At 46.0% G+C, this 55,709-nt stretch carries 69 protein-coding genes and 1 other annotated feature (1 of these 70 running past the window's edge); of the genes, 68 read left to right on the top strand and 1 reads right to left on the bottom strand.

Annotated elements, in window-relative coordinates; genetic code table 11:
• Positions 1-189 precede the first annotated feature (189 nt).
• The 8 genes from A6049_RS25905 to pssA all read left to right on the top strand — a co-directional run bounded on the left by A6049_RS25905 (position 190) and on the right by pssA (position 10,130).
• A complete protein-coding gene (locus A6049_RS25905; protein ID WP_063567404.1) occupies positions 190-1,365 on the top strand; it encodes a GNAT family N-acetyltransferase in 1,176 nt (391 codons plus the stop codon).
• 472 nt (positions 1,366-1,837) lie between these two features.
• A complete protein-coding gene (locus tag A6049_RS25910; RefSeq protein WP_063567405.1) occupies positions 1,838-2,299 on the top strand; it encodes a CtsR family transcriptional regulator in 462 nt (153 codons plus the stop codon).
• A gap of 30 nt (positions 2,300-2,329) precedes the next feature.
• Complete coding sequence (gene mcsA, locus A6049_RS25915; protein WP_063567406.1) at positions 2,330-2,854, top strand: protein-arginine kinase activator protein McsA; 525 nt, start codon at positions 2,330-2,332, stop codon at positions 2,852-2,854.
• A 28-nt stretch (positions 2,855-2,882) separates the two neighbouring features.
• Entirely contained in the window at positions 2,883-3,953 is a 1,071-nt protein-coding gene (mcsB, locus tag A6049_RS25920) for a protein-arginine kinase McsB (protein ID WP_063567407.1), read from the top strand.
• Positions 3,954-4,140: 187 nt separating this feature from the next.
• Complete coding sequence (gene clpC / locus A6049_RS25925) at positions 4,141-6,603, top strand: ATP-dependent protease ATP-binding subunit ClpC (RefSeq protein WP_063567408.1); 2,463 nt, start codon at positions 4,141-4,143, stop codon at positions 6,601-6,603.
• 294 nt (positions 6,604-6,897) lie between these two features.
• Positions 6,898-8,265, top strand: a complete 1,368-nt coding sequence (gene radA / locus A6049_RS25930; protein WP_063567409.1) for a DNA repair protein RadA — start codon at positions 6,898-6,900, stop codon at positions 8,263-8,265.
• A 13-nt stretch (positions 8,266-8,278) separates the two neighbouring features.
• Entirely contained in the window at positions 8,279-9,355 is a 1,077-nt protein-coding gene (disA, locus tag A6049_RS25935) for a DNA integrity scanning diadenylate cyclase DisA (protein ID WP_063567410.1), read from the top strand.
• A 43-nt stretch (positions 9,356-9,398) separates the two neighbouring features.
• On the top strand, positions 9,399-10,130 hold the full coding sequence (gene pssA, locus A6049_RS25940; protein WP_063567411.1) for a CDP-diacylglycerol--serine O-phosphatidyltransferase: 732 nt from the start codon (positions 9,399-9,401) through the stop codon (positions 10,128-10,130).
• A gap of 122 nt (positions 10,131-10,252) precedes the next feature.
• On the opposite strand, the gene A6049_RS25945 is transcribed toward pssA, so the two are convergent.
• Positions 10,253-10,648, bottom strand: a complete 396-nt coding sequence (locus tag A6049_RS25945; RefSeq protein WP_024633611.1) for a nucleoside triphosphate pyrophosphohydrolase family protein — start codon at positions 10,646-10,648, stop codon at positions 10,253-10,255.
• Between the two features lie 174 nt (positions 10,649-10,822).
• Here A6049_RS25945 and A6049_RS25950 point away from each other — a divergent pair, with 174 nt between their 5' ends.
• From A6049_RS25950 to A6049_RS26240, 60 genes are all read left to right on the top strand, one after another.
• Positions 10,823-11,908 carry a PIN/TRAM domain-containing protein gene (locus A6049_RS25950; protein WP_063567412.1) on the top strand — a complete coding sequence of 362 codons (1,086 nt, stop codon included), beginning with the start codon at positions 10,823-10,825 and terminating at the stop codon, positions 11,906-11,908.
• A 102-nt stretch (positions 11,909-12,010) separates the two neighbouring features.
• Positions 12,011-12,703 carry a 2-C-methyl-D-erythritol 4-phosphate cytidylyltransferase gene (gene ispD, locus A6049_RS25955; protein WP_063567413.1) on the top strand — a complete coding sequence of 231 codons (693 nt, stop codon included), beginning with the start codon at positions 12,011-12,013 and terminating at the stop codon, positions 12,701-12,703.
• Positions 12,700-13,176: a 2-C-methyl-D-erythritol 2,4-cyclodiphosphate synthase gene (ispF, locus tag A6049_RS25960; protein WP_053779226.1), complete on the top strand. Its 477-nt coding sequence runs from the start codon at positions 12,700-12,702 to the stop codon at positions 13,174-13,176. Before ispD ends, ispF begins: the two co-directional genes overlap by 4 nt.
• Positions 13,177-13,209: 33 nt before the next feature.
• On the top strand, positions 13,210-14,673 hold the full coding sequence (gene gltX, locus A6049_RS25965; RefSeq protein ID WP_063567414.1) for a glutamate--tRNA ligase: 1,464 nt from the start codon (positions 13,210-13,212) through the stop codon (positions 14,671-14,673).
• A 592-nt stretch (positions 14,674-15,265) separates the two neighbouring features.
• Positions 15,266-15,931, top strand: coding sequence for a serine O-acetyltransferase (gene cysE / locus A6049_RS25970; protein ID WP_063567438.1), 666 nt, complete (start codon positions 15,266-15,268; stop codon positions 15,929-15,931).
• 29 nt (positions 15,932-15,960) lie between these two features.
• The gene (gene cysS, locus A6049_RS25975; RefSeq protein WP_063567415.1) at positions 15,961-17,361 is read left to right on the top strand and encodes a cysteine--tRNA ligase; all 1,401 of its coding nucleotides are present in this window, start codon (positions 15,961-15,963) and stop codon (positions 17,359-17,361) included.
• The gene (locus A6049_RS25980) at positions 17,358-17,882 is read left to right on the top strand and encodes a Mini-ribonuclease 3 (RefSeq protein WP_079697651.1); all 525 of its coding nucleotides are present in this window, start codon (positions 17,358-17,360) and stop codon (positions 17,880-17,882) included. The genes cysS and A6049_RS25980 overlap by 4 nt, the downstream gene beginning before the upstream one ends.
• 86 nt (positions 17,883-17,968) lie before the next feature.
• Positions 17,969-18,715, top strand: a complete 747-nt coding sequence (gene rlmB, locus A6049_RS25985; protein WP_063567416.1) for a 23S rRNA (guanosine(2251)-2'-O)-methyltransferase RlmB — start codon at positions 17,969-17,971, stop codon at positions 18,713-18,715.
• Between the two features lie 5 nt (positions 18,716-18,720).
• Positions 18,721-19,242: an NYN domain-containing protein gene (locus tag A6049_RS25990; protein ID WP_063567417.1), complete on the top strand. Its 522-nt coding sequence runs from the start codon at positions 18,721-18,723 to the stop codon at positions 19,240-19,242.
• A gap of 171 nt (positions 19,243-19,413) precedes the next feature.
• Positions 19,414-20,058 carry an RNA polymerase sporulation sigma factor SigH gene (gene sigH / locus A6049_RS25995; protein ID WP_024633601.1) on the top strand — a complete coding sequence of 215 codons (645 nt, stop codon included), beginning with the start codon at positions 19,414-19,416 and terminating at the stop codon, positions 20,056-20,058.
• A gap of 304 nt (positions 20,059-20,362) precedes the next feature.
• Positions 20,363-20,512, top strand: coding sequence for a 50S ribosomal protein L33 (gene rpmG, locus A6049_RS32725; RefSeq protein ID WP_072735843.1), 150 nt, complete (start codon positions 20,363-20,365; stop codon positions 20,510-20,512).
• A gap of 21 nt (positions 20,513-20,533) precedes the next feature.
• The gene (secE, locus tag A6049_RS26000) at positions 20,534-20,725 is read left to right on the top strand and encodes a preprotein translocase subunit SecE (protein WP_053779219.1); all 192 of its coding nucleotides are present in this window, start codon (positions 20,534-20,536) and stop codon (positions 20,723-20,725) included.
• 22 nt (positions 20,726-20,747) lie between these two features.
• Positions 20,748-21,281 (top strand): transcription termination/antitermination protein NusG, encoded by a 534-nt coding sequence (nusG, locus tag A6049_RS26005; protein ID WP_024633599.1) that lies wholly within the window; start codon positions 20,748-20,750, stop codon positions 21,279-21,281.
• Positions 21,282-21,349: 68 nt separating this feature from the next.
• Positions 21,350-21,775: a 50S ribosomal protein L11 gene (gene rplK, locus A6049_RS26010; RefSeq protein ID WP_024633598.1), complete on the top strand. Its 426-nt coding sequence runs from the start codon at positions 21,350-21,352 to the stop codon at positions 21,773-21,775.
• Positions 21,776-21,870: 95 nt separating this feature from the next.
• Positions 21,871-22,563, top strand: coding sequence for a 50S ribosomal protein L1 (rplA, locus tag A6049_RS26015; protein ID WP_063567418.1), 693 nt, complete (start codon positions 21,871-21,873; stop codon positions 22,561-22,563).
• Positions 22,564-22,630: 67 nt separating this feature from the next.
• Positions 22,631-22,779, top strand: a sequence feature (ribosomal protein L10 leader region).
• Between the two features lie 23 nt (positions 22,780-22,802).
• On the top strand, positions 22,803-23,306 hold the full coding sequence (gene rplJ / locus A6049_RS26020) for a 50S ribosomal protein L10 (RefSeq protein WP_063567419.1): 504 nt from the start codon (positions 22,803-22,805) through the stop codon (positions 23,304-23,306).
• A 73-nt stretch (positions 23,307-23,379) separates the two neighbouring features.
• A complete protein-coding gene (gene rplL, locus A6049_RS26025; RefSeq protein ID WP_063567420.1) occupies positions 23,380-23,742 on the top strand; it encodes a 50S ribosomal protein L7/L12 in 363 nt (120 codons plus the stop codon).
• A gap of 96 nt (positions 23,743-23,838) precedes the next feature.
• The gene (locus A6049_RS26030; protein WP_063567421.1) at positions 23,839-24,456 is read left to right on the top strand and encodes a class I SAM-dependent methyltransferase; all 618 of its coding nucleotides are present in this window, start codon (positions 23,839-23,841) and stop codon (positions 24,454-24,456) included.
• 392 nt (positions 24,457-24,848) lie between these two features.
• Positions 24,849-28,394 (top strand): DNA-directed RNA polymerase subunit beta, encoded by a 3,546-nt coding sequence (rpoB, locus tag A6049_RS26035; protein ID WP_063567422.1) that lies wholly within the window; start codon positions 24,849-24,851, stop codon positions 28,392-28,394.
• A 112-nt stretch (positions 28,395-28,506) separates the two neighbouring features.
• Positions 28,507-32,121 carry a DNA-directed RNA polymerase subunit beta' gene (gene rpoC, locus A6049_RS26040; protein WP_063567423.1) on the top strand — a complete coding sequence of 1,205 codons (3,615 nt, stop codon included), beginning with the start codon at positions 28,507-28,509 and terminating at the stop codon, positions 32,119-32,121.
• Positions 32,122-32,335: 214 nt separating this feature from the next.
• On the top strand, positions 32,336-32,584 hold the full coding sequence (locus tag A6049_RS26045; RefSeq protein ID WP_024633591.1) for a ribosomal L7Ae/L30e/S12e/Gadd45 family protein: 249 nt from the start codon (positions 32,336-32,338) through the stop codon (positions 32,582-32,584).
• A 152-nt stretch (positions 32,585-32,736) separates the two neighbouring features.
• Entirely contained in the window at positions 32,737-33,159 is a 423-nt protein-coding gene (gene rpsL / locus A6049_RS26050; protein WP_056697677.1) for a 30S ribosomal protein S12, read from the top strand.
• 87 nt (positions 33,160-33,246) lie between these two features.
• Positions 33,247-33,717, top strand: coding sequence for a 30S ribosomal protein S7 (gene rpsG, locus A6049_RS26055; RefSeq protein WP_024633590.1), 471 nt, complete (start codon positions 33,247-33,249; stop codon positions 33,715-33,717).
• A gap of 47 nt (positions 33,718-33,764) precedes the next feature.
• Positions 33,765-35,843, top strand: coding sequence for an elongation factor G (gene fusA, locus A6049_RS26060; RefSeq protein ID WP_063567424.1), 2,079 nt, complete (start codon positions 33,765-33,767; stop codon positions 35,841-35,843).
• Positions 35,844-35,940: 97 nt separating this feature from the next.
• Positions 35,941-37,131, top strand: coding sequence for an elongation factor Tu (tuf, locus tag A6049_RS26065; protein WP_024633588.1), 1,191 nt, complete (start codon positions 35,941-35,943; stop codon positions 37,129-37,131).
• A gap of 436 nt (positions 37,132-37,567) precedes the next feature.
• Positions 37,568-37,876: a 30S ribosomal protein S10 gene (gene rpsJ, locus A6049_RS26070; RefSeq protein ID WP_017692074.1), complete on the top strand. Its 309-nt coding sequence runs from the start codon at positions 37,568-37,570 to the stop codon at positions 37,874-37,876.
• A 46-nt stretch (positions 37,877-37,922) separates the two neighbouring features.
• Positions 37,923-38,546, top strand: coding sequence for a 50S ribosomal protein L3 (gene rplC / locus A6049_RS26075; protein ID WP_024633587.1), 624 nt, complete (start codon positions 37,923-37,925; stop codon positions 38,544-38,546).
• Between the two features lie 25 nt (positions 38,547-38,571).
• The gene (gene rplD, locus A6049_RS26080) at positions 38,572-39,195 is read left to right on the top strand and encodes a 50S ribosomal protein L4 (protein WP_063567425.1); all 624 of its coding nucleotides are present in this window, start codon (positions 38,572-38,574) and stop codon (positions 39,193-39,195) included.
• Positions 39,195-39,485 (top strand): 50S ribosomal protein L23, encoded by a 291-nt coding sequence (gene rplW, locus A6049_RS26085; protein ID WP_024633586.1) that lies wholly within the window; start codon positions 39,195-39,197, stop codon positions 39,483-39,485. The genes rplD and rplW overlap by 1 nt, the downstream gene beginning before the upstream one ends.
• 30 nt (positions 39,486-39,515) lie before the next feature.
• On the top strand, positions 39,516-40,346 hold the full coding sequence (gene rplB / locus A6049_RS26090) for a 50S ribosomal protein L2 (RefSeq protein WP_063567426.1): 831 nt from the start codon (positions 39,516-39,518) through the stop codon (positions 40,344-40,346).
• A 71-nt stretch (positions 40,347-40,417) separates the two neighbouring features.
• Complete coding sequence (rpsS, locus tag A6049_RS26095; protein WP_053779207.1) at positions 40,418-40,696, top strand: 30S ribosomal protein S19; 279 nt, start codon at positions 40,418-40,420, stop codon at positions 40,694-40,696.
• A gap of 35 nt (positions 40,697-40,731) precedes the next feature.
• On the top strand, positions 40,732-41,064 hold the full coding sequence (gene rplV, locus A6049_RS26100) for a 50S ribosomal protein L22 (RefSeq protein ID WP_024633583.1): 333 nt from the start codon (positions 40,732-40,734) through the stop codon (positions 41,062-41,064).
• A 15-nt stretch (positions 41,065-41,079) separates the two neighbouring features.
• Complete coding sequence (gene rpsC, locus A6049_RS26105; protein ID WP_024633582.1) at positions 41,080-41,745, top strand: 30S ribosomal protein S3; 666 nt, start codon at positions 41,080-41,082, stop codon at positions 41,743-41,745.
• A gap of 2 nt (positions 41,746-41,747) precedes the next feature.
• On the top strand, positions 41,748-42,182 hold the full coding sequence (gene rplP, locus A6049_RS26110; protein WP_024633581.1) for a 50S ribosomal protein L16: 435 nt from the start codon (positions 41,748-41,750) through the stop codon (positions 42,180-42,182).
• Entirely contained in the window at positions 42,172-42,369 is a 198-nt protein-coding gene (gene rpmC / locus A6049_RS26115) for a 50S ribosomal protein L29 (protein ID WP_017692083.1), read from the top strand. Before rplP ends, rpmC begins: the two co-directional genes overlap by 11 nt.
• A gap of 48 nt (positions 42,370-42,417) precedes the next feature.
• Complete coding sequence (gene rpsQ / locus A6049_RS26120; protein WP_017692084.1) at positions 42,418-42,684, top strand: 30S ribosomal protein S17; 267 nt, start codon at positions 42,418-42,420, stop codon at positions 42,682-42,684.
• Positions 42,685-42,719: 35 nt separating this feature from the next.
• The gene (rplN, locus tag A6049_RS26125; RefSeq protein WP_024633579.1) at positions 42,720-43,088 is read left to right on the top strand and encodes a 50S ribosomal protein L14; all 369 of its coding nucleotides are present in this window, start codon (positions 42,720-42,722) and stop codon (positions 43,086-43,088) included.
• Positions 43,089-43,127: 39 nt separating this feature from the next.
• Positions 43,128-43,481 (top strand): 50S ribosomal protein L24, encoded by a 354-nt coding sequence (gene rplX / locus A6049_RS26130; protein WP_024633578.1) that lies wholly within the window; start codon positions 43,128-43,130, stop codon positions 43,479-43,481.
• A 32-nt stretch (positions 43,482-43,513) separates the two neighbouring features.
• On the top strand, positions 43,514-44,056 hold the full coding sequence (gene rplE / locus A6049_RS26135) for a 50S ribosomal protein L5 (RefSeq protein WP_024633577.1): 543 nt from the start codon (positions 43,514-43,516) through the stop codon (positions 44,054-44,056).
• A gap of 73 nt (positions 44,057-44,129) precedes the next feature.
• Entirely contained in the window at positions 44,130-44,315 is a 186-nt protein-coding gene (locus A6049_RS26140; protein WP_013312154.1) for a type Z 30S ribosomal protein S14, read from the top strand.
• 32 nt (positions 44,316-44,347) lie between these two features.
• Complete coding sequence (gene rpsH / locus A6049_RS26145; RefSeq protein WP_017692088.1) at positions 44,348-44,746, top strand: 30S ribosomal protein S8; 399 nt, start codon at positions 44,348-44,350, stop codon at positions 44,744-44,746.
• Positions 44,747-44,776: 30 nt separating this feature from the next.
• A complete protein-coding gene (gene rplF, locus A6049_RS26150; protein ID WP_024633576.1) occupies positions 44,777-45,319 on the top strand; it encodes a 50S ribosomal protein L6 in 543 nt (180 codons plus the stop codon).
• 117 nt (positions 45,320-45,436) lie between these two features.
• Positions 45,437-45,805 (top strand): 50S ribosomal protein L18, encoded by a 369-nt coding sequence (rplR, locus tag A6049_RS26155; RefSeq protein ID WP_063567427.1) that lies wholly within the window; start codon positions 45,437-45,439, stop codon positions 45,803-45,805.
• A 27-nt stretch (positions 45,806-45,832) separates the two neighbouring features.
• The gene (rpsE, locus tag A6049_RS26160) at positions 45,833-46,330 is read left to right on the top strand and encodes a 30S ribosomal protein S5 (protein ID WP_017692091.1); all 498 of its coding nucleotides are present in this window, start codon (positions 45,833-45,835) and stop codon (positions 46,328-46,330) included.
• 13 nt (positions 46,331-46,343) lie between these two features.
• Positions 46,344-46,529 (top strand): 50S ribosomal protein L30, encoded by a 186-nt coding sequence (gene rpmD, locus A6049_RS26165; RefSeq protein WP_017692092.1) that lies wholly within the window; start codon positions 46,344-46,346, stop codon positions 46,527-46,529.
• A gap of 43 nt (positions 46,530-46,572) precedes the next feature.
• Positions 46,573-47,013, top strand: a complete 441-nt coding sequence (gene rplO / locus A6049_RS26170) for a 50S ribosomal protein L15 (RefSeq protein WP_062836188.1) — start codon at positions 46,573-46,575, stop codon at positions 47,011-47,013.
• Positions 47,013-48,311 carry a preprotein translocase subunit SecY gene (gene secY / locus A6049_RS26175; protein ID WP_063567428.1) on the top strand — a complete coding sequence of 433 codons (1,299 nt, stop codon included), beginning with the start codon at positions 47,013-47,015 and terminating at the stop codon, positions 48,309-48,311. Before rplO ends, secY begins: the two co-directional genes overlap by 1 nt.
• A gap of 90 nt (positions 48,312-48,401) precedes the next feature.
• A complete protein-coding gene (locus A6049_RS26180) occupies positions 48,402-49,046 on the top strand; it encodes an adenylate kinase (RefSeq protein ID WP_024633570.1) in 645 nt (214 codons plus the stop codon).
• A 4-nt stretch (positions 49,047-49,050) separates the two neighbouring features.
• Complete coding sequence (gene map, locus A6049_RS26185) at positions 49,051-49,803, top strand: type I methionyl aminopeptidase (RefSeq protein WP_063567429.1); 753 nt, start codon at positions 49,051-49,053, stop codon at positions 49,801-49,803.
• A gap of 10 nt (positions 49,804-49,813) precedes the next feature.
• Positions 49,814-50,122 carry a KOW domain-containing RNA-binding protein gene (locus A6049_RS26190; RefSeq protein ID WP_024633568.1) on the top strand — a complete coding sequence of 103 codons (309 nt, stop codon included), beginning with the start codon at positions 49,814-49,816 and terminating at the stop codon, positions 50,120-50,122.
• A gap of 3 nt (positions 50,123-50,125) precedes the next feature.
• Entirely contained in the window at positions 50,126-50,341 is a 216-nt protein-coding gene (gene infA, locus A6049_RS26195; RefSeq protein ID WP_017692098.1) for a translation initiation factor IF-1, read from the top strand.
• A gap of 152 nt (positions 50,342-50,493) precedes the next feature.
• On the top strand, positions 50,494-50,607 hold the full coding sequence (gene rpmJ / locus A6049_RS26200) for a 50S ribosomal protein L36 (RefSeq protein ID WP_003333770.1): 114 nt from the start codon (positions 50,494-50,496) through the stop codon (positions 50,605-50,607).
• Between the two features lie 20 nt (positions 50,608-50,627).
• Positions 50,628-50,996, top strand: coding sequence for a 30S ribosomal protein S13 (rpsM, locus tag A6049_RS26205; RefSeq protein WP_053779200.1), 369 nt, complete (start codon positions 50,628-50,630; stop codon positions 50,994-50,996).
• Positions 50,997-51,015: 19 nt separating this feature from the next.
• The gene (gene rpsK / locus A6049_RS26210) at positions 51,016-51,411 is read left to right on the top strand and encodes a 30S ribosomal protein S11 (RefSeq protein WP_017692100.1); all 396 of its coding nucleotides are present in this window, start codon (positions 51,016-51,018) and stop codon (positions 51,409-51,411) included.
• A gap of 136 nt (positions 51,412-51,547) precedes the next feature.
• Positions 51,548-52,492, top strand: coding sequence for a DNA-directed RNA polymerase subunit alpha (locus tag A6049_RS26215; protein WP_017692101.1), 945 nt, complete (start codon positions 51,548-51,550; stop codon positions 52,490-52,492).
• 34 nt (positions 52,493-52,526) lie between these two features.
• Positions 52,527-52,892, top strand: coding sequence for a 50S ribosomal protein L17 (rplQ, locus tag A6049_RS26220; protein ID WP_017692102.1), 366 nt, complete (start codon positions 52,527-52,529; stop codon positions 52,890-52,892).
• A gap of 159 nt (positions 52,893-53,051) precedes the next feature.
• Positions 53,052-53,825: a tRNA pseudouridine(38-40) synthase TruA gene (gene truA, locus A6049_RS26225; RefSeq protein WP_017692103.1), complete on the top strand. Its 774-nt coding sequence runs from the start codon at positions 53,052-53,054 to the stop codon at positions 53,823-53,825.
• Positions 53,826-54,030: 205 nt separating this feature from the next.
• Entirely contained in the window at positions 54,031-54,468 is a 438-nt protein-coding gene (gene rplM, locus A6049_RS26230) for a 50S ribosomal protein L13 (RefSeq protein WP_024633564.1), read from the top strand.
• Positions 54,469-54,487: 19 nt separating this feature from the next.
• Positions 54,488-54,880 carry a 30S ribosomal protein S9 gene (gene rpsI, locus A6049_RS26235; protein ID WP_017692105.1) on the top strand — a complete coding sequence of 131 codons (393 nt, stop codon included), beginning with the start codon at positions 54,488-54,490 and terminating at the stop codon, positions 54,878-54,880.
• Between the two features lie 671 nt (positions 54,881-55,551).
• Positions 55,552-55,709 carry the beginning of a phosphoadenylyl-sulfate reductase gene (locus A6049_RS26240; RefSeq protein ID WP_063567430.1) on the top strand. 535 nt of this gene lie beyond the right edge of the window, so only the first 158 of its 693 coding nucleotides appear in the window; the start codon lies at positions 55,552-55,554; the stop codon falls past the right edge of the window.

A 55,709-nucleotide genomic window follows, 5' to 3' on the forward strand; every position in this document is an offset into this window, starting at 1 on the left:
GCCGATGTTATTCGGTGGTGGTTTTTATTTGTGTTTTTTAATATAGATCGTTATCCCCGAGAGATGCCCGCGCATCTCTTGTTTGACTTTGTCCCGTTCCTCTGACACACTCATAAATGGATACATACATCACGTATCAGGCCATGATTTGAAAGATATCATAACTTAGAGAACGGGGTGCAGGACGACATGGAAATTCAGAAATTAACCGTAGATGATTTTGAGCCAGCTATGGCACTCTCCGAGTATGCTTTTCAAGTGGTAATGAGTGAAGAGCAAACGGAGAAGAGACGGAGTCAATTTGATTCACAGGATATATGGGGTGTATTTGAGGAAGGACAATTGGGTGCCAAACTTCATATTATTCCTTTTCAAACCTATATTCATGGGAGATCGTTCGAGATGGGCGGTATTGCGGGAGTAGCGACATGGCCAGAATATAGACGTAAAGGCTGGGTAGCTGGGCTGTTGAAGCATGCGCTGGAGGAAATGAACCGTAACAAACAAAGTATATCGTTTTTGCATCCGTTTTCTTTTGCATTTTATCGGAGATATGGATGGGAGACGTATGTTGAGTTTAAACGATATAAAGTGCCTACAGCTCATCTGCCTGCGAAAAAGGCAACCCCTGGAACAATTCGCCGTGGCGATCCGGGACTCAGTATATTAAAGGAAGTATACAGTGCGTACGCTGAACGCTATAACGGAACCTTGATTCGGGATGATGCGAGATGGGAGAATTCAGTTCTATCTAATGGCGCCAGCCAGAAGGCTGTATATTATGATGAAGCTGGTAAAGCACAAGGCTATGTTTTATATGAGGTTAAGGAAAGAAAGTTTACCATTAAAGAGATCATTTATCTGAATGAAGAGACAAGACAAGGTTTGTGGACCTTTATTGCCAACCATGATTCTATGATTGAGGAAGTCACTTTACAGGCACCAGCCAGTGATATGCTTGCTTTTCAATTAGATAATCCGCGGATTCAGCAGGAAATTGTACCTTTCTTCATGGCACGTATTGTGAGTGTAGAACAATTTATTTCACAGTATCCTTTTGCGAGCCCAGACTCACCAGTACAGATTAATCTCCAGGTAGAGGATGCCCATGCACCATGGAATGAAGGGGTATGGCAGTTGAATGTGGCGATGAATGGTACAGCTTCGATATGGAAAACATCTGAGTCGGCACCTAAGGATCAGACTGTTAAAGTAGACATACAGGCGCTCACCGCAATGCTGATGGGGTATCGTAGGCCCGCAGAGATGGCTCAAATAGGTAGAATTGAAGGACCGAATGGAGCGATTAAGGCTTTGGAGCAAGCGATTCCTGAACGGGAAACGTATTTACTTGATTTTTTCTGATCCTCATAGAGTAACGAGTATTTTAGGATCAATTTCATAGACTTAACTTGTATAGCATTACGATGCTAGTGTGAGACAAATGGACTTCTCCAGCTATTTTGGAGAGGTTTTTTTGTGTCAGCCGAATATTTCGTGTAAAATCGTAAAAAATGAATAGTGCTCCCTCTTGGCAAAACCACAAAATATGCTATAATGTATATAAAGTCAAAGAAAGTCAAAGTCAACTAAAGGTTAAATACTTACGTAACTTTCTTTCTGCAATCCGGTGGTGGGAGCCATATTGAAGGTAGTACACATCAGCGGATAAAAGCAATATTAAAGGACCTTCGAGCGTCCTTCGCTCTCCTGTTAAAGACCGTTGAAGATCAGTTTCGCTGTTTCCTTGATTGGTTAAATGGGTTGAGAAGGTGTACTCTGTAGGGGCGTGTGGGTCCTTATTGACTTAACGTTTCAGACAGTGGAGGATGAGTGGATGCGTAATATCTCTGATATTATCGAACAATATCTGAAGAGTATTTTGCATGAAAGTCCCGAAGGATTGGTCGAAATTCAACGTAATGATCTGGCTGATCAATTTTCATGTGTGCCTTCCCAGATCAATTATGTCATCAGCACCCGATTTACACTCGAAAAAGGTTATCTTGTAGAGAGTAAACGTGGCGGCGGCGGTTATGTTCGCATACAGCGGATTGAATTGCCGGCTCACTCGGCTCTGCATAACCATTTGCACCATAGTATTGGAGATGAGATCGGGCAGACAGCTGCCGAAGGTCTGATCTACCAACTGGAAGAAGCACGTTTCTTGAGCAAAAGGGAAGCCGGGTTGATGCGGGCAGCTGTATCGAGAGAGATTATATTGGTCAAACTTCCTTACCGGGATCAAATTCGTGCCAGAATGTTAAAGGCGATGTTAATATCTTTGCTCGGTAAATGAAAACTATCGGGATCAAGGGGGTACATCATTGTGCTGTGCCAAGAATGCAACAACCGTCCGGCAACACTCCATTTCACGAAGATCGTGAACGGAGAGAAGACGGAATTCCATATTTGTGAGTCATGTGCTCGTGAAAAAGGGGAAATGATTCCCGGAACATCCAACGGATTTTCCATTCATAACTTATTGTCCGGGTTGCTTGATTTTGAACCCTCAGGCAAGAATGGCAGTGCGGGAGCAACACCCGCGCAATCCCTTCGTTGTGAAGAATGCGGCATGACCTATTCACAGTTTAGTAAAATCGGCCGTTTTGGCTGTAGTTCTTGTTATAAATATTTTGACAGTCGTTTGGACCCACTATTCAAACGGGTTCACGGTAGCACTTCCCACGTGGGTAAAGTGCCTGCACGGGCTGGTGGTCGCATCAAGGTCAAAAGACAGATTGCTGATCTGAAACGGGATCTTCAGGAGAGCATAACGCAAGAGGAGTTTGAAGAAGCCGCTCAAATTCGTGATCAGATCAGGGAACTTGAAAAAGAAATAGCTCAGGAGTAAAGTTTGTGATGAGTAGGAGGGATGCGTAATGCCTAATCTGCGTTTTACAGAGAAGGCGCTCAGCGACTGGATGCGTAGTGATGCGGCTGATTCCGAAATCGTCATTAGCAGCCGAGTCCGGATCGCACGCAACCTGCAGCATTATCCGTTTCCGATGCTGGCTTCCAATGAGCAATCGGAAGAAGTGCTGAATAAGCTGAGCGAAGTACTTCAATATGATGACGTTCATGCCTTTGGAGATTTTCATACCCTAGATCTGATTGATATTGATGACCTTGACAAACGGGTGCTGGTGGAGAAGCATTTAATCAGTCCCAGTCTTGCGAACGAATCCAGAAATGGTGCTGTTATTCTCAGTGAGGATGAATCTGTCAGTATTATGATTAATGAAGAGGATCATCTTCGTATCCAGTGCCTCTATCCGGGGTTCCAGGTGAAAGAAGCCTGGGAGAAAGCTTCCGCCATAGATGATGCTTTTGAAGCGCATGTGGATTACGCTTTTGATGACCGCAGAGGATATTTAACCAGCTGTCCTACGAATGTAGGTACAGGTGTAAGAGCATCTGTCATGATGCATCTACCCGCTCTGGTGATGACACAGCAGATTGGCCGCATTCTAAGTGCAGTCTCCCAAGTCGGACTGACTGTACGGGGAATTTACGGTGAAGGCAGTGAGGCGATGGGTAACCTGTTCCAGATCTCGAACCAGATCACACTGGGGCAGACGGAACAAGAAGTCATCGATAACCTGCATAGTGTTGTGTTACAGATGATTGGGCATGAGCGTACCGCCAGAGAACGGTTAATTACGGACTCCAGATTGCGGATTACCGACAGGGTTATGCGTTCTTACGGCATTTTGTCCCATGCAGCCATCGTCGATTCGAAGGAAGCTGCACAGCGTCTGTCTGATGTTCGACTTGGTGTTGATCTCGGATTGTTGGACGGCTTGTCCATTACCGTGATGAACGAGTTGAATGTGATGACGCAGCCGGGCTTTTTGCAGAAAACATTTGGGGAAGACATGCGGACAGATGAGCGTGACATATATCGGGCTCAGTTGATCCGTGATACGATCAGTGCAGCCAATCAATCCTAGGTTGTTCAAGAGTTGTTTATAAAGGTTTCACGCCGCAGATGCGGCTTTTATATAATAGAGCATTTCTATAAATGAATGCTGAATGATTTTATTCGCAGCACGGCTGCAAACAAAAATGATATGAAGAATACGGTGGGATCCTTTCAACAGCCCCCGTTTTATCCAAAACCATGGAGGTGCAGGAGATATGATGTTTGGAAGATTTACGGAACGGGCCCAAAAGGTGCTCGCATTGGCGCAGGAAGAAGCTGTCCGTCTTGGTCATAATAACATCGGTACAGAGCACATTTTGCTCGGCCTCATTCGTGAAGGCGAAGGCATCGCAGCCAAAGCGCTGATCGGCCTGGGACTCGGATTGGAAAAAATTCAAGATGAAGTAGAGACGCTAATTGGCCGTGGCCAAGAGCAACCTACGAACATTGCATATACGCCTCGTGCGAAAAAAGTGATTGAATTGTCTATGGATGAAGCTCGCAAATTGGGCCATACCTATGTAGGCACAGAGCATATCCTGCTTGGATTGATTCGTGAAGGCGAAGGGGTTGCAGCACGTGTGCTGAACAACCTGGGTATTAGTTTGAACAAGGCACGTCAACAAGTGCTGCAACTGCTTGGCAGCAGTGAAGCTGTATCCAGTCATAATGGTACGCCTTCCAATGTCAGCACACCAACACTGGACAGTCTGGCACGTGATCTTACGGCGTATGCCAAGGAGAACAACCTGGACCCAGTGATTGGACGTAGTAAAGAAATCGAACGTGTTATCCAGGTGCTGAGCCGTCGTACCAAGAACAACCCAGTACTGATCGGTGAGCCAGGTGTAGGTAAAACAGCTATCGCTGAAGGACTTGCACAAAAAATCATCGCCAACGAAATTCCAGAGACTTTGCGTGACAAACGTGTCATGACATTGGATATGGGTTCAGTTGTTGCAGGTACAAAATATCGCGGTGAATTCGAAGATCGTCTGAAAAAAATTATGGATGAAATTCGTCAAGCGGGTAACATTGTCTTGTTCATCGACGAATTGCATACCCTGATTGGTGCAGGCGGAGCGGAAGGTGCAATTGATGCTTCGAACATTTTGAAACCGGCTTTGGCCCGTGGAGAATTGCAGTGCATCGGTGCTACAACGTTGGATGAATATCGCAAATATATCGAGAAGGATGCTGCGCTAGAGCGTCGTTTCCAACCGATTACGGTCGATCAGCCTTCTCCAGAAGAAGCGGTTCAAATTTTGCATGGTTTACGTGATCGTTACGAAGCGCATCACCGGGTAAAAATTACGGATGAAGCGATTGTGCAGGCGGTTAAACTGTCTGATCGGTACATTACAGACCGTTTCCTGCCGGACAAAGCGATTGACCTGATTGATGAGGCGGGTTCCAAAGTAAGACTGAACTCTTACACGATCCCACCTAACCTCAAACAACTGGAGAGCCGTCTCGAGGATATCCGGAAGGAAAAAGACGCAGCGGTTCAAAGCCAGGAGTTCGAAAAGGCAGCAGCTCTGCGTGACACGGAACAAAAAATCCGTGAAGAGCTGGATGTAACGAAGAACCAATGGAAAGAAAAACAAGGTCGCACGGATTCCGAGGTAACTCCTGAGGATATCGCACAAGTAGTAGCCAGCTGGACTGGTATTCCGGTGAATCAGCTGAAAGAAGAAGAGACACAACGCTTGATGAATCTGGAATCAATTCTGCATGAACGTGTCATTGGTCAGGATGAGGCTGTGAAGTCCGTCAGTCGTGCAGTTCGTCGTGCTCGTGCTGGATTGAAAGATCCGAAACGTCCAATGGGTTCATTTATCTTCCTTGGTCCTACAGGGGTAGGTAAAACCGAGCTGGCTCGTGCTCTTGCAGAAGCCATGTTCGGGGATGAAAATGCAGTCATCCGGATTGATATGTCCGAGTATGGCGAGAAGCATTCCACTTCAAGACTCGTCGGAGCTCCTCCGGGATATGTGGGATATGAAGAAGGTGGACAGCTGACAGAGAAAGTTCGTCGCAAACCTTACTCTGTCGTCCTGCTCGATGAAATCGAGAAAGCACATCCTGAAGTATTCAACATCTTGCTGCAAGTGCTTGAGGATGGTCGTCTGACCGACTCCAAAGGTCGCGTCGTAGACTTCCGGAATACGTTGATTATTTTGACATCCAATGTGGGTGCAGAAGCGATCAAACGCAACTCTACACTGGGCTTTACGGCAGTAGTGGATGCAGGTGCGGATTACGATAACATGAAGGGTAAAGTGATGGATGAGCTGAAGAAAAGCTTCCGTCCTGAGTTCCTTAACCGGATTGATGAAATTATCGTGTTCCATTCTCTTGAAGAAAAACACATTGCTGAGATTGTTACACTGATGAGTGAAGAGCTTCGTAAACGTCTGAATGAATACGAGGTCGACTTCGAGCTCACAGACAATGCCAAGGCTTTCCTTGCCAAAGCAGGCTTCGATCCAGCCTATGGTGCTCGTCCGCTTCGTCGGGCGATCCAGAAGCATATTGAAGACAAATTGTCGGAAGAATTGCTCACGGGTAATGTGACTAAAGGTGATTCGTTGCTCATCGATGAAGAGAATGGAGCATTGTCTGTAACTAAAAAAGACGTTGTTGTTCCTTCCACTGAGGAAATCGAAACGAAATAAGTAACACTCAACTAGTGACATAACTACTGAGTCTGATGTATAAAACAAAAATCCTTCCTGGCTTTAGTCGGGAAGGATTTTTTTGTGTTTTTGTGCCAGTCAGAGACCCAGAGCTGTTGTTTATCAGAAAATAAACTTTGAAGCGCTACGAACATGTGTAAAGTTTGCGATAATCCTTTACGAAAAATCTCAAACAATGGTAAACTTTTATTAACCCTGCACGTCAGGGAATTAAGGCAAAATTCGTCGAAAAATGCAAAATGCTGTTATAAAATAAATCCTAGGAGTGCTGAAGTGGCCAAAGTTAAAACCAAGTTTCAGTGTACGGAATGCGGCTATGAAGCCCCCAAATGGTACGGCAAATGTCCGGGTTGTCAGTCTTGGAATTCAATGGTGGAAGAAACCGAAACGGTGGTCAAAACACAAGGGAGAAATTCCCCTCTCTTTGAGAGTAAAGATAAGCCACTTCCCATCATAGATATAGATAGCGGTCAGGAACCGCGTGTACAGACTGGAATTGAAGAACTGAACCGGGTTTTGGGCGGCGGAATTGTTCCAGGATCTCTCGTTCTGGTGGGCGGAGACCCCGGAATCGGAAAATCAACATTGATGTTGCAAACATCTCATGCTTTGACTCACTCAGGTTTGCGTGTGTTATATGTCTCAGGTGAGGAATCAGTTAAGCAAACGAAATTGCGGGCTGACCGTCTGGGTGCGCTGTCTCCTGAGTTATATGTACTATGTGAGACCAATATGGAGCGGGTAGAGGAAGCGGTAGAGCAGATCCAGCCGCATTTTCTAGTCATCGACTCTATTCAGACCGTATATCTGCCAGAAGTCACCAGTGCACCCGGCAGTGTAGCTCAGGTAAGGGAATGTACCTCACGGTTCATGCGAATCGCCAAAGGGCGAGGCATTGCAACCGTACTTGTGGGGCATGTTACGAAAGAAGGCGCCATTGCAGGTCCACGTATGTTGGAACATATGGTGGACTGTGTTCTTTATTTTGAAGGAGAACGGCATCATACGTATCGCCTTTTACGTGCGGTAAAGAACCGTTTTGGTTCGACCAATGAGATCGGCATTTTTGAAATGGGCGAAGATGGACTTCGTGAAGTAGGCAACCCTTCTGAGCTCTTTTTGTCAGAACGTCCTCTGGGTGTGGCTGGTTCTACCGTAGTTGCCAGCATGGAGGGCACACGTCCTCTGCTTGTGGAATTGCAGGCATTGATTTCAACCACACATTTCCCTTCTCCGCGGCGTATGGCAACAGGGGTAGATCTCCATCGATTAAACCTGATTATTGCGGTACTGGAGAAACGGATGGGCATGTTCTTGCAAACGCAGGATGCTTATCTGAACGTAGCTGGTGGTGTGAGATTAGATGAGCCGGCAGTAGATTTGGCGGTTGCTGTAAGTATCGCATCCAGCTTGAGAGATGTACCGACCAAGCCAGATGACGTCATCTTTGGGGAAATCGGTTTAACGGGTGAAGTTCGGGCCGTTTCAAGGGCTGAACAACGTGTGAAAGAAGCTCAGAAATTGGGCTTTAAGCGTGTCATTTTACCAGAAAAAAGCTTAAAGGGCTGGAAACATCCTCGCGGGATACAACTGATCGGTGTGAATACCGTGGCAGATGCACTAGCGGTTGCTTTAGATTAGGGGGCATAACAAGATGAAAGATTCGAGCCAACTGGATAATATGAACGAATTGTTAAGGCTGATTGCACCAGGTACACCTTTCCGCGAAGGTCTGGAGAACGTGCTGCGCGCCAAGACGGGTGCACTGCTGGTTGTAGGATACAGCCCTGAAGTAATGGAAGTGGTGGATGGAGGATTCTCGATTAACTGTGATTTCTCCCCGAACTATTTGTATGAACTCGCCAAGATGGACGGTGCCATTATCCTTAGCGAGGATTTAAAACGTATTCTATACGCCAATACTCAACTTATTCCTGACTCATCCATCTCTTCATCTGAGACGGGGATCCGTCACCGGACGGCTGAGCGTGTCGCGAAACAAACAGGCAAATTAGTCGTATCTATATCGCAGCGGCGGAATATTATCACCTTATACCAAGGAACACTACGGTATTCCCTCAAGGAAATCGGGGTTATTTTGACCAAGGCGAATCAAGCGATTCAAACCTTGGAGAAATACAAGGCTGTATTGACACAGTCCCTTACGAATCTGAGCGCCGCCGAGTTCGAGGAACTTGTAACGATTCCTGAGGTAGTCAATGTCATTCAGCGTACGGAAATGGTTATGCGCATCAAAACGGAAATCAAGCGTTACATTCATGAACTCGGCAACGAGGGACGTTTGATCTCCATGCAGATGGAGGAGCTCGTCGGTACAACAGAAGAGGAAGCCTGGTTGCTGTATAAGGACTATGCCCGTGATGACAGTGATGACAAGATTCGTGAGATTATCGTTGGTCTGAAAAGACTGTCGGACGATGAATTGCTGGATGCACATCATATCGTACGTCTTCTGGGATACCCTTCGTCAGCGGCTACGTCTGAAGATTCGGTTGCACCTCGCGGATATCGGGTATTAAATAAGATACCACGCCTGCCGAATGTCATTATCCATAACTTGGTGGATCAATTCGAACAATTGCCTCATGTCATTATGGCTACAATTGAAGAGCTGGACGAAGTGGACGGGATTGGAGAGGTACGGGCCCGAACCATTAAGGAAGGTCTCAAGCGTTTGCAGGAGCAGATGTTTATTGACAGACAAATGTAAGGGTTTGCCTATAACGGCTTGAAAATAATGAGGTGAAACAACGATGTTAACCAGATTCATTCCGAATCTCTTTACCTTGGGTAATCTGTTTCTTGGAATGATGGCAATCCTGCTTGCAATTGATGGGAAGTATAGTTTGGCTGCGATTTTGGTCATTATTGCGATGTTGCTGGATGGCCTGGATGGCCGTGTGGCACGTGCACTTAATGCCCAGAGTGAGTTTGGTAAAGAGCTGGATTCTTTGTCTGACATGGTTTCATTCGGTGCAGCTCCAGCCTTGATTATATTCATGGTCTCGTTTCAGGATGCAACTCCGGTTCTCGCCTGGATCGCAACCGCAAGCTTTCCAATCTGTGGGGCTATCCGGTTAGCCCGGTTTAACGTTCGCCCCGGTATCCCCGGGTACTTCACAGGTTTGCCGATCCCAGCGGCTGGAGGGGTACTAGCAACACTATCCTTGTTTAATAAGGATATCGGTCCCGTGAGTATGATGATTGCGACCTTGCTGTTATCGTATCTGATGGTAAGTTCGCTGAAATATCCCAATTTCAAAAAGGTTGGTCTACCGCGTAAAGCGATCTGGATTGCACCTTGGGTCATCGTCTTCGCGGTAGTGGTGGCTGTTATGTTTCCAGAACAATTGTCCAAATTGATCTTTATTCCACTTGTGTTATACGCTCTATATGGGATGAAGCATAATATGCGGACGGCAGCCTCGCGGAACCGAGCCAAAAAGCGTAAAGAAGAGAAGTCTTCCCGTCCTTCCGATCGCTAGGCATTCCATCATTTCGGGAAATAAAAAGAAAGCACGTACGCTCCTCAACAGGAGAATACGTGCTTATTTTTGTTTTTAAAATCTATACGTTAACTTAATCATTACAACGAAATACGTATTGTTTACGACAAATTGAACATCCCTAACGTCGAACATTTCTGTGACTCGTGATTTACGACCTCTTCCATGTTGATGTCCAGCAGATTGCAGAGAGCCGACATATAAAACAGGTTCCGCCCTAGTTCAGAGCTGATCACCTCTTTACAATTCTCGCACAATTCACCTTCCACATGCGTTTCCAGCAGGCCTTTTGATTGAGCAATGTCGCTCTCTGGGGCATATTTCTGCTTGGTGGCGTGCAGCTCAATGCAGCCGCATTCGGTAATGGCCTTGGACACGGCACGGTTGACAGAGGCGCCGGCTTGTCCTGTTTTGGACAGTACATCAATCAGGCTGCGATGACGCAGCAACAGCTCGGAAACTTGATCCTGAAAAGCCTGTAAACTTAGCGTACTCATTTTGCTACTCACCTCGGGATATGAATTGAATTCATTATATGCCAATAATTTACCTTCTTTCAACTGACGATTGCAACATTTCCAAAAAGTTCTTCAAAAGCGGGATTAGCAATCTGAGAATTGGATCATACTGGATATAAAGATGAAGTTATATTGAAGGAGGTGCAGGGACTTATGTGGAAAAAAGGCATTTTAACTTTTACAGGATTGTGCGGTGCATGGTTCGGCTACACGGCATATCATCTGGCAGGAAAATCCGTCCCTTGGATGGCTGAATGGATTCAATCAGCAGGATTATTGGGGGCTGGGGTATCAACCCTACTAGGTGCTGTATTGTTTATGTCCGTGTGTAACATTGGTGGAACATTAATGGCAACCAGACTACATAATAGTATTGATTCGTTGGCCAAAGTACCGATGAATGAATTGGCTGCGGGTGCGGCGGGTACAGTTGCAGGACTGCTGGTGGCCTTGCTGTTATATCCTTGTGTAGCATGGCTGGGGACGGCCGGAGAAGTGCTGCAAGTGGCACTGACGGTCGTAAGTAGCTATATAGGCTATATGCTTGCAATGGCGAAGAAAGACGATCTGGCGGCCTTCTGGATGTCAGGACGCTGGGGTCATCCTGAGGTGGATGAGGAAAGACGGCTAGAAGAGCACAAAATTTTGGATACCAGTGTAATTATCGATGGTCGCATCGCGGATATATGCAAAACCGGATTTATCGAGGGCACGATTGTAATCCCGGAATTCGTTCTGGAGGAATTGCAGCACATTGCAGATTCATCGGACTTGCTCAAACGGAACAGAGGACGGCGTGGGCTTGATATTCTGAATAAAATTCAGAAGGAATTGGACGTTAAAGTGCTCATCTACGAAGGTGATTTCGAGGAGATTTCGGAAGTGGACAGCAAGTTGGTCAAGCTCGCCAAGGTGCTTCAGGGTAAAGTTGTCACCAACGACTTCAACCTGAATAAGGTCTGTGAACTGCAAGGAGTATCCGTGCTAAACATCAATGACCTCGCCAATGCCGTTAAGCCGGTGGTATTGCCAGGTGAGGAGATTATGGTACAGATTATCAAGGATGGTAAGGAACACGGTCAAGGTGTAGCCTATCTGGATGATGGCACCATGATCGTGGTGGAAGGCGGACGCGAGTATATCGGCATGATGATGGAAGTGCTGGTGACCAGTGTGCTGCAGACGTCAGCGGGACGAATGATTTTTGCCAAGCCGAAACTGTTGGAAAAAGCCCAATAAAGCGGTATGATGGGTAGTGTATCGTTTAACGATATTTAATATCGATAGTAGATATTTTGTATCTTACGACGATAAACTGACAGACAAGGCAGGGATTGCGGCATGGATAAAGGGTGGGGTGTTGTCATTGTGGCGGCAGGTCGGGGGACCCGGATGGGAACAACCGAGAGTAAGCAGTTTCTGCTGCTGCAGGACAAGCCCGTTTTCATACATACGCTTGAAGTGTTTACGGCTATGGACGAGGTCAGCGAAATGGTGCTGGTCACGGGAGCTGCCGATGTTGAACGCTGCCAGGATTGGGTAAAAGAATACCGACTGGAATCACGTGTCCGTGTCATCCCCGGAGGGAAAGAGAGACAGCATTCGGTCCACGAAGGCCTTAAGGCACTAGGGACAGACTGGGTCCTCGTTCACGACGGGGTACGTCCTTTTATAAACCGTGAGCAGATTATGGGGTGTATGAAGGCCGCTATGTCGGGTGGAGCAGCTGTACTGGCCGTTCCAGTGAAGGATACGATCAAACAAGTAAATGCGGATGGAATCGTTACGGCGACGCCGGACCGCAGCAGTCTGTGGAGCATTCAAACCCCGCAGGCTTTTCGTCTTTCTTCCCTGCTGATTGCGTACGAATCGGCGGACCGGGACGGATTTCTAGGAACGGATGACGCAATGCTGGCTGAACGCCAGGGAATGTCGGTCAAGGTTGTGGAAGGCAGTTATAAGAACATCAAATTAACGACGCCGGAAGATTTGGAATACGCCGCGTTTTTGCTCAAGGGAGAGAAGAAGCGATGATACGTGTAGGACAGGGATTCGATGTACATCAACTGGTAGAGGGACGCCCATGCATTATTGGCGGGGTAACGATCCCTTATGAAAAAGGACTGCTGGGTCACTCGGACGCAGACGTGCTGCTGCATGCCATCAGTGATGCCATTCTTGGTGCGCTTGCACTTGGGGATATTGGCAAACACTTCCCGGATACGGATCCGGAGTTCAAAGATGCTGATAGCCTGAAACTGCTGGAGCATGTCTGGCAGTTGGTGAAGGATCGTGGATACCGTCTGGGGAACATTGATTCAACCATTATTGCACAGAAACCGAAGATGGCACCTTATGTTCCGCAGATGGCCGAAGTTATTGCCAAGGCACTTGAAGCGGATGTAACTCAGGTGAATGTCAAAGCGACAACAACAGAGCAACTCGGATTCCCCGGACGGGGAGAGGGTATAGCTGCCCAATCGGTTGTTTGCCTTGTTCGCGTGTGATATTATCAACCAATTAGAGACGGAGGGGATATTATGAGCACCGAAGTTCGCGTGCGCTACGCGCCGAGTCCAACGGGACACCTGCATATCGGGAACGCCCGTACGGCGCTGTTTAACTATTTGTATGCCAAACATAATAACGGCAAATTCATTATTCGTATTGAGGATACGGACGTGAAACGCAACATTGCCGGTGGTGAGGAAAGCCAGCTGAAATACCTGAAATGGCTCGGAATCGAGTGGGACGAAAGTATTGATGTCGGCGGCGAGTACGGACCATACCGTCAGACGGAACGTTTGGACATCTATCGTAAATATACGCAGGAGCTGCTGGATAAAGGTCTGGCTTACCGCTGCTATTGCACGGAAGAAGAGCTGGAGCAAGAACGTGAGGAACAGACAGCACGTGGAGAAACTCCGCGTTATTCGGGTAAACACCGTGATCTGACACCGGAGCAACAGAGCGCATTTGAAGCGGAAGGCCGTGTGGCGAGTATTCGTTTCCGTGTACCGGAAGAACGCATCTATACGTTTGATGACATGGTCAAAGGAACAATCTCATTCAACAGCAAGGAATCCGGCGACTTCGTTATTGTGAAAAAAGACGGCATTCCTACGTACAACTATGCAGTTGCTGTCGATGATCATTTGATGAAAATCTCCCACGTCCTGCGTGGGGAAGATCACATCTCTAACACACCGCGTCAACTGATGATTTATGAAGCGCTTGGCTGGGAGCCGCCGCAATTCGGTCATATGACGTTGATCGTGAATGAAAACCACAAAAAGCTGAGTAAACGTGACGAATCCGTTATTCAGTTTATTGAACAATATGATCAGCTCGGCTATCTGCCTGAGGCGATGTTTAACTTCATCTCCCTGCTTGGCTGGTCGCCTGAAGGAGAAGAAGAGATCTTCTCGCAGGAGCAGTTAATCTCCATTTTTGATACGAAGCGTCTGTCCAAGAGCCCGGCGGTATTTGATACACACAAGCTGGCTCACTTGAACAACCACTACATCAAAAATGCTGAACCAGATCGCATTGCCGAAATGGCGATTCCACATCTGCAAAAAGCGGGACGTATTGCCGCTGAGCTCTCACCTGAACAAAAAGAATGGGCATATACGCTTGTTCATCTCTACCAAGAGCAAATGAATTCTGCCTCCGATATCGTGGAGTTGTCGGAAGTGTTCTTCCGTTCCCACCTGGAGCTGGAAAGTGAAGGGGCTGCTGTACTGGCTGAGGAGCAGGTACCAACCGTTCTGAAGGCATTTGCTGATAAAGTACAGGCTAGCGACGAATTTACACCAAGCAAGATGGCTGCGCTGATCAAAGAAGTTCAGAAAGAGACCGGATTTAAGGGTAAACAGCTGTTTATGCCGATCCGTGTAGCTCTGACAGGACAGACTCATGGACGCGATCTGAACCAAACAATTGTACTGCTTGGCCGCGATACGGTCATTGATCGATTGCATGCTCAGGTAAAAGGCGCTTAAGTAACGCCCTTGTTTAGTCTACTTTGACTTAAGGATGGAACTTCGTTCCCACCGATATGAAGGAAGATTGTTGTCAGTCCATAACCTTTTCGCTATAATAGCAACACAAAGGTTAAATGGTATGATTTTATCATTCATCATAAAAACAGCAAAGACCGGGAGAAGTAGGCTGAACCGGACAGATTCAGAGAGGATGGTCCCGCAGTAAAGAACAAGATTCTTTGCTGAGGTGGCTGTGAGCCATCCGCTGTCCGTCAGTCGAAATGCACCCGTGAGCTGCATAGCCGAATCCGGCCCCGCCTCTCGTTATGTAGGAGAGAGGAAAACGTCAGGATAGGTTGTGACGGTTGGTTCCCGTTACGGAACTGTTGAGGGTTCATTCTTGTGCAAGGATATGAGGCAGCTATAACAGGTAGCCTAGTTCTTGTATGTTAAGGCATGAACCGAGCAGAGTGGGACCGCGATAAACGCCTCTGCAGCTTAATAGCTGCAGGGGCGTTTTCTATTTAGGTCGAGTCAGAAGAACACTACCATGAGGGCCGCGCCATCCGGAAAGCCGGAGGACGAAGACCTGAACAAGAGGGGAACGAGCATGTTCAAGAAGATCAGATCAGATATCCAGGCGGTGTTTGAAAACGATCCGGCGGCCCGGGGATGGTTTGAGGTTGTATTTACCTACTCGGGGCTGCATGCGATATGGGCGCACCGGGTGGCACACTTTTTATACAAGCGGAGATGGTTTTCTTTCGCGCGGTTCATTTCACAGGTCAGCCGCTTTATGACAGGCATCGAAATCCATCCAGGCGCTACGATTGGCAATCGGTTGTTTATTGACCATGGCATGGGCGTGGTGATTGGGGAAACGTGTGAAATTGGCGACGATGTTGTCATCTATCAGGGGGTCACACTTGGCGGAACGGGTAAAGAAAAAGGGAAGAGACATCCGACAATTGGCAATAATGTGGTTATCTCATCCGGAGCGAAGGTGCTAGGTTCCTTCAGCGTGGGGGATCAATGTAATATTGGTGCGAACTCGGTTGTGCTGAAGGAAGTCCCTTCGAATAGCACCGTTGTAGGCATACCGGGCAGAATCGTGAAGCAGGATGGCCGCCGGGTGGACCGCCTGAATCAGCAGCTTCCAGATCCGGTCATCGATTCCCTGCGCACTATGCAGCAAGAAATCGAACGATTACGTGAAGAAGTGCGTACTTTGCAGAGTACACGTGAAAGTGAGTTTTCCCGTGGTACAATAGAATAATGATGGAAACGGATGAAAGGAAAGTGACTATGACGCTTCAAATTTACAATACGATGAGTCGTACCAAAGAGAATTTTGTTCCTCAAGAGCCGGGGAAAGTGAAAATGTATGTGTGCGGGCCGACGGTATATGATTACATTCATATCGGGAATGCACGTCCAGTTATCTTTTTCGACACAGTTCGCGGATATTTGGAACAGACCGGACATGAGGTGAACTATGTCGTAAACTTCACGGATGTCGATGATAAGCTCATTCGTAAAGCTGAGCAGCTTGGCACGGATGTTCCTCATGTCGCAGAGAAGTTTATTGCAGCGTACTACGAGGATCTCGAAGGGCTGGGTATTCCGAAGGCAAGCAGTAATCCAAGAGTGACCGAAAACATGCCGCTTATTATTGATTTTATCCGTGAGCTGGTTGAAAAGGACTTCGCCTATGAAAATGGGGGTGACGTATATTATCGCACAGGCAAATTTGCGGAGTACGGCAAACTATCGAAGCAAAACCTTCAGGAATTACAGTTTGGAATTCGTATTGGTGTAGATGAGCGCAAAGAGCATCCAGAAGACTTTGTCCTCTGGAAAGCTGCGAAGCCGGGTGAGATTTTCTGGTCCAGTCCATGGGGCGATGGTCGTCCGGGCTGGCATATCGAGTGCTCTGCCATGGCACGGGAATACCTGGGGGATACGTTGGATATTCACGGCGGAGGACAGGATTTGCAGTTCCCGCACCATGAGTGCGAATGCGCTCAATCCGAGGTGTTGACTGGTAAACCACTGGCAAACTACTGGATGCATAACGGATTCATCCGTATTGATAACGAAAAAATGTCGAAATCACTCGGCAACGGTGTGCTTGTCAAAGACCTTCGCAATCAATATAAACGCGAAGCCATTCGTTATTTCATGTTGTCTACTCACTATCGCAATCCGTTGAACTTCACGGAAGATACGATGGAACAGGCACAGAATAGTGTGGACCGGATCGCAAATGCCGTAGGTAACCTTAATCATCGCTTGCAGGCTGTGAGCGTGGATCAGGCTGTGTCAGCTGAGTTTGCAGCGAGACTGGAGCAGATTCGTCAGCAGTATCATGAGAAAATGCAGGACGACTTCAATACGCCTGATGCGATTACGGCAATGTTTGAGTGGGCTGGGGAAGCTAACCAACTGTTGCAGCAAGATGTGGTAAACGCTGCGGACATTCGCGCTCTGCTGGAATTGTTCAATGAGTTGAATGCAGTGCTTCGTATCTATACCGAGGCTGAACCGGAGCTTTTGGACGAAGAAATCGAACGTCTAATTGTAGAACGTAACGAAGCACGCAAAACCAAAAACTGGGCGCGGGCTGATGAAATTCGGGATGAACTGTCTGCGCAGGGCATCTTGCTTGAGGATACGGCTCAAGGAATGAGATGGCGGCGCAAATGAGCGAGGAACAACTGAAAAAGTTGTCAGAATCCGTCGAGCATACCGAGCAACGAGATGAACAGCAGACAGATGAACAGTCTCTGAGCGTTGACCAGGGAGGATGGTTTCCTTATCCCCCCTCCCGGCCTGCACGGTTGATTCCTCCCATCGCTCTCGCCTACATTGGTGATGCGGTATATGAGGTAGCAGTACGGCAGTATCTGTTATCCAAAGCCAACATGCGTCCTAACCATCTGCACCGTAGTGCGACCGGTTTGGTATCGGCGAAGGCACAAAGCCGTATTCTCACAGGTATTGAGGCTGAGCTGACCGAGGAAGAGCGTGACATTGTCAGACAAGGTCGTAATGCCAAGTCTGGCAGTATTCCCAAAAACGCAGACGTTTTGGAGTATAGACATGCCACGGCTCTGGAGTGTCTGATCGGTTACCTGTATAGCAGTGGTCGGCATGATCGCATGATTGAACTGATTCGCCGAGGCATCGAGCATGCGGAACAACATTCGCAATCACCGACAAAATAATATAAATTACAACAAAGCCGCTTCTGTAGGGTGCGCCAATTAGGGTGCAGTAAATCACAGGGCGTTATAGAGAGGATCGAACAAAGATGGAAGAAGAATGGATCGCCGGTAAGCATTCCGTAACGGAGGCGCTGCGTTCAGGCCGGACCATTAATAAAATATGGATTGCAGATACAGCGCAAAAACATTTGACGCAGCCTATTATCGCTGAAGCAAAAAAATTAGGTGTTGTCATTCAGCACGTAGACAAGCGTAAACTGGATCAAACAGTTCCGGGCATTCAACACCAGGGTGTGATGGCGCAAGCGGCTCCTTACGCTTATGTAGAGGTTGAAGACATTCTTGCTGCAGCGGCTGCTAAAAATGAACATCCATTTTTGATTTTGCTGGATGAGATCGAAGATCCACATAATCTTGGATCAATTTTGCGGACGGCCGACTGCACAGGTGCACATGGTGTCATTGTACCTAAACGGCGCTCAGCTGCAGTTACAGTGACTGTATCCAAAACTTCAGCAGGTGCGGTGGAGTATGTGCCAGTGGCTCGTGTAAGCAATCTGGGTCAAACCATTGACCGTCTCAAGGAAGAGGGCGTATGGGTCGTAGGCACAGATGTTGCTGCTCAGGAGAGCGTGTTTGGTAACGGCGTCTTTACAGGCCCGGTAGCCCTCGTGATCGGAAACGAAAACAAGGGAATGGGACGACTCATTCGTGAGAAATGCGATGTATTGATCAAATTGCCGATGCAAGGTCAGATTAATTCCCTGAATGCTTCCGTGGCAGCGGGTGTTGTCATGTATGAAGTGCTCCGCTCGCGCCAAGCGCAGGACTAGAAGATATGGCTGATTCCCGTGATGTGCTTCTTGTAGACGGGTACAACATGATTGGTGACTGGCCGGAGCTATCCAGATTGGCGGAGAGTGGATTGGAGGAGGCCCGCAACAGGCTTCTCTCTCGACTAGCCGACTATCAGGCATTCTCCGGCTTGAGAGTCATTGTTGTTTTTGACGCCTACCTCGTGCCTGGACTCGGTAAATCCTTTACACAGAGCAAAGTGCAGATCTTTTTTACAAAGGAAAAAGAGACGGCAGACGAATGCATTGAGAGACTCGTTCGGGAACTAAGCACGCGAAGACGCCAAATCTATGTGGCTACAAGCGATATGGTAGAGCAGCATGTCATTTTTGGACAGGGAGCTCTGCGTGTATCCGCAAGGGAATTGCTGATCGAAGTAGAGCAGAACGAAAAAGAGTTACAGAAACGTTTGGAAGAAGATCAAGCTAAAGCAACGCGAAATACACTCGGCGGGAAGTTAAGTCCGGATGTTTTGAAGCAGTTTGAGCGGTGGCGCCGGGAATAATAGCACGGTTTTACAAAAATTAGAATTTTGAAACTCTTGACAATTATGTTATTGATGTTCTTTTTTAGGCAGAGCGTGGTTGACGGTGTGAGGTACCATCATATATACTGATCCTATATTTCATAGAGTAGAGTAACGGGGTACCTTGCGTTGCAGCCGGAGGGATTGTCTGTGAGTGTCGACCTCAAAGATATCATGTTATCCAAGTATGATTACCAAAGTGACGAAGACATTGTCGAAGCGGTCCGTGAAGGTGAAAGCGAAGCGCTGGAGTTTTTGATTAACAAATATCGTAACTTTGTACGCGCCAAGGCAAGATCTTATTTTCTGATTGGGGCTGACCGGGAAGATATCATTCAAGAAGGAATGATTGGACTCTATAAATCCATTAGGGATTTCAAAGGGGACAAGCTCGCTTCTTTCAAAGCCTTCGCCGAGTTGTGTATTACACGACAGATTATTACGGCAATCAAGACAGCAACACGTCAGAAGCATATTCCGCTTAATTCTTATGTATCACTGGACAAACCTATTTATGACGAAGAGTCCGATCGTACGTTACTCGATGTGATTTGTGGAACACAGGTCAGCGATCCGGAAGAACTTATCATCAATCAGGAAGAGTTTGTGGGCCTGGAAGATAAGATGTCTGAGATTCTGAGTGATCTGGAACGTAAAGTATTGATGTTGTATCTGGATGGGAGATCTTATCAAGAGATTGCAGTGGATTTGGACAGGCATGTAAAGTCCATTGATAATGCACTTCAGCGCGTGAAGCGTAAACTTGAAAAGTACCTGGAAGTTCGAGATAATTGAACACATGTTGTCGTTGACGGAAAAGGCTCGGGGTTTGAGTCTTTTTTTGCTGCCTCAAGTTTATAAAGTTAAAGAATGATTATACTAGTAATCGCTTGGTCCATGCAGGAGAAGAGAAAAACAGAGATGAGAAACTGAATGTGTTTGATAGGAACTTTTTACCCATTGATGAAAGGCTATTCTTTCATTGACATGGTTATACCCTTATGATAAAGTGTTTTAGGTAGGCCTAAATTCGCGGCTTTTTTTTAGGATTAATTTAGAGACTCCGCTTGAATGTGGAAGTCTTCGGGAGGTGTACATCATGCGGGTAATTATTACTTTGGCTTGTACAAACTGCAAACAAAGAAATTACACTACGACAAAAAACAAGCGTAATCACCCCGACCGCATGGAGATGAAGAAATTTTGCAAGTTTTGTAACGAGCAGACTTCTCATCGCGAAACCAGATAGTTTTTTGGAGGTGTAGTCGGCGTGAAACGTAGTTTCAAATCTCTGATTTCCTTTTTCTCTGAAAGCTGGGCTGAACTTAAAAAAGTTCGCTGGCCTAATCGTAAAGAGCTGACCAACTACACATTGATCGTTCTTGGTACTGTTGTGGTTATGACGCTGTTTTTTTGGGTCATTGATATCGGCATCTCCGCTGTGATCGAAGCGATTATTTAAGAAGGGTCCCAGGTGGCTTGATATGGAAAAAAGATGGTACGTCGTTCATACCTATTCAGGGTATGAGAATAAGGTCAAAGCCAATTTGGAAAAACGCGTAGAGTCCATGGGCATGGAAGACAAGATTTTCCGCGTTCTTGTTCCTATGGAAGAAGAAGTGGTAAACAAAGACGGTAAGAAAAAAACCGTTATGCGTAAAGTTTACCCCGGATATGTCTTGGTGGAAATGGTCCAGACGGATGACTCTTGGTATGTTGTTCGCAACACACCAGGTGTTACGGGATTTGTCGGTTCGACAGGTTCCGGGTCCAAACCAACAGCCTTGCTGCCTGAAGAAGTGGAACAAATTCTGAAGCACATGGGCATGGTTGAGCCGAAGCCTAAAATTGAATTCGATATTAAGGAATCCGTACGTATTAAAGTTGGTCCTTTTGCGAATTTTGTGGGCTCCGTGGAAGAAATCTTGGTAGACAAAAGCAAGTTGAAAGTGCACGTGAACATGTTTGGACGGGAAACACCGCTTGAGTTGGAATACACGCAAGTGGAGAAGATATAGTCTCTTCAAGTTTCTTGTGGGAGGGCTGAGAGGCCCGTTAACCACTATTTTGCAAGGAGGTGTCAATCATGGCAAAAAAGGTAATCAAAATGGTAAAACTGCAAATTCCAGCAGGTAAAGCGAATCCAGCGCCGCCGGTAGGTCCAGCTTTGGGTCAAGCAGGTGTCAACATCATGGCATTCTGTAAAGAGTTCAACGCTCGTACAGCCGATCAAGCGGGATTGATTATTCCTGTTGAAATCACAGTATTCGAAGACCGTTCCTTTACTTTCATTACTAAAACTCCACCAGCAGCAGTTCTGTTGAAAGTGGCAGCTAAAGTAGAAAAAGGATCCGGCGAACCGAACAAGAAAAAAGTCGCTACCGTTAAACGTGATGCGGTACGTCAAATCGCGGAACAAAAAATGCCTGACCTGAATGCTGCTGACGTTGAGTCTGCAATGCGTATGGTCGAAGGTACTGCCCGCAGCATGGGTATCACCATCGAAGACTAATTTTTCATCTGAAACATGGCTTCGTAAAGCCGGCCGATTCGCGGCCGGTTGATGTGGGAGGTATATCCGCTAACACCACAAAGGAGGAATATAACATGGCTAAACACGGTAAAAAATACCTGGAAGCTGCTAAGCTGATTGACAGCGAAGCAACTTACGAGCCTTCAGAAGCTGTAGAGCTTGTGAAAAAGGCAGCCACTGCAAAATTTGATGAAACTATCGAAGCAGCAGTACGCTTGGGCGTTGACCCACGTAAACAAGACCAGGCAGTACGTGGTGTTGTTGTCTTGCCACACGGCACAGGTAAAACACAACGCGTATTGGTATTTGCAAAAGGTGACAAAGCGAAAGAAGCGGAAGCGGCTGGCGCGGACTATGTTGGTGATGCAGACATGATCAACAAAATCCAACAAGGCTGGTTCGAATTCGACGTCTGCGTAGCGACACCAGACATGATGAGTGAAGTAGGTAAATTGGGCCGACTGCTCGGCGGTAAAGGTCTGATGCCTAACCCTAAAGCCGGAACGGTAACTTTCGATGTATCCAAGGCTGTTCAAGAAATTAAAGCCGGTAAAATCGAATATCGTCTGGATCGTGCAGGTCAAATTCATGCACCGATCGGTAAAGCTTCTTTCTCGACAGAGCAATTGAATGAGAACCTTAAAGCTCTCATGGACGCTTTGACTCGTGCTAAACCGGCGGCAGCAAAAGGTGTTTATCTGAAGAATGTAAGTCTTTCTTCCACGATGGGCCCTGGCGCACGCGTGAACGCAGCATCTTTTAGATAATATCGCTTGACAGGCTTGTCCTGTTCTGATATTCTATAAAAGTTGTGAGTCCGAGTGACTGACCGTTGACATTTGAATATGCTTGCCGTAGACAGTAGGTGCCATTTTGGCTTAATTTCCTGCCGAGGTGTGATTATAGAACTTAGAACGATGAAAATCGGTTATGAGTATATATCAAGCCTTCGTGATTCTACGGAGGCTTTTCTTAATGGGATAAATTTGATCAGGAGGTGTACAGTTTGGCAAACGCAAAAGTGATTCAAGCAAAACAAGAATCCGTTGATGCAGTAACAGCAAAATTGCGCGAGAGCGTTACTAGTGTTGTTGTTGACTATCGCGGTTTGAACGTTGCCCAAGTAACTGAGCTGCGTAAGCAGCTTCGTGAAGCCGGAATCGAATTCCAAGTGCTGAAAAACTCGTTGCTTCGCCGCGCAGCAGCTGCAGCAGAACTGACAGAACTTAACGAAGTACTGACAGGTCCTAGTGCAATTGCATTCAGCGTAGACGACGTAGTGGCTCCAGCCAAAATTCTGAACGACTTCGCGAAAAAGAACGATGCACTGGAATTGAAAGGTGCAGTTGTAGAAGGTCGTGTAATTGGAGTACAAGAAGTCAAAGCGTTGGCAGAATTGCCATCACGCGAAGGTCTCCTTTCCATGCTCCTCAGCGTGCTTCAAGCGCCAGTGCGCAACTTCGCGCTTGCGGTTAAAGCTGTTGCTGAAAAAGAAGAACAAGGCGCGTAAGCAACTTGATCTGAATGCTGCTTAGGCAGTGATGAAATACAAAAAAAATAATATTATATATGGAGGTTCAATCATGAGTAAAGAGCAAATCTTGGAAGCAATCAAAGGCATGACTGTACTGGAATTGAATGATCTCGTTAAAGCAATCGAAGAAGAATTCGGCGTAACTGCTGCAGCTCCAGTAGCTGCTGCAGGTGGCGGAGCTGCTGCAGCTGAAGCTGAGCAATCCGAGTTCGACGTAATCTTGACTAGCGCTGGTGCTTCCAAAATCAACGTTATCAAAGCAGTTCGCGAAATCACAGGTCTTGGCCTGAAAGAAGCGAAAGAAGTAGTTGACAATGCTCCAAAAGCATTGAAAGAAAAAGTTAGCAAAGAAGAAGCAGAAACGGTTAAAGCTAAGCTTGAAGAAGCAGGCGCTTCAATCGAAGTTAAATAATTTAGCTTTCATTAGCTAGATGAACAAAACAACAAACCCCTTGACTTATATCAAGGGGTTTGTTGCTGTAATTGTAAAAGGAAAGTGAGTGAGGACATGTCCAATCATTATTATTCGGACAAACCGCAGGTGGCACATGACAGACGGGCTACAGAAGCGGAGCTACGCGGATGGAAATTACGACTCGTTACGGATGCAGGGGTATTTTCCAAAAACGGAATCGATTACGGCAGCAGAGTGTTGATTGATGCTATAGAGTTGCCTGCTGGAGCTCATGTACTGGATGTGGGCTGCGGGTATGGACCTATTGGTCTTACAGCAGCTAAACTTGTACCGGATGGACATGTCACCATGATCGATATCAATGAGAGAGCGGTTGAGCTTTCCAGGGAAAATGCAAAAGCGAACGGCATAACGAATGTAACGGTTATGCAAAGTAATCTTCTGGCTGAAGTTAAAAAGGAAGACTTTGACGCGATTCTGACCAATCCTCCGATCCGTGCCGGTAAGGAAACCGTGCATACGATCTTTGAACAGGCATATCGTCATTTGAAGATGGGCGGAGCGTTATGGATTGTCATTCAGAAAAAGCAGGGGGCACCTTCGGCAAAAGCGAAGCTGGAATCTCTCTTTGGACGAGTGGAGGAAGTAACGAAGGATAAAGGCTACCGAATTTTCAAAGCGGTAAAATTGGAAGAGGCGCCTTTAGGCTAAATCCTAATTTGTAAAGTAAGCAGGGTGGCATTTTTTTTGCAATAGGACTATTGACTTGAAATTCAGGTCGTGGTATTATTGTAAAATGTCAGTATTAAGATGCCCTATTTGGCTTTAGCTAACTAAAAATGTCAACCTTTTTTACGCCGAACGGGCTTATTATGCCTACGTTTGGCGTATAATATGTACATTTTGGGCAAACTGGGGATAAGTATGATTTGGAAAGACATCCGCCGATCAAAGTTGCTCTTTTTTCGAACGACATTCGAGTAAGGGCTTTTCTTTATTTGTGGATGCATTGCTTTGCTCTGTATGTGTACCATTATAAGGTTACAAACAGAGGTTCGCAACGAAATTTTTAAAGTGAGTAGACATTGAGGGGTGAGTTTAAGTTGGCAGGACATCTTGTTCAATATGGTCGACGCACTCGGCGCAGTTATGCACGAATTAACGAGATACTCGAAGTTCCGAACCTGATTGAGATCCAACAAAAATCTTACGATTGGTTTTTGGAGGAAGGGTTGCGCGAAATGTTCCAGGATATCTCGCCGATCCAGGATTTTACAGGTAACTTAATTTTGGAATTTATCGATTACAGTCTCGGTGAACCGAAGTATACAGTAGACGACGCGAAAGAGCGTGACGTTACTTATGCAGCACCGCTTCGGGTCAAAGTCCGGCTCATTAATAAGGAAACCGGCGAAGTCAAAGAGCAGGAAGTATTCATGGGAGATTTCCCGCTGATGACCGACACCGGCACATTTATTATTAATGGTGCGGAACGGGTTATTGTCAGCCAGTTGGTTCGCTCTCCTAGCGTTTACTTCAGTACCAAAGTAGATAAAAACGCCAAAAAAACGTATACCGCTACAGTTATTCCTAACCGCGGCGCTTGGCTCGAACTGGAGATGGACGCGAAGGATGTTGTTTACGTCCGGATCGACCGCACACGTAAAATACCGGTGACGGTTCTCCTGCGTGCACTTGGTTTTGGCACAGACGCTGAGATTCTGGATCTGCTCGGTAATGACGAATATATTCGCAATACGCTGGACAAAGACAATACGGATTCCACGGAGAAAGCGCTGATTGAAATTTATGAGCGTCTTCGTCCGGGCGAGCCACCAACGCTGGATAATGCGAAAAGCTTGCTCGTAGCGCGTTTCTTTGATCCAAAACGTTATGACCTGGCTAATGTGGGTCGTTACAAAATCAACAAAAAGCTTCACATCAAGAACCGTTTATTCAACCAACGTTTGGCTGAGTCTCTTGTGGACACCGAAACTGGTGAAATCATCGCTGAAGCAGGTCAAATGATAGACCGTCGTCTGTTGGATGAAATCATGCCGCAATTGGAGAAGAGCGTTGGTTTCCGCACATATCACGTCGCTAATGGCGTTTTGGATGCCAATGATATCCCGATGCAAACAATTGATGTATTTTCACCGATTGAGGATGGTAAGGTCGTTAAACTGATTGCCAATGCTAACATTGATAAATCAGTGAAGAACGTTACACCAGCTGATATCATTTCCTCTATCAGTTACTTCATTAACCTTCTGCATGGCATCGGAAGCACAGATGATATCGATCACCTGGGTAACCGTCGTCTCCGCTCGGTTGGTGAACTCTTGCAAAACCAATTCCGTATCGGTTTATCCCGTATGGAACGTGTGGTTCGTGAGAGAATGTCCATTCAGGATGCTAACGTAATCACGCCTCAGGCTTTGATTAACATACGTCCTGTTATCGCATCCATTAAAGAGTTCTTCGGTAGCTCCCAATTGTCGCAGTTTATGGATCAAACAAACCCACTGGGTGAGTTGACACATAAACGCCGTCTGTCCGCACTCGGACCGGGTGGTTTGACACGTGAGCGTGCCGGCATGGAAGTCCGTGACGTGCATCCATCCCACTATGGCCGGATGTGTCCAATCGAGACACCAGAGGGACCAAACATTGGTTTGATCAACTCCTTGTCGACATTTGCCCGTGTGAACGAATATGGATTCATTGAAGCACCTTATCGCTGGGTAGATCCGAAGACTGGTGTCGTAACCGAGCAAATCGATTACCTGACAGCAGACGAAGAGGACAACTATGTAATTGCTCAAGCGAATGCGAAGCTGAATGAAGACAGTACTTTTGCTGAAGAAGCGATCATTGTACGTTACAACAAACAGTCGGATAACATCCTTACGATGCCGAGTGAACGTGTTGACTACATGGACGTATCTCCTAAGCAAGTTGTATCTGTCGCTACAGCGCTCATTCCGTTCCTTGAGAACGATGACTCCAACCGTGCGCTCATGGGATCGAACATGCAGCGGCAAGCCGTTCCACTCTTGATTCCTAAAGCTCCGCTGGTCGGAACAGGTATGGAACATAAAGCCGCGAAAGATTCCGGTGTATGTATTGTCTCCAAATATGACGGGATTATTGAACGTTCTTCTGCGAATGAGATTTGGTTGCGTCGTATTGAAGAAGTTGATGGTCAAGAAGTCAAAGGCGATATCGTTAAATATAAATTACACAAATTTATGCGTTCGAACCAAGGAACATGCATTAACCAACGTCCGATTGTCAAAAGAGGTGCTGTTGTCAAAGCTGGCGACATCCTTGCAGACGGTCCTTCGACGGAAATGGGTGAATTGGCACTGGGACGCAACGTAGTGGTTGCCTTCATGACTTGGGAAGGTTACAACTACGAGGATGCGATCTTGCTCAGCGAAAAACTCGTTAAAGAAGATGTGTATACATCCATTCATATCGAGGAATATGAGTCTGAAGCACGTGATACTAAGCTCGGACCTGAAGAGATCACACGTGATATCCCGAACGTAGGGGAAGAAGCGCTGCGTAATCTGGATGAGCGTGGTATTATCCGTATCGGTGCTGAAATCAGTGCTGGTGACATTCTGGTTGGTAAAGTAACACCAAAAGGTGTAACGGAACTGACTGCAGAGGAACGTCTCCTGCATGCGATCTTCGGTGAGAAAGCGCGTGAAGTACGTGATACTTCCCTGCGTGTACCTCACGGTACTGACGGTATCGTAGTTGATGTAAAAGTCTTTACCCGTGAAAACGGTGATGAACTGCCTCCAGGTGTTAACCAACTCGTTCGTGTCTATATCGCTCAAAAACGGAAAATTTCCGAGGGTGATAAAATGGCCGGACGTCACGGTAACAAAGGGGTCGTAGCCCGTATCCTACCGGAAGAAGATATGCCTTTCCTGCCGGACGGAACACCAGTTCAAATCGTTCTTAACCCACTGGGCGTACCTTCCCGGATGAATATCGGTCAAGTACTCGAGGTTCACTTGGGTATGGCGGCGATGCAACTGGGTATTCACGTAGCAACTCCTGTATTCGACGGAGCGAAGGAGTATGATGTCTTCGATACGATGGAAGAAGCAGGTATGCAGCGGAATGGTAAAACTGTCCTGTATGATGGTCGTACAGGTGAAGAGTTTGAACGTGAAGTTACCGTAGGTGTCATGCACATGATCAAATTGGCACACATGGTTGATGATAAAATCCATGCCCGTTCCACGGGTCCTTACTCACTTGTTACGCAACAGCCATTGGGTGGTAAAGCCCAATTTGGTGGACAGCGTTTCGGGGAGATGGAAGTATGGGCGCTTGAGGCATACGGTGCTGCTTATACACTGCAAGAAATCTTGACTGTTAAGTCCGATGATGTTGTAGGTCGGGTGAAAACGTATGAATCCATCGTCAAAGGCGAGAATGTTCCTGAACCAGGTGTTCCTGAATCATTCAAAGTATTGATCAAAGAGCTGCAAAGCTTGGGTATGGACGTTAAGATTTTGAGCGAAGATGAGCAAGAGATTGAAATGAAAGAAATGGACGATGAAGATGACGCTGCGAGCGATAAGCTCAGCCTCAACCTTGAGGGTACAGAGGTCGGAGCGGAGTAACCGCTTCGGGCGCATGATGACCGGCGTTTTTCATCAGGCTCGCGTCTTGCTCCGGCTTCGGCCGGAGGGGGCGTAACCTAGAATACAGGACTTGGTTAAGGAGGGTTGCTCCTTGTTGGACGTCAACAATTTCGAATACATGAAGATCGGGCTTGCTTCCCCAGAAAAAATTCGTTCTTGGTCCCGCGGAGAAGTGAAAAAACCGGAAACGATCAACTATCGTACGTTGAAACCGGAAAAAGAAGGGCTGTTCTGCGAAAAGATTTTTGGCCCTACAAAAGACTGGGAATGTCATTGCGGTAAATACAAACGCGTGCGTTATAAAGGCGTTGTCTGTGATCGTTGTGGCGTTGAAGTCACACGTGCGAAAGTACGCCGCGAACGGATGGGCCATATTGAGCTCGCTGCTCCGGTATCGCATATCTGGTACTTCAAAGGTATTCCGAGCCGCATGGGTCTCGCTCTGGATATGTCTCCAAGATCTCTCGAGGAGATTATTTATTTTGCATCATATGTAGTAACTGATCCAGGAGAAACTCCACTGGAGAAAAAACAGCTGTTGTCCGAGAAAGAATACCGCAGCTACCGTGAGAAATACGGATATGGATTCCACGCTGGCATGGGTGCAGAGGCGGTTAAAAAACTGCTTCAAGACATTGATGTGGATAAAGAGCTTGAATTCCTGAAGGAAGAGCTCCGCACTGCACAAGGACAACGTCGTAACCGTGCAATCAAACGTCTGGAAGTTATTGAAGCGTTCCGCAACTCGGGTAATAAACCTGAGTGGATGATCATGGATGTACTTCCTGTTATCCCACCGGAACTTCGTCCAATGGTACAGCTGGATGGTGGACGTTTTGCAACGTCTGACCTGAATGACCTGTATCGCCGTGTAATCAACCGGAACAATCGTCTGAAACGTTTGCTTGACTTGGGCGCGCCAGACATTATCGTGCAAAATGAAAAACGGATGCTGCAGGAAGCTGTTGACGCATTGATCGACAACGGCCGTCGTGGACGCCCTGTAACGGGGCCTGGTAACCGTCCTTTGAAATCCCTCAGCCACATGCTGAAAGGTAAACAAGGACGTTTCCGTCAGAACTTGCTCGGTAAACGGGTTGACTATTCCGGTCGTTCCGTTATCGTAGTTGGACCTTACCTGAAAATGTATCAGTGTGGTCTGCCTAAAGATATGGCACTTGAACTGTTCAAGCCTTTTGTTATGAAAGAGCTTGTAAATAAAGGGCTTGCCCACAACATCAAGAGCGCTAAACGTAAAGTTGAGCGTGTAAGTCCTGAAGTATGGGATGTTCTTGAAGAAGTAATTAAGGAGCACCCTGTTCTGCTGAACCGTGCCCCTACACTTCACAGACTCGGTATTCAAGCGTTTGAACCGATTCTCGTTGAAGGTAAAGCGATCCGTCTTCACCCGCTCGTATGTACGGCATACAATGCCGACTTTGACGGTGACCAAATGGCCGTGCACGTTCCATTGTCTGCTGAAGCTCAAGCAGAAGCACGTATCCTGATGCTTGCATCAGGTAACATTTTGAACCCGAAAGACGGTAAACCGGTTGTTACCCCTTCCCAGGATATGGTGCTTGGTTCTTACTACCTGACCATGGACAACAAGGAAGAAAAGGGAACAGGTATGATCTTGCGCACGGTTAACGAAGCTGTATCCGCGTACCAACGTGGTACTGCAGGTTTACATGCACGTGTAGCGATTCCGGTTAGAGCGCTTGGCAAAACAGTCTTCACCGATAAGCAACAAGATGCAATGATGTTGACTACGGTCGGCAAAATCATCTTTAATGAAATCTTCCCGGCAAGCTTCCCTTACATCAATGATGCAACTCGTGCGAACCTCTACCAGGGTACCGCTGAGCATTCATTTGTTTATGAGAAGGGTGCTGACCTTAGAGAAGCGATTATGAACGCTCCTTTGGCTGGTGGTGTCGGTAAAGAATATCTCGGTTCTATCATCGCACGTTGTTTTGAAATTTATCATACAACGGAAACAGCCGTTATTTTGGATAAAATCAAACAACTCGGATTCACATACTCCACTCGCGCTGGTATCACTGTAGCGGTGTCGGATGTTATCGTTCCACCTGAGAAATTTGAAATTCTTAGACAGTCTGAGGAAAAAGCACAAATCGTTACGAACCAATACCGTCGTGGTCTGATTACTAACGAAGAGCGCTATGACCGCATCATTGATATCTGGTCGAAATCGAAAGATGATATCACCGAGATTCTGATGAAATCGATGGATCGCTACAATTCCATCATGATGATGGTTGACTCCAAAGCACGGGGTAACAAATCGCAAATCACCCAATTGGGCGGTATGCGTGGTCTGATGGCCAACCCATCCGGTCGAATCATTGAACTCCCAATCAAATCGAACTTCCGTGAAGGTCTGACGGTACTCGAGTACTTTATCTCGACTCACGGTGCCCGTAAAGGTTTGGCCGATACGGCTCTGCGTACAGCGGATTCAGGTTACCTGACCCGTCGTCTCGTAGACGTGGCACAAGATGTGATCGTGCGTGAAGATGATTGTGGTACAGATAAAGGCTTTACCGTAAGTCGTATCCAGGATGGTAAAGAGGTTATTGAGGATCTCTACGACCGTATTGAAGGCAGATACTGCTTCGAGACTGTTCGTCATCCAGAAACAAAAGAAATTATTGCACACCGTAATGAACTGATTGACTCTGATAAAGCTGAGGCAATCATCGAAGCTGGCGTAACCAAACTACAAATCCGCTCCGTACTTAGCTGCCGTGCACGTCACGGTGTCTGCAAGAAGTGTTATGGTCGCAACTTGGCGACTGGTAAACACGTGGAGATCGGTGAAGCAGTTGGTATTATCGCAGCACAATCCATTGGTGAGCCAGGAACACAGCTGACAATGCGTACATTCCACACCGGTGGTGTAGCCGGAGACGATATTACGCAAGGTTTGCCGCGTATCCAGGAGTTGTTCGAGGCTCGTAATCCTAAGGGTCAAGCAACAATCAGTGAGATCGACGGTGTTGTTAAAGAAATTCGCGAAGCGAAAGATCGTCGCGAAATTGAAATTCAAGGTGAAGCAGAATCCAAAGTTTACTCTGTTACCTACGGTTCTCGTGTACGCGTTAGCGAAGGCATGGAAATTGAAGCAGGCGACGAGTTGACAGATGGTTCTATCGATCCAAAAGAAATGCTGCGCATTAAAGGCGTACGTGGCGTACAGAACTACATTTTGCAGGAAGTACAACGCGTATACCGTAACCAAGGCGTAGAAATCAATGACAAACACGTTGAAGTTATGATCCGTCAAATGTTGCGTAAAATCCGTATCGTCGATGCAGGGGACACTACATTGTTGCCAGGATCGTTCGTGGATACGCATGAGTACGAAAGAGCTAACAAGACAGCGATTCTGAGTGATAAAGAGCCAGCGGTTGCAAAACCAATTTTGCTCGGTATTACGAAAGCATCCCTGGAAACAGACTCCTTCCTCTCGGCGGCTTCGTTCCAAGAGACTACACGTGTACTGACAGATGCAGCGATCAAAGGTAAAGTCGATCAGTTGCTCGGTCTGAAAGAGAATGTAATCATCGGTAAACTGATTCCTGCAGGTACAGGTATGCACCGTTACCGCAGCATCAAATTTGCTGAGCCGGAAGATGGCCAATCTTCGGTAGAAGAACTTGAGCCAGTTTCGGTTGATTAAGATATTTCACTAGATTCATCCTTATTATTAGGGTGAACTAAAGTTTTGTACGCCGGGAGGCGACGGCTGTTTTATACAGAAGGACGTTCCCGGCGAGGCAAAACTTTAAATGAAATATTTTAGGATTAGCATTGACATTGCTTGCGCTAGATGCTAATATATCAAAGGTGCGTGAGTAGCTGATTGTATTTGGTCCTATTCGGAGGAATGAACAATGTCTAATGAAAAAGGTCTGCAAGATGCTCATGTCAAAATAGGTACCAAACAGACCACGCGGATGGTTCAGACAGGTATGGCTTCTGAAGTTTATGTGGCTGAAGATTGTGATCCGCAGCTTACTTCCAAAATCATTGCTTTGTGTGAACAACACAATGTGAAGTGCACGAAAGTGGACACAATGAAAAATCTCGGCAAAGCTTGCGGGATTGGAGTAGGAGCAGCAATGGCTGCTGTCGTAAAATGATACGGTAAGGAACGTTTTTGTCCGAGAACTTTTAGGGATTCTCCAAGGCAAAAACTTTTCATTTGTCTTTTTATGAACCGCCTGGGTCTGTGGACTTAGCGTAAGAGGTTTATAAAGAAACATGAAAAATTGAGGAAGGGGGTGGCAATCACATGCCAACTATTAACCAACTGGTACGTAAAGGACGTCAAGCTAAAGTTGATAAGTCCAAATCACCAGCTTTGCAAAAAGGGTTCAATGCTTTGAAACGTGAATCAACTAACATCAGTGCCCCACAAAAACGTGGTGTCTGCACTCGTGTAGGTACAATGACTCCACGTAAACCAAACTCTGCACTTCGTAAGTATGCCCGTGTTCGTTTGACAAACCGTCTCGAGGTAACTGCTTATATCCCGGGTATCGGACATAACCTTCAAGAGCACAGTGTTGTGTTGATCCGTGGAGGTAAAGTTAAAGACCTTGCAGGGGTTCGTTATCACATCGTTCGCGGAGCTCTTGATACTGCAGGCGTGAACAACCGTATGCAAGCTCGTTCGAAATACGGTGCTAAACGTCCAAAAGCTAAAAAAGCCTAAAATATTATAAGTAGCAGTCCTGAATATCTTCTGGGTTAATCCCAGGAGGTGTAGGATGTGCTCATGAAGAAAGAAAGGGGGATATCCATGCCACGCAAAGGTCCAGTTACGAAAAGAGACGTGTTGCCAGATCCGGTATACAGCAGCAAGCTGGTTACTCGTTTGATCAATCGCATCATGCTCGACGGAAAACGCGGTGTTGCTCAAAGCATTCTGTATAATGCGTTTAAGTTGATTCAAGAACGTACGGGTAATGACCCTATGGAAGTATTTGAAGCAGCAATCAAAAATATCATGCCAGTCCTGGAAGTTAAAGCTCGCCGTGTCGGCGGTGCCAACTACCAAGTACCAATCGAGGTAAAACCAGAGAGACGTACTGCTTTGGGATTACGTTGGCTCGTGAACTACTCCCGCAACCGCGGTGAGAAAACAATGGAAGAGCGTTTGGCGGCTGAGATCATCGACGCTTCCAACAACACAGGCGCTTCCGTTAAAAAACGTGAAGATACGCATAAAATGGCTGAAGCGAACAAAGCGTTTGCTCACTACCGTTGGTAGGATTCGGTTCACAATAATAACTTCAATTTTGAAGGGAGACCCATTTCATGGCAAGAGAGTTCTCCTTGAAAAATACACGTAATATCGGGATCATGGCTCATATTGATGCGGGTAAAACCACGACAACTGAGCGGATCTTGTTCTACACAGGACGTACGCACAAAATCGGTGAAGTACACGAAGGCGCTGCGACAATGGACTGGATGGAACAGGAACAGGAGCGCGGAATTACAATTACTTCCGCTGCGACTACCGCTGCTTGGAAAGGCCACCGCGTTAACATCATTGATACCCCGGGACACGTTGACTTCACTGTTGAAGTTGAACGTTCCCTTCGTGTATTGGACGGAGCAGTTGGTGTATTCAGTGCGAAAGAAGGCGTTGAGCCTCAGTCCGAAACCGTATGGAGACAGGCTGACAAGTACGGCGTACCTCGTATCGCTTATGTAAACAAAATGGATATCATCGGTGCTGACTTCCTGAACGTTGTATCTGACATGCGTGATCGCCTTCAAGCGAACGCAGTTGCGATTCAACTTCCTATCGGCGCTGAAAATGATTTCAAAGGTATCATTGATATCGTTGCACAAAAGGCTCATATGTACAAAGATGACCTTGGACAAGATATCGAAGAAACCGAAATTCCTGCGGAATTTGTTGAGCAAGTTGCAGAACTCCGTAACGAATTGGTTGAGCGTGTTGCAGAACTCGACGAAGATTTGACAATGAAATACCTGGAAGGCGAAGAGATCACTATTGATGAGATCAAAGCGGCCCTCCGTAAAGGTGTTGTTGATGTTAAGATCTTCCCGGTTATCTGTGGATCCTCGTATCGTAACAAAGGTGTTCAACTCATGTTGGATGCTGTTATCGACTACTTGCCGGCTCCAACAGACGTTCCATCTATCACTGGTCATCTTGAAGATGGAACTGAAGCAATTCGTAAGTCATCCGATGAAGAGCCTTTCTCCGCATTGGCATTCAAAATCATGACTGACCCTTACGTTGGTAAATTGACATTCTTCCGCGTATACTCCGGTGTTCTTCAATCCGGATCTTACGTATTGAATGCAACTAAAAACAAACGTGAGCGTATCGGTCGTATCCTTCAAATGCATGCAAACAGCCGTCAAGAAATCACTGAAGTTTACTCCGGTGACATTGCAGCTGCTGTAGGTTTGAAAGATACGGGTACAGGTGATACACTGTGTGATGAGAAAAATCCGGTTATCCTGGAGTCAATGAACTTCCCTGATCCGGTTATCGAAATCGCCGTTGAACCTAAAACCAAAGCTGACCAAGATAAAATGGGTGTTGCTCTCGGTAAGTTGACTGAAGAGGATCCTACTCTTCGTGCTCATACTGATGAAGAAACAGGCCAAACGATCTTGGCAGGTATGGGGGAGCTTCACCTTGATATCATCATTGACCGTATGCGTCGTGAGTTCAAGGTTGAAACTACTGTGGGTAAACCACAAGTAGCTTACCGTGAAACTTTCCGTGCACCAGCGCGTGTTGAAGGTAAATTCGTGCGTCAATCCGGTGGTCGTGGTCAATACGGTCACGTATGGGTTGAGTTCGAACCTCTCGAAGCGGGTACAGGCAGCCAGTTCGAAAGTAAGGTTGTCGGTGGTTCTGTTCCAAGAGAATACATTCAACCAGCTCTTGCAGGTATCGAAGAGCAAATGAAAAACGGCGTTATCGCAGGCTTCCCGCTTGTTGACGTTAAGGCTACAATCGTAGACGGATCTTACCATGATGTCGATTCCAACGAGATGGCATTTAAAATTGCCGGATCGATGGCGCTAAAAGCTGCGAAAGACAAATGTAAGCCGGTTCTGCTTGAGCCAATCATGAAAGTAGAAGTAACCGTTCCAGAAGAGTATATGGGTGACGTTATGGGTATGCTTAACTCCCGTCGTGGCCGCATCGAAGGTATGGATTCCCGTAGTGGAGCCCAAATCATCCGTGCTAAAGTACCTTTGTCTGAAATGTTCGGATACTCTACAACTCTTCGTTCCGGTACTCAAGGACGCGGCGTATTCTCCATGGAGCTTTCTCACTATGAAGAAGTTCCTAAGAGCATCGCTGAAGAGATTGTTGCCAAAACAAAAGGAACCGAGTAGTTTTCTCTCATTGAATGAAAGTGCATAAGAGTCATGTATTCTTTGCACTTCATTTAGTGAAAACATAAAATTATAATTTTAAGGAGGCCACGTTCAAATGGCAAAGGCTAAATACGAACGTAATAAACCCCACGTTAACATTGGTACTATTGGTCACGTCGACCATGGTAAAACAACTCTGACTGCTGCAATCACTACTGTATTGTCTAAAACTTACGGTGGCGCAGCAATTGCATTCGATCAAATCGATAAAGCTCCAGAAGAGCGCGAGCGCGGTATCACAATCTCAACATCACACGTTGAGTATGAAACTGACACTCGTCACTACGCTCACGTAGACTGCCCAGGTCACGCCGACTATGTTAAAAACATGATCACTGGCGCGGCACAAATGGACGGAGCTATCTTGGTAGTATCCGCAGCTGACGGCCCAATGCCACAAACTCGTGAGCACATCTTGCTCTCCCGTCAAGTAGGCGTACCTTACATTGTTGTTTTCTTGAACAAATGTGACATGGTTGAAGACGAAGAGTTGTTGGAATTGGTTGAGATGGAAGTTCGCGACCTTCTTAACGAATATGAGTTCCCAGGTGATGATACTCCAATCACTCGTGGATCCGCTCGTGAAGCTCTGCAAAACCCTGATGGTGAGTGGGCTCAAAAAATCGTTGAGATGTTCAAAGAGATCGATACGTACATCCCATTGCCTGAGCGTCAAACTGACAAACCTTTCTTGATGCCTGTCGAGGACGTATTCTCCATCACTGGTCGTGGTACTGTTGCTACTGGCCGTGTAGAGCGTGGTACTGTTAAAGTCGGCGAAGAGATCGAAATCGTTGGTATTACTGAAGAAACTAAAAAATCCGTAGTTACGGGCGTAGAAATGTTCCGTAAATTGTTGGACTCCGCTCAAGCGGGCGACAACATCGGTGCATTGTTGCGTGGTGTTGATCGTACTCAAATCGAGCGCGGTCAAGTACTTGCAAAACCAGGTTCTGTTAAGCCACACACAGAATTCACTGCACAAATCTACGTTTTGACTAAAGAAGAGGGTGGCCGTCACAAGCCTTTCTTCACTGGATACCGTCCACAGTTCTACTTCCGTACAACTGACGTAACAGGCATCATCAACTTGCCTGAAGGTACTGAAATGGTAATGCCTGGTGATAACATCACGGTTACTGTTTCCTTGATCTCCCCAATCGCGATTGAAGAAGGAACTAAGTTCTCCATTCGTGAAGGCGGACGTACAGTAGGTGCAGGTTCCGTAGCATCGATCCAAAAATAATTCGGCTTAACGCTGAATAAAGCATATGCAACAGTGTACTGGAACGAGTAACATTGTATTGTAACGAAGCTTCGGAAGAGTTCTTTATCCGACATCGGATAAAGAACTCTTTTATTATGTAATAGTTTCGGAACCTGCGTCATACGAAATGAACATCATTTACGAATGTAGATGGATTGGTAAGGCAGCATGAATATTGAAGATAAACACTGCACTAAACGAAGTCATTTCAGCAGAAAAGATAAGTTTAAATGTTTTTCTTAAATATGCTTGCAATACGCCCATCTTTTCTATATAATAATGAATGTTGTTCTGTGACGTTGCGATGATGTGAGAGGTTACTGGCACACCCGGCCCCTTTGCCATGGGACAGTGGCTAGAAAATTTTCACGGAGTATGTCCGATAAAAAATTGGGCGATAGAAGGAGGGACTAAAATGGCAAAGCAAAAAATTCGTATTCGTTTGAAAGCTTACGACCACAGAATTCTTGATCAATCCGCGGAGAAAATTGTTGAAACAGCAAAACGTTCGGGTGCAGGTGTATCCGGTCCGATTCCGCTTCCTACTGAAAAACAAATCATTACTATTCTTCGTGCGGTGCACAAGTACAAGGATTCTCGGGAACAATTCGAACAACGCACACATAAGCGTTTGATCGACATCGTTAACCCGACTCCACAAACTGTGGATGCCTTGATGCGCTTGGATCTGCCGTCCGGTGTAGATATCGAAATTAAATTGTAATACAAGCTACAACAAAGACCATGTATAAAGGAAAAGAGGTGTCAACATGAAAGCAATCTTAGGAAAAAAACTCGGAATGACTCAAGTATTTACACCTGAGGGTAACGTTGTACCAGTAACGGTTATCGAAGCAGGCCCTTGTGTTGTTTTGCAAAAGAAAGACATTGAGAATGATGGCTACGAAGCAATTCAAATCGGTTACTCCGATAAGAAAGAGAAAAATGCTAACAAGCCAGAAGCAGGTCACGCTAAAAAAGCGAACACTGCCCCTAAGCGCTACGTTCGTGAAGTTCGCGGTATCAACATCGCAGAATATGAAGTTGGCCAAGAACTGAAAGCTGACATTTTCGCTGAAGGCGAATTCGTTGACGTAACGGGTATTTCTAAAGGTAAAGGTTTTGCCGGCGTTATCAAACGTTGGGGACAAAGCACTGGACCTATGTCACACGGTTCGCGTTACCACCGTGGCCCTGGTTCAATGGGTTCGATCCAAGCTAACCGCGTTCCTAAAGGCAAACGCCTGCCAGGACACATGGGACATGATACTGTTACAATCCAACGTCTTGAAGTAGTTAAAGTAGACGCTGAACGTAATGTGTTGCTCGTGAAAGGTTCCATTCCTGGACCGAAAAACAGTCTCATTAAAGTTAAAGAAACAGTGAAAAAATAACCACTGAAGAAAGGAGGAACACAAAATGCCAAAAGTATCAGTTTACAATGTAGATGGTAGCCAAGTAGGTGAAGTTGAATTGAACGATGCGGTTTTCGGAATTGAGCCGAACCAACACGTTCTGTACGATGCAGTTCTTATGCAACGCGCTTCCCTTCGTCAAGGTACCCACAAAGTAAAAGGACGTTCTGAAGTACGTGGCGGTGGACGTAAGCCTTGGAAACAAAAAGGTACAGGTCGCGCTCGTCAAGGTTCAATTCGTTCACCACAATGGAAAGGCGGCGGTATCGTATTTGGTCCAACACCACGGAGCTATGCGTATAAACTGCCTAAGAAAGTTCGCCGTTTGGCGATCAAATCAGCTCTTTCATCCAAAGTGATCGACAATGACATTATCGTTCTGGACGCTCTCACGCTGAGCTCACCTAAAACGAAAGAATTTGCAGCCATCTTGAATAACTTGAAAGTTGGACGCAAAGCTTTGATCGTAGCTCCTAGCTATGATGATAATGTGGCTCTTTCCGCACGGAATATTCCAGGCGTGAAATTCGTAGCTGCTGACGGCATTAATGTTCTTGACGTGCTTTCGCACGACAAACTGATCATTACGAAAGAAGCAGTTCAGAAGGTAGAGGAGGTGCTCGCGTAATGAAGGATCCTCGTGATATTGTAAAACGTCCGATTATTACGGAACGTACTGCTGACATGATGAATGACTTGAAATATGTATTTGAAGTCGATATCCGTGCAAACAAAACCGAGATCAAGAAAGCCGTGGAAGCTATTTTCAACGTAAAAGTGAAAAACGTGAACACGCTTCGTGTTCCAGCTAAGCCAAAACGGTACGGACGTTATTCCGGATATACTAGCGAATGGAAAAAAGCGTTTGTAACGCTGACACAAGACAGCAAAACGCTTGAGTTCTTTGAAACTGTATAATTGAATTTTTGAAGTAAGGAGGGAAACCCAGTGCCAATCAAAAAGTATAAACCAACATCCCCGGCAAGACGGAACATGTCCGTTTCTACATTTGAGGAAATCACCACAGATCAGCCGGAGAAATCGTTGTTGGCCCCATTGAGCAAACAAGCAGGCCGCAACAACCAAGGTAAAATTACAGTTCGTCACCATGGTGGTGGACACAAACGTAAATACCGTATCATCGACTTCAAACGTACTAAAGATGGAATACCGGGCCGCGTTGCTACGATTGAGTATGACCCGAACCGTACATCTAACATCGCTCTGATTCACTATGCTGATGGTGAAAAACGTTATATCATCGCTCCTAAAGGTTTGAAAGTTGGAGATCAAGTATTCTCCGGACCTGAATCAGACATCAAAATCGGAAACGCATTGCCACTCGAAAATATTCCAGTAGGTACTGTTATCCACAACATCGAGTTGAAACCAGGTAAAGGCGGACAATTGGTTCGTGCTGCTGGTACAGAAGCTCAATTGCTTGGTAAAGAAGAAAAATACGTTTCTGTTCGTCTCTCTTCCGGAGAAGTTCGTCGTATTTTGAAAGTTTGCCGCGCAACAATTGGAGCTGTTGGTAACCAAGACCACGAGCTCATCAAAATCGGTAAAGCCGGTCGTAGCCGTTGGTTGGGTAAACGTCCTGAAGTTCGTGGTGTAGTAATGAACCCTAACGATCACCCACACGGTGGTGGTGAAGGTCGTGCTCCAATCGGACGTAAATCGCCAATGTCACCATGGGGTAAACCTACTCTTGGTTACAAAACGCGTAAGAAAAATAAAGCTTCTGATAAATACATCATTCGCCGCCGCACGAAGTAATACACATTGTGCATAACTTCGTGAGGCATCTGCGGATGCATAATAGCTACGTTTGAAGGGAGGATCTCCACATGGGTCGCAGTTTGAAAAAAGGGCCATTCATTGATGGCTACATGCTGAAAAAAGTAGAAGACATGGAAGCATCCGGTAAAAAGCTTGTTATTAAAACCTGGTCCCGTCGTTCTACAATTTTCCCGCAATTCATCGGACACACATTTGGCGTATATGACGGTCGTAAACACGTACCAGTATACGTAACTGAGGACATGGTCGGACACAAATTGGGTGAGTTCGCTCCAACCCGTACGTACAAAGGCCATACTGATGATGATAAGAAAACAAGAAGATAAATGAATATCTTTAATGTTTGAGAGGAGGTTACACAATGGAAGCAAAAGCACATGCTAAGTTTATCCGGATTGCTCCTCGTAAAGTTCAACTCGTTGTTGACTTGATTCGCGGCAAGCAAGTAGGTGAGGCGGTTGCCATTCTCCGTCACACTCCGAAATCCGCTTCTCCTATCGTTGAGAAGTTGCTTAATTCCGCTATTGCGAATGCGGAACATAACTATTCTTTGGATGTTAATAACTTGGTTATCTCGCAAGCTTACGTGAACCAAGGACCGACAATGAAACGTTTCCGCCCTCGTGCAATGGGACGTGCAAGTCGTATTAACAAACGTACTAGCCACATCACTTTGGTGGTATCTGAAAAGTAGAAGGAGGGGAAATGTGTGGGCCAAAAGGTAAATCCAGTCGGACTCCGTGTCGGAATTATCCGTGACTGGGAATCTAAGTGGTATGCAGGTAAAGACTTCGGCGATCTTTTGATGGAAGACGTGAAAATTCGTGAATTCCTGAAAAATAAATTGAAAGACTCCGCTATGTCTCGTGTTGAAATCGAGAGAGCGGCTAACCGCGTAAACGTAACGATCCACACTGCGAAACCAGGTATGGTTATCGGTAAGGGTGGTTCGGAAGTTGAAAATCTGCGTAATCAAATTACGAAAATCGCAGGCGGTAAAAAAGTACACATCAACATTTCTGAAATTAAGAATCAAGACCTGGACGCAATCCTGGTAGCTGAAAGCATCGCACAACAATTGGAACGTCGTGTTTCTTTCCGTCGTGCTCTGAAACAAGCTATTCAAAGAACAATGCGCTCTGGTGCAAAAGGTATTAAAACTCAAGTGGGCGGACGTCTTGGCGGTGCTGAGATTGCTCGTTCGGAAGGCTACAGCGAAGGAACTGTTCCACTGCACACGCTTCGTGCCGACATCGACTACGGTACAGCAGAGGCTCATACTACTTACGGCCGTATCGGCGTGAAAGTATGGATCTATCGTGGAGAGGTTCTTCCTACGGCTAAGAAACAAGCTGCTAAGGAAGGAGGCAACTAATCATGTTGGTACCAAAACGTGTAAAACACCGTAAGCAACAACGTGGACATATGAAGGGCCAAGCTAAAGGCGGAACTACGCTGAACTTTGGTGAATATGGTCTGCAAGCTACGGAACCGGCTTGGATTACGAACCGTCAAATCGAAGCGGCTCGTATTGCGATGACTCGTTACATCAAACGTGGTGGTAAAGTTTGGATCAAGATCTTCCCAGACAAACCAATCACTCAAAAGCCTCTCGAGGTTCGGATGGGTAGCGGTAAAGGTAACGTAGAAAAATGGGTTGCAGTTGTGAAACCAGGTAAGATCATGTTTGAACTTGCTGGTGTACCGGAGGATGTTGCTCGTGAAGCAATGCGTCTTGCCGCTCATAAACTGCCAATCAAAACGAAGTTTGTGAAACGTGAAGAATTGGGTGGTGAAGCAAATGAAAGCTAGTGAATTTCGCAACCTAACCTCTGCTGAAATCGAGCAAAAGATTGCCGGATTTAAAGAAGAACTCTTTAACCTCCGCTTTCAACTCGCTACCGGTCAGCTGGATAACCCGACTCGAATCCGTGATGTGCGGAAAGAAATAGCTCGTGCTAAAACCATTATCCGTGAAAGAGAATTGGGAATCGGTTAATTAGGGATCGGATGTATAATCCGTCCGTAATCAGGAAGGAGGCCAACAATGAGCGAAGAACGTAACGCACGTAAAGTGCAAACCGGTAAAGTGGTCAGCGATAAAATGGACAAAACGATTGTTGTTGCTGTAGAAACTTACAAAAAACACAACTTGTACCATAAACGCATTAAGGTTACTAAAAAATTCAAAGCGCATGACGAAGAAAACACTGCGAAAATCGGTGACACGGTGAAAATCATGGAGACTCGTCCGCTTTCGAAAGATAAACGCTGGAGACTTACTGAAATCGTAGAAAAAGCGGTTATCATCTAATGCATCAGCAGCATAGCTGAAAGGAGGAATACTAAATGATTCAACCATTTACACGTTTGACTGTGGCTGACAACTCCGGTGCGAAGGAACTGATGTGTATCCGCGTACTCGGCGGTACGGGACGTCGTACAGCTCAAATCGGTGATCTGATCGTTTGTTCTGTAAAACAAGCAACACCAGGCGGCGTTGTCAAAAAAGGTGATGTAGTTAGAGCGGTTGTCGTTCGTACGAAGCGTTCTGTACGTCGTAAAGACGGTTCCTACATCGGTTTTGATGAAAATGCAGCGGTTGTTGTAAAAGACGACAGAAGCCCGCGTGGAACACGTATTTTCGGACCTGTTGCTCGTGAACTTCGCGAGAAAGACTTCATGAAAATCGTTTCCTTGGCCCCAGAAGTTATCTAAAGCTTAATCTCGTGATGTTAGAAACAGGAGGTGTACGAAATGCCAAGAGTGAAAAAAGTTCTGGAATCCCATAACAATAAACTTCATGTTAAAAAAGAAGATACAGTTATGGTGATCAGCGGTAAAGACAAAGGTAAAAAAGGCCGTGTCATCGCTGCTTATCCTCGTGAGAACCGCGTCCTTGTGGAAGGTGTTAACATGATTAAAAAACACCAGAAGCCTAACCAGCAAAATCCGCAAGGCGGCATTATCGAGAAGGAAGCTCCGATTCACGTTTCCAACGTAATGCACATCGATCCAAAGAGCGGAAAAGTAACCCGTGTAGGTTACAAAGTGTTGGATAACGGAAAGAAAGTGCGCGTTGCTAAACGTTCCGGAGAAATTATCGACTAATTGAACCGAATGAGAAAGGAGGTCTATGATTCATGGCAGCAAGAATGAAAGAACGTTACCTGAACGAAATTGCTCCTGCTTTGATGCAGAAGTTTAACTATACAACGGTAATGCAAGTGCCGAAAATCGAGAAAATCGTTATCAACATGGGTGTGGGCGACGCTGTCCAAAACTCCAAAGTGTTGGATTCCGCAGTAAACGATTTGCAATTGATCGCAGGTCAAAAACCTGTAATCACTCGTGCTAAAAAATCTATCGCAGGTTTCAAACTGCGTGAGAACATGCCTATCGGTGTGAAAGTAACATTGCGCGGCGAGCGCATGTACTTCTTCCTCGATAAACTGCTCAACGTTACGCTTCCTCGTGTCCGCGACTTCCGCGGTGTATCGAGTAAAGCTTTCGACGGACGTGGTAACTACACACTGGGTCTGAAAGAACAATTGATCTTCCCAGAGATCGAGTATGATAAAGTAGACAAAGTCCGCGGTATGGATATTGTCATCGTAACAACGGCGAAAACAGACGAAGAATCCCGTGAATTGCTCACGCAACTCGGAATGCCTTTCGTAAAATAATGTTGCTATAACGTTTCCGGGTGTCTGGAAAGACTCCCTTTTCTCCGAAATTATTTAGGAGGTGTCAGGCTAAGTGGCAAAAACTTCGATGAAAGTTAAACAACAACGTACACCAAAGTTTAAAGTACGTGCTTATACACGCTGTGAGCGTTGCGGACGTCCACATTCGGTCCTGCAAAAGTTCAAAATTTGCAGAATTTGCTTCCGTGAATTAGCTTATAAAGGCCAGATCCCTGGCGTGAAAAAAGCAAGCTGGTAAAAAGTCCTGAACGGGAAGGAGGTTAACTCACAATGACTATGTCTGATCCAATTGCAGATATGCTTACTCGTATTCGTAACGCGAACACAGTTCGTCACGAAACGGTAGAAATGCCTGCTTCGACAATGAAAAAACAAATCGCCGATATCCTGAAGCGTGAAGGTTTCATCCGTGACGCTGAAGTTATCGATGATAACAAACAAGGGATTATCCGTGTTTTCCTGAAATACGGTCAAAATAACGAGCGTGTTATTACTGGTCTGAAAAGAATCAGTAAACCTGGTCTTCGTGTTTACACGAAAAGCAACGAAGTACCTCGTGTACTTGGTGGTCTGGGTATCGCTATCATCTCGACATCCAAAGGTATCATGACGGACAAAGAAGCTCGTCAATCAAAATCCGGCGGAGAAGTCGTCTGCTACGTATGGTAATATAACGTCACAAGATAGGAGGTGCAACATATGTCTCGTATTGGTCGCAAACCAATTACAGTACCAAGTGGTGTGGACATCACACTGGACAACACCGTTATTACGGTAAAAGGACCAAAAGGATCTTTGACTCGTGAACTTCATAAAGATATGAAGGTAACAGTTGAAAACAACGAAATTACAGTTGTGCGTCCTTCCGATAACAAAACTCACCGTTCTTTGCACGGCACAACGCGTAGCGTTGTAAACAACATGGTGAGTGGTGTTACTGAAGGATTCGCAAAATCTCTGGAGCTGGTTGGGGTCGGATATCGTGCAAGCAAATCCGGAGATAAAATCGTTCTGAACGTTGGCTACTCTCACCCGGTTGAAATTACACCGGAAGCGGGAATCGAATTCGAAGTTCCTTCGAATACGAAAATCATCGTTCGCGGAATCGATAAAGAGCGTGTAGGTGCTTACGCTGCTAAAATCCGTTCCGTTCGTGAACCTGAGCCGTACAAAGGTAAAGGTATTAAATATGAAGGCGAGCGTATCATCCGTAAGGAAGGTAAAGCCGGTAAGAAGAAATAAGATTTTTCTTACCGCCTTTGCGCGGTTTTCGGCTTGCTTGCTTCTTGTGTTTCTAATATACCCCGTGGCTTCCGGTTTGAAGCCAGCGAGGTAACCTGAAAGGAGTGAATCCCTGAGATGATTACGAAAACAGATAAAAACAAGGCACGTCTGAAAAGACACCTGCGTGTTCGTAAGAAAATCCAAGGAACGGCAGCACGTCCTCGTTTGAACGTATTCCGTTCTGGTAAACATATGTATGCTCAAATCATCGATGATGTTGCTGGTGTAACAATCGCTTCCGCGTCTACCGTAGACAAAGAATTGAGCACTGACATCAAAAATGGTGCATCTGTTGAATCAGCTCGTAAAGTTGGCGAACTCGTTGCTAAACGTGCTAAAGACAAAGGTGTTTCCAACATCGTATTTGACCGTAGCGGTTATCTGTACCATGGTCGTATCGCAGCATTGGCTGAAGCGGCTCGTGAAGCAGGACTTGAGTTTTAAGATATTTTTCAAAAGGAGGTTAACGACTTGCGTGTAGATCCGAATACTTTGGAACTGACTGAAAGAGTTGTAAATATTAATCGCGTAGCTAAAGTAGTAAAAGGCGGACGCCGTTTCAGCTTTAGCGCACTGGTTGTAGTCGGCGACGGCAACGGCTGGGTTGGAGCTGGTATCGGTAAAGCGGGCGAAGTACCTGATGCAATTCGCAAAGGTATTGAAGACGCTAAGAAAAACCTTGTACACGTTCCACTCGTAGGAACATCGATTCCTCACTTGGTAACAGGTAAGTTCGGCGCAGGACGCGTGCTGTTGAAACCAGCATCTGAAGGTACTGGTGTTATCGCTGGTGGTCCTGTACGTGCGGTTCTCGAACTTGCTGGTGTAGGTGACATTTTGACAAAATCTCTGGGTTCTTCGAATTCCATGAACATGGTCAATGCGACTTTGGAAGGTTTGTCCCGTTTGAAGCGTGCTGAAGACGTGGCTAAACTGCGCGGAAAATCCGTCGAAGAGCTTCTGGGTTAAGGAGGGAATTCTCATGGCTAAATTAGAAATTACCCTCGTCCGCAGCTTGATCGGACGTCCGGAGACGCAAAGAACAACTGTGAAAACATTGGGTTTGCGCAAAATCAATAGCAAAGTGGTACAAAACGATAATCCTGCCATCCGTGGTATGATTAACAAAGTAAGCCACTTGGTTGCTGTTAAAGAAGTAGAAGCTTAAAAACGGGTTAATCCCACAAATCTTTAAGGAGGTGCAACGAACGATGAAGTTACATGAGCTTTCACCATCTCCTGGATCCCGCAAAGAACGTAAACGTCTTGGTCGCGGTCCAAGTAGTGGTACAGGTAAAACATCAGGTCGCGGTCACAAAGGACAAAACGCTCGTTCTGGCGGTGGAGTACGTCCAGGCTTCGAAGGTGGACAAAATCCATTGTATCGTCGCTTGCCAAAACGTGGTTTTGTAAACCCAACTCGCAAAGAATATGCAGTTGTGAATACTGAAGACCTGAACAGTTTTGCTGCGGGTACTGAAGTAACTCCAGAATTCTTGATGACGAACGGCGTAGTTAAAAACGCTAAATCCGGAATCAAAATCCTGGGTAACGGTGATGTCACTGTGAAGCTGACTGTTAAAGCTAACAAGTTTTCTCAATCTGCTATTGAGAAAATTGAAGCTGCCGGCGGTACAACTGAGGTGATTTAATGTTCAAGACCCTAAAGAATATCTGGCGGGTTGAAGATCTGCGCAAAAGGGTATTATTTACCCTTTTTGTACTGATCATTTACCGCATCGGCTCCTTTGTTCCCGTACCGGGAGTTAACAAAGATGTGTTCGAAGCGACAAATTCTGCGGGTAAAGAAGTTTTTGGACTTCTCAATACGTTCTCGGGTGGAGCGCTCTTCCAGTTCTCGATATTTGCGCTCGGGATCGTGCCTTACATCACTGCGTCTATCATAGTGCAGCTGCTTTCCATGGACGTTATTCCTAAATTAGCGGAGTGGGCAAAGCAGGGTGAACAAGGTAAGAAGAAATCTGCACAACTGACCCGTTATTTAACGGTAGGTCTGGCATTGATTCAAGCGTTTGGTACGTCGATCGGATTCAACCGCTTGTACAATACAGAAATGGTGCCTAACGCAACATTTGCAGATTATATCTTGATCGCAATTGTACTTACGGCCGGTACTTCATTCCTAATGTGGCTTGGTGAGCAGATCACCGAAAAGGGCATAGGAAACGGGATTTCGATTTTGATCTTTGCGGGTATCCTATCAACGGTACCTAATATTATCAAACAAACGATCGAATCCGACTTCATCCAAGCTGATCAACTGTTCATGAACATTCTTAAAGGGGTAATCGTCGCAATTGTTATTGTGCTGATTATCATAGGTGTCATTTACATCCAGCAGGCGATTCGGAAAATTCCTGTACAGTACGCTAAACGTGTCGTAGGTAACAAAATGTACGGTGGACAGAACACACATATCCCGCTGAAGATTAATGCAGCAGGTGTTATCCCTGTCATCTTTGCTTCATCTCTGTTGATGTTCCCATCGATCATCGCAAACTTCTGGGCTGATCGTACGTGGGCACAGTGGATCGGAGCCAATCTCACTACTCACAAACCTCTGGGTATGTTACTCTATGTAGTGATGATTTTCGGGTTCACATTCTTCTATACTTTTGTACAGATGAATCCACAGCAGATGGCTGACAACATGAAAAAGAACGGCGGTTACATCCCAGGCATTCGTCCGGGTAAAGCAACCGAGAAATATCTGACCCGTGTCATGACTCGTTTGACAACGGCAGGTGCCATCTTCTTGGCAGTAATTTCCGTTCTGCCTGTAATCTTGGGGGCACTTTCTGGTTTGCCTCAATCAGCGCAAATTGGAGGAACTTCTCTCCTGATCGTTATCGGTGTTGCGCTGGATACCATGAAGCAAATCGAAAGCCAATTGATCAAACGCCACTACAAAGGTTTTATCAATAAATAGGCAATAGGTACCGGTCAAGCTAAGATTTACTTGCCGGCACCTATTGTGCTGTTTGTTGATGTAGGGTAGTCTTGGAGGGAGTGACATAACGTGAACATCCTATTCATGGGCCCTCCGGGGGCAGGAAAAGGAACGCAAGCAGACGTCATTGTGAAAGAGTTCGGTATTCCCCACATTTCAACAGGCGATGCATTTCGTCTGGCGATTAAGCAGGGAACTCCCATTGGCCTGAAAGCCAAAGAATATATGGATCAAGGATTGCTCGTACCAGATGATGTAACCATCGGCATTGTTGAAGAACGTTTGCAGCAGCCTGATTGCAGAGAAGGATTCCTCTTGGATGGATTTCCAAGAACCCTGTCTCAAGCAGAAGCGCTCGATGGCATTCTGGATCGACTGAACTCAGGTCTCGATCATGTAATCAACCTGAAAGTGGACCGCAACAAATTGCTCGCCCGTTTGACGGGTCGTCGTATTTGTAAGAACTGTGGCGCCACATATCATGTCGTGTTCAATCCGCCCAAGCAGGAAGGTATTTGTGATAAATGCGGCGGTGACTTGTACCAGCGCTCTGATGATAATGAAGAGAGCGTAGGCACACGTCTCGACGAATATATCAACAAAACAGCACCACTCCTCACATTTTATGAGAACAAAGGCCTTCTTCGTCAAATGGACGGAGAGCAGGATATCGATCAAGTTTCTCATGAAATCGTGTCCCTGCTGCGAGGTTAATTGAATGATCATTGGTAAGTCCGAAACGGAACTGGGCTTGATGAGGGAAGCAGGGAGAATTGTTGCGGAAACGCATCGTCTCTTGGCAGAGCATATCGCTCCCGGTATTACGACTGGAGAACTTGACCATATGGCCGATCAATACATCCGCAGTCAAGGAGCTGTGCCGTCTTTCAAAGGTTATAACGGTTTCCCTGCCAGTGTGTGCGCTTCAGTGAATGAAGAGTTGGTGCATGGATTTCCCGGCAAACGAAAGTTGAACGAGGGCGATATCGTTACGTTTGACATTGGCGCGCAGTACCAGGGTTATCACGGAGATTCCGCCTGGACTTATCCAGTCGGCCGTATTTCCGAAGAAGCCCGTCGTCTTCTGGACGTTACCGAGGCTTCGTTATACGCAGGTCTGGCGCTGGTAAAACCGGACGTTCGCTTGTTTACAATATCTCATGCGATTCAGAAATATATTGAAGATGAAGGGTTCTCGGTAGTACGTGAATATGTCGGTCACGGTATAGGAGCGGATCTGCACGAAGAACCACAGATTCCGAACTATGGTCTTCCTGATCGGGGACCACGGCTTAAAGCGGGCATGGTGCTGGCCATAGAGCCGATGGTTAACGCAGGTAGACGGTATGTGAAAACGTTGGAAGATAACTGGACTGTCGTCACTGTTGATGGATCGTTATGCGCCCACTTTGAACACACCGTAGCAGTTACACAAGAAGGCATGGAAATTTTCACAAAACTGAATGCGTAGGTGATAAGGCATGAACAATCAGTCTAATCCGCAGCTCGGTCAACTTGTGAAGATCCGTAAAGGCCGCAATGCGGACCAAGCCGCAGTAATTGTTGCTATAGCGGACAGTAAGTTCGTATATATTGCGGATGGGGACAAACGTAAGTTTGATCAACCCAAGAAGAAGAATATTCTTCATCTTGAACTCCAGCCGATGATTAGCAGCGAGGTTGTAAACAGTTTAAACGAGAGTGGTCGGGTGACAAACGGAAAGCTCCGCTATGCGGTTCATTCGTTTCTGGAATCCACCAACATTCAAGCTGAAGAGAAAGGAGACTGACTAATGGCCAAGGAAGATGTCATTGAAGTGGAAGGTACGGTTCTCGAACCGCTACCGAATGCAACGTTCAAGGTTGAGCTTGAGAACGGTCATCAAATTCTCGCTCACGTTTCCGGCAAGTTGCGGATGCACTTTATTCGTATCCTGACTGGAGACAAAGTAGTTGTTCAGTTATCACCTTATGATTTGACAAAAGGTCGTATAACTTACCGTAAATAGTAGTAGACAGTTGCAATGAACTGTGAAGCTTATGAAGCGGGTTTTGCCCGGCAAAACTTGCGAAAGCTTCGAAGCCGGTTTTACAATGGTAAAACAAGGTCAATGCTTACGAAGAGGGTTTTGCTTAGCAAAACTTTGAGGAGGTAATTCACATGAAGGTAAGACCTTCGGTCAAGCCGATTTGCGAAAAATGCAAAGTCATTCGCCGCAAAGGGAATGTTATGGTTATCTGTGAAAATCCGAAACACAAACAAAAACAAGGTTAAAGAAGGGGGTGTAGCGTAAAATGGCACGTATAGCTGGTGTGGATTTGCCACGTGATAAGCGCGTTGAGATCGCCTTGACTTATATTTTCGGAATCGGTAAAACGACTTCCCAGAAAATTCTGAGCACAACAGGCATCAATCGGGACACTCGTGTCCGTGATTTGACGGAAGATGAAGTCAGCAAATTGCGTGAAAGTATCGACAAAGAGGTCAAAGTAGAAGGTGACCTGCGTCGTGAAATCTCTTTGAATATTAAACGTTTGACGGAGATCGGTTGTTACCGTGGAGTTCGTCATCGTCGTGGTCTGCCTGTTCGTGGACAACGTACGAAAACGAATGCTCGTACTCGTAAAGGTCCTCGTCGTACTGTAGCGAACAAGAAGAAATAATAAGGGGGGATAAGAGAAAATGGCTAAACCGAAAAAAGTCGTACGTACTAAACGTCGTGACCGTAAAAATATTGAATCTGGCGTGGCACATATCCGCTCCACGTTCAATAACACTATCGTTACCATTACGGACCCTCACGGAAACGCAATTTCGTGGGCAAGCTCCGGCGGCCTCGGATTCAGAGGTTCCCGTAAATCGACTCCGTTTGCTGCACAAATGGCTGCTGAGACTGCTGCCAAAGCTGCAATGGAACATGGGATGAAAGCCGTTGAGGTTATGGTTAAAGGGCCAGGCGCAGGCCGTGAAGCAGCGATCCGCTCTTTGCAAGCTGCTGGTCTTGAAGTTAACCTGATCAAAGACGTAACTCCAGTCCCGCATAACGGATGCCGTCCTCCAAAACGTCGTCGTGTCTAATGAGATTTGCCCCTGCGTGTGGTATATTTCCGGCACAATCTGCTAATAATGGTTGTTTAGGCATACTACTACATGTTTTCGCAAGAGAAGGTAAATGTTTCATAGAGGACCGACGTTTTGAAGGAGGGGTATTGCAGTGATTGAAATCGAAAAGCCGAAAATTGAGACGGTAGACGTCAACGATGATGGCACCTATGGGAAATTCGTAGTAGAACCGCTGGAGCGCGGATACGGTACGACGCTTGGAAACTCGCTTCGCCGAATCTTGCTCTCGTCACTGCCGGGTGCGGCAGTGTCTTCGGTTCAAATCGATGGCGTTCTGCATGAATTTGCTACAGTTCCTGGCGTAATGGAAGATGTTACGGAGGTCATTCTTAACCTGAAAGCTTTGTCGCTTAAAATTCATTCTGATGAGGAGAAAGTGCTCGAGATTGATGCTGAAGGCGAAGGAGCAATTACGGCTGGAGATATCCGTGCTGACTCCGATGTGGAAATCCTTAACCCGGATTTGCACATTGCTACGCTCGGACCAGGTTCGAGACTTCACATGCGTATTTTTGCCAATCGCGGTCGCGGCTACGTCCAGGCAGATCGGAATAAACGCGATGACCAGCCGATCGGCGTCATCCCAGTCGATTCCATCTTCACCCCGATCAGCCGCGTTAACTACGCTGTGGAAAATACGCGTGTCGGCCAAGTAACCAACTATGACAAGCTCACGTTGGAAGTTTGGACTGACGGAAGTATTCGTCCTGAAGAGGCTGTAAGCCTTGGCGCTAAAATTTTGACCGAGCATCTGATGCTCTTCGTGGGTCTTACAGACGAAGCGAAAGATGCAGAGATTATGGTCGAAAAAGAAGAAGACAAAAAAGAAAAAGTACTCGAAATGACGATCGAAGAGCTGGATCTCTCTGTTCGTTCCTACAACTGCCTCAAACGTGCCGGTATTAATACCGTACAAGAGCTGACTACGAAAACAGAAGAAGACATGATGAAAGTCCGTAACCTCGGACGCAAGTCTTTGGAAGAAGTTCAAGAGAAGCTTGAGGAACTTGGTTTGGGACTCCGTACAGAAGAATAGACAGCCGAGTGCTTGAAGTGAAGGAGGGAAAACAATGGCATACCAAAAGTTGGGCCGTAATTCCAGCGCACGTAAAGCTTTGTTCCGTGACCTGGTAACCGACCTGTTCTTATACGAACGCATTCAGACAACTGAAGCGAAAGCAAAAGAGGTTCGTTCTATTGCTGAAAAACTGATCACTAAAGCGAAAAAGGGAGATCTTCATGCCCGTCGCCAAGTGGCAGCTTATGTTCGCCGCGAAACTATCGATGGTGAGCAAGATGCAATCCAAAAACTGTTTAGCGAATTGTCCGGTCGTTACGCTGAGCGTCCAGGTGGATACACTCGTATCTTGAAACTGGGACCTCGTCGTGGTGACGCAGCGCCAATGGTTTACTTGGAACTGGTAGACCGCGCGTAAAACAGATGAGATGAGGAAAGGGGACAGAATCAACGATTCTGGATTAACCCTTTTTTTCTCTTCATTTCGGAATTCGTGCTGTAATAGAAGCTCCGTAAGGGGCTTCTTTTGCTGTTCGGGATAGGGATATGTATAGTATGGAACAAAGGTGTGGTAATAATGCGGAACTTATGTATGACGTTAACTTATGATGGCACTGCCTATTTCGGCTTCCAAGTACAGCCGGGTGGGAATACCATTCAGGATCATCTTGAAGATGCGATTCGTGCTTTAACCGGTGAGAAGGTTAAAATTACAGGTTCAGGCCGAACAGATGCAGGTGTTCACGCCCGCAGACAAATCTTCAATTTTCCTACGGAGTCCCAGATCCCGATTGAACGTTGGTGTATTGCACTCAACTCCAGATTACCCTCCGATATTGTCGTTATTGATGCGATTGAAGTTTCGGCTGATTTTCATTCTCGCTATGCAGCGAAAAAGAAAACGTATCGTTATACAGTCAATGCGAATCAATTTCCGGATGTATTCAACAGAAGACTGCAATATCATCATCATGCGAAGCTTGATATTATGGCAATGCAGGAGGGCTTACGACATTTCATAGGGACGTATGATTTTACCTCTTTTGCTTCACGCAAGTCTCAGAAAGAGAATCATGTCCGTTCGGTGTACGAAGCATGGATGGAAGTGGACCGATCAATGTGCAGAGACCATCCGCGCGATCAGGGTGTCATTCACATTTATGTGAGTGGTAACGGCTTTTTGCAGCATATGGTTCGTATCATTGTAGGTACACTGCTGGAGATCGGAGAGGGCAAACGGAAAGCCTCTGATGTACCAAATATGATTGCTGCATGTAATCGATCTGCTGCAGGACCTACTGCAGTTAGCTGCGGTTTAATGCTCTGGGATCTTGAATACAAAAAAGATTAAATTTGGTGAGTGAAAAGCTTAATTAACACTTGCGATTTAATCGCCTATCATGTAATATAAAAGTTGTGTTTTCTTAATGGCTTTCCCACAGCCCCAATTAAGAGGTTCACATCAAATTTACAATCCATCAACACCTAAAGTTATAACTTAACGAACGAAGATAAATGAAAATGATGATTTTGAACATTTTAAGGAGGAACTTTTCATGCGTACTACGTACATGGCGAAGCCTAACGAAGTTGAGCGCCAATGGCACATCATTGATGCTGAAGGCAAAACCCTCGGACGTTTGGCGAGCGAAGCGGCAGCTTTGATTCGCGGCAAACACAAGCCACAATTCACTCCACATGTGGACACTGGCGATTTCGTTGTTATCATCAATGCTGAGAAAATCGTATTGACTGGTAAGAAAATGCAAGGTAAAAAATACTACCGTCACTCAATGCACCCAGGTGGTTTGAAAGTAACTACAGCTGAAGAGATGGTTAAAAACAAACCTGAGCGTATGTTGGAATTGGCTGTTCGCGGTATGCTTCCTAAAACTCGCATGGGCGAGAAAATGAAGTTGAGACTTAAAGCGTACAGAGGCACTGAGCATCCACATGCAGCACAAAAACCAGAAGTTTACGAACTTCGCGGTTAATTAAAAGGAGGACAGTTTCATGGCACAAGTACAATACTATGGGACAGGTCGTCGTAAACATTCGGTAGCACGTGTTCGCCTTGTACCGGGTGAAGGACGCATTGTCATCAATAAACGTGATATTAATGAATACTTCGGTTTGGAAACACTCAAACTGATCGTAAAACAACCACTGAACTTGACAGAAACGCTCAACAACTATGACGTTCTTGTTATTGCTCATGGTGGCGGAATCTCCGGTCAAGCCGGCGCAATCCGTCATGGTATCTCCCGCGCTCTGTTGAAAGCAGATCCGGAATACCGTGCTTCCCTGAAAAAAGCAGGATTCCTGACTCGTGATCCACGGATGAAAGAGCGTAAAAAATACGGTCTCAAAGCCGCACGTCGCGCACCTCAGTTCTCCAAACGTTAATATGCATTACAAGCCTTTGGCCTCGGTCAAAGGCTTTTTTGTATTTACAGACCAATAGGTGTATTAAATGTTCTTTACTTTAGAAGATGCACCAAAGTAGCTTCGGGTTCCTCTGTATCGGTTAAAGTTTCTTCCTCCAGCTAATACTCCAGTAAACGCAACCCTCCTATAGCACAAAGATCAAATTTGCAGGTTAGGAACATCATAATGGTTGTAATCATTCATTTTTCATTCTCAATTTTCATCAGTTTTTCTTATGGTTTTGATAAAGGTCCCTTACAATTGAAGAATAGGATTCCCGCATTTATCTCATTATTAAATCCTTCTCGTTTTTCTATATTCCTTCGATTCTATAGAGTTATTCTATACATCGTTTTATCAAATTGGCACCATAAACCCAGCAGTGGCAAAGGATTTCAATGACGAAGAGATAAGGATAAAATAAAAGTCGAAGACGTTACACATGGATGCTTTTATCCACAAATCGTTTAAATGCATAATTAACACCAAATTATATTCAAAACGAACAACAAAAAAATGGGCCGAAACTGATGTTTTTTACCATATGGCAGGCATTGACATCCCCCATGAAAGATTTATACTATACATAATTCATATTAGATTAGTCGGCTTTAGTGATTGTTGAAATGCAGAATGGGGGAAATGCAGACATGAACTTGTTGGAGAAAGAAGAACTTGCACGGACGAAGGCTGAAGAATTGGAAAACGCAAGTCCAGAGGATATTATTCGTTATGCTATTGAGACGTTTCCAAATATCACTTTTGCATGCAGCTTCGGTGCGGAGGATGTTGTACTTGTAGATATGCT

The organism is Paenibacillus sp. O199, assembly GCF_001636635.1.
GTDB classification, from domain to species: Bacteria; Bacillota; Bacilli; order Paenibacillales; family Paenibacillaceae; genus Paenibacillus; species Paenibacillus marchantiae.

What these genes read in the sequence shown, in the direction of transcription:
- A6049_RS25945 (WP_024633611.1), bottom strand. Translation starts at nt 10,648, where the DNA reads ATGAGTACGCTAAGTTTACAGGCTTTTCAGGATCAAGTTTCCGAGCTG.
- cysE (WP_063567438.1), top strand. Translation starts at nt 15,266, where the DNA reads ATGTTCAAGAAGATCAGATCAGATATCCAGGCGGTGTTTGAAAACGAT.
- rplA (WP_063567418.1), top strand. Translation starts at nt 21,871, where the DNA reads ATGGCTAAACACGGTAAAAAATACCTGGAAGCTGCTAAGCTGATTGAC.
- map (WP_063567429.1), top strand. Translation starts at nt 49,051, where the DNA reads ATGATCATTGGTAAGTCCGAAACGGAACTGGGCTTGATGAGGGAAGCA.
- rplR (WP_063567427.1), top strand. Translation starts at nt 45,437, where the DNA reads ATGATTACGAAAACAGATAAAAACAAGGCACGTCTGAAAAGACACCTG.
- mcsB (WP_063567407.1), top strand. Translation starts at nt 2,883, where the DNA reads ATGCCTAATCTGCGTTTTACAGAGAAGGCGCTCAGCGACTGGATGCGT.
- rpmJ (WP_003333770.1), top strand. Translation starts at nt 50,494, where the DNA reads ATGAAGGTAAGACCTTCGGTCAAGCCGATTTGCGAAAAATGCAAAGTC.
- rpsS (WP_053779207.1), top strand. Translation starts at nt 40,418, where the DNA reads ATGGGTCGCAGTTTGAAAAAAGGGCCATTCATTGATGGCTACATGCTG.
- A6049_RS25980 (WP_079697651.1), top strand. Translation starts at nt 17,358, where the DNA reads ATGAGCGAGGAACAACTGAAAAAGTTGTCAGAATCCGTCGAGCATACC.
- rplE (WP_024633577.1), top strand. Translation starts at nt 43,514, where the DNA reads ATGGCAGCAAGAATGAAAGAACGTTACCTGAACGAAATTGCTCCTGCT.
- truA (WP_017692103.1), top strand. Translation starts at nt 53,052, where the DNA reads ATGCGGAACTTATGTATGACGTTAACTTATGATGGCACTGCCTATTTC.
- rplF (WP_024633576.1), top strand. Translation starts at nt 44,777, where the DNA reads ATGTCTCGTATTGGTCGCAAACCAATTACAGTACCAAGTGGTGTGGAC.
- A6049_RS25990 (WP_063567417.1), top strand. Translation starts at nt 18,721, where the DNA reads ATGGCTGATTCCCGTGATGTGCTTCTTGTAGACGGGTACAACATGATT.
- rplK (WP_024633598.1), top strand. Translation starts at nt 21,350, where the DNA reads ATGGCAAAAAAGGTAATCAAAATGGTAAAACTGCAAATTCCAGCAGGT.
- rpmC (WP_017692083.1), top strand. Translation starts at nt 42,172, where the DNA reads ATGAAAGCTAGTGAATTTCGCAACCTAACCTCTGCTGAAATCGAGCAA.
- A6049_RS26190 (WP_024633568.1), top strand. Translation starts at nt 49,814, where the DNA reads ATGAACAATCAGTCTAATCCGCAGCTCGGTCAACTTGTGAAGATCCGT.
- rpsK (WP_017692100.1), top strand. Translation starts at nt 51,016, where the DNA reads ATGGCTAAACCGAAAAAAGTCGTACGTACTAAACGTCGTGACCGTAAA.
- rpmG (WP_072735843.1), top strand. Translation starts at nt 20,363, where the DNA reads ATGCGGGTAATTATTACTTTGGCTTGTACAAACTGCAAACAAAGAAAT.
- cysS (WP_063567415.1), top strand. Translation starts at nt 15,961, where the DNA reads ATGACGCTTCAAATTTACAATACGATGAGTCGTACCAAAGAGAATTTT.
- rplO (WP_062836188.1), top strand. Translation starts at nt 46,573, where the DNA reads ATGAAGTTACATGAGCTTTCACCATCTCCTGGATCCCGCAAAGAACGT.
- rpsL (WP_056697677.1), top strand. Translation starts at nt 32,737, where the DNA reads ATGCCAACTATTAACCAACTGGTACGTAAAGGACGTCAAGCTAAAGTT.
- secY (WP_063567428.1), top strand. Translation starts at nt 47,013, where the DNA reads ATGTTCAAGACCCTAAAGAATATCTGGCGGGTTGAAGATCTGCGCAAA.
- clpC (WP_063567408.1), top strand. Translation starts at nt 4,141, where the DNA reads ATGATGTTTGGAAGATTTACGGAACGGGCCCAAAAGGTGCTCGCATTG.
- rplL (WP_063567420.1), top strand. Translation starts at nt 23,380, where the DNA reads ATGAGTAAAGAGCAAATCTTGGAAGCAATCAAAGGCATGACTGTACTG.
- rpsJ (WP_017692074.1), top strand. Translation starts at nt 37,568, where the DNA reads ATGGCAAAGCAAAAAATTCGTATTCGTTTGAAAGCTTACGACCACAGA.
- rplN (WP_024633579.1), top strand. Translation starts at nt 42,720, where the DNA reads ATGATTCAACCATTTACACGTTTGACTGTGGCTGACAACTCCGGTGCG.
- A6049_RS25910 (WP_063567405.1), top strand. Translation starts at nt 1,838, where the DNA reads ATGCGTAATATCTCTGATATTATCGAACAATATCTGAAGAGTATTTTG.
- rpsM (WP_053779200.1), top strand. Translation starts at nt 50,628, where the DNA reads ATGGCACGTATAGCTGGTGTGGATTTGCCACGTGATAAGCGCGTTGAG.
- tuf (WP_024633588.1), top strand. Translation starts at nt 35,941, where the DNA reads ATGGCAAAGGCTAAATACGAACGTAATAAACCCCACGTTAACATTGGT.
- disA (WP_063567410.1), top strand. Translation starts at nt 8,279, where the DNA reads ATGAAAGATTCGAGCCAACTGGATAATATGAACGAATTGTTAAGGCTG.
- rlmB (WP_063567416.1), top strand. Translation starts at nt 17,969, where the DNA reads ATGGAAGAAGAATGGATCGCCGGTAAGCATTCCGTAACGGAGGCGCTG.
- pssA (WP_063567411.1), top strand. Translation starts at nt 9,399, where the DNA reads ATGTTAACCAGATTCATTCCGAATCTCTTTACCTTGGGTAATCTGTTT.
- rplV (WP_024633583.1), top strand. Translation starts at nt 40,732, where the DNA reads ATGGAAGCAAAAGCACATGCTAAGTTTATCCGGATTGCTCCTCGTAAA.
- rpsI (WP_017692105.1), top strand. Translation starts at nt 54,488, where the DNA reads ATGGCACAAGTACAATACTATGGGACAGGTCGTCGTAAACATTCGGTA.
- nusG (WP_024633599.1), top strand. Translation starts at nt 20,748, where the DNA reads ATGGAAAAAAGATGGTACGTCGTTCATACCTATTCAGGGTATGAGAAT.
- rplW (WP_024633586.1), top strand. Translation starts at nt 39,195, where the DNA reads ATGAAGGATCCTCGTGATATTGTAAAACGTCCGATTATTACGGAACGT.
- rpmD (WP_017692092.1), top strand. Translation starts at nt 46,344, where the DNA reads ATGGCTAAATTAGAAATTACCCTCGTCCGCAGCTTGATCGGACGTCCG.
- rpsQ (WP_017692084.1), top strand. Translation starts at nt 42,418, where the DNA reads ATGAGCGAAGAACGTAACGCACGTAAAGTGCAAACCGGTAAAGTGGTC.
- infA (WP_017692098.1), top strand. Translation starts at nt 50,126, where the DNA reads ATGGCCAAGGAAGATGTCATTGAAGTGGAAGGTACGGTTCTCGAACCG.
- rpsG (WP_024633590.1), top strand. Translation starts at nt 33,247, where the DNA reads ATGCCACGCAAAGGTCCAGTTACGAAAAGAGACGTGTTGCCAGATCCG.
- rplD (WP_063567425.1), top strand. Translation starts at nt 38,572, where the DNA reads ATGCCAAAAGTATCAGTTTACAATGTAGATGGTAGCCAAGTAGGTGAA.
- A6049_RS26045 (WP_024633591.1), top strand. Translation starts at nt 32,336, where the DNA reads ATGTCTAATGAAAAAGGTCTGCAAGATGCTCATGTCAAAATAGGTACC.
- ispF (WP_053779226.1), top strand. Translation starts at nt 12,700, where the DNA reads ATGATACGTGTAGGACAGGGATTCGATGTACATCAACTGGTAGAGGGA.
- ispD (WP_063567413.1), top strand. Translation starts at nt 12,011, where the DNA reads ATGGATAAAGGGTGGGGTGTTGTCATTGTGGCGGCAGGTCGGGGGACC.
- A6049_RS26030 (WP_063567421.1), top strand. Translation starts at nt 23,839, where the DNA reads ATGTCCAATCATTATTATTCGGACAAACCGCAGGTGGCACATGACAGA.
- A6049_RS25950 (WP_063567412.1), top strand. Translation starts at nt 10,823, where the DNA reads ATGTGGAAAAAAGGCATTTTAACTTTTACAGGATTGTGCGGTGCATGG.
- rplP (WP_024633581.1), top strand. Translation starts at nt 41,748, where the DNA reads ATGTTGGTACCAAAACGTGTAAAACACCGTAAGCAACAACGTGGACAT.
- rpsH (WP_017692088.1), top strand. Translation starts at nt 44,348, where the DNA reads ATGACTATGTCTGATCCAATTGCAGATATGCTTACTCGTATTCGTAAC.
- fusA (WP_063567424.1), top strand. Translation starts at nt 33,765, where the DNA reads ATGGCAAGAGAGTTCTCCTTGAAAAATACACGTAATATCGGGATCATG.
- rplQ (WP_017692102.1), top strand. Translation starts at nt 52,527, where the DNA reads ATGGCATACCAAAAGTTGGGCCGTAATTCCAGCGCACGTAAAGCTTTG.
- rplX (WP_024633578.1), top strand. Translation starts at nt 43,128, where the DNA reads ATGCCAAGAGTGAAAAAAGTTCTGGAATCCCATAACAATAAACTTCAT.
- rplC (WP_024633587.1), top strand. Translation starts at nt 37,923, where the DNA reads ATGAAAGCAATCTTAGGAAAAAAACTCGGAATGACTCAAGTATTTACA.
- A6049_RS25905 (WP_063567404.1), top strand. Translation starts at nt 190, where the DNA reads ATGGAAATTCAGAAATTAACCGTAGATGATTTTGAGCCAGCTATGGCA.
- rplM (WP_024633564.1), top strand. Translation starts at nt 54,031, where the DNA reads ATGCGTACTACGTACATGGCGAAGCCTAACGAAGTTGAGCGCCAATGG.
- gltX (WP_063567414.1), top strand. Translation starts at nt 13,210, where the DNA reads ATGAGCACCGAAGTTCGCGTGCGCTACGCGCCGAGTCCAACGGGACAC.